51 protein-coding genes and 1 tRNA gene (1 of these 52 cut by a window edge) are annotated in these 53,830 nt (G+C 34.4%); 29 read left to right on the top strand and 23 right to left on the bottom strand.

Annotation, left to right across the window (positions count from 1 at the left end):
* Window positions 1–414 precede the first annotated feature (414 nt).
* The 4 genes from PHV37_01430 (at window position 415) to PHV37_01415 (ending at window position 9,145) form a co-directional block, all read left to right on the top strand.
* Window positions 415–6,171, top strand: a complete 5,757-nt coding sequence (locus PHV37_01430) for a hypothetical protein (GenBank protein MDD3236743.1) — start codon at window positions 415–417, stop codon at window positions 6,169–6,171.
* A gap of 87 nt (window positions 6,172–6,258) precedes the next feature.
* Window positions 6,259–6,984, top strand: coding sequence for a thioesterase (locus PHV37_01425; GenBank protein ID MDD3236742.1), 726 nt, complete (start codon window positions 6,259–6,261; stop codon window positions 6,982–6,984).
* A 221-nt stretch (window positions 6,985–7,205) separates the two neighbouring features.
* Window positions 7,206–8,798, top strand: coding sequence for a hypothetical protein (locus PHV37_01420; protein MDD3236741.1), 1,593 nt, complete (start codon window positions 7,206–7,208; stop codon window positions 8,796–8,798).
* A gap of 59 nt (window positions 8,799–8,857) precedes the next feature.
* Window positions 8,858–9,145 carry a hypothetical protein gene (locus PHV37_01415; protein MDD3236740.1) on the top strand — a complete coding sequence of 96 codons (288 nt, stop codon included), beginning with the start codon at window positions 8,858–8,860 and terminating at the stop codon, window positions 9,143–9,145.
* A 65-nt stretch (window positions 9,146–9,210) separates the two neighbouring features.
* Here the strand turns inward: PHV37_01415 and PHV37_01410 are convergent, their stop codons facing one another.
* Window positions 9,211–10,935, bottom strand: coding sequence for a ShlB/FhaC/HecB family hemolysin secretion/activation protein (locus PHV37_01410; protein MDD3236739.1), 1,725 nt, complete (start codon window positions 10,933–10,935; stop codon window positions 9,211–9,213).
* Between the two features lie 378 nt (window positions 10,936–11,313).
* On the opposite strand from PHV37_01410, the gene PHV37_01405 reads away from it, so the two are divergent.
* From PHV37_01405 to PHV37_01380, 6 genes are all read left to right on the top strand, one after another.
* Window positions 11,314–14,166 (top strand): filamentous hemagglutinin N-terminal domain-containing protein, encoded by a 2,853-nt coding sequence (locus tag PHV37_01405; GenBank protein ID MDD3236738.1) that lies wholly within the window; start codon window positions 11,314–11,316, stop codon window positions 14,164–14,166.
* Window positions 14,167–14,305: 139 nt separating this feature from the next.
* Window positions 14,306–16,081, top strand: coding sequence for a tetratricopeptide repeat protein (locus PHV37_01400; protein ID MDD3236737.1), 1,776 nt, complete (start codon window positions 14,306–14,308; stop codon window positions 16,079–16,081).
* A 113-nt stretch (window positions 16,082–16,194) separates the two neighbouring features.
* Window positions 16,195–16,515 carry a hypothetical protein gene (locus PHV37_01395; GenBank protein MDD3236736.1) on the top strand — a complete coding sequence of 107 codons (321 nt, stop codon included), beginning with the start codon at window positions 16,195–16,197 and terminating at the stop codon, window positions 16,513–16,515.
* Between the two features lie 287 nt (window positions 16,516–16,802).
* Window positions 16,803–16,976, top strand: a complete 174-nt coding sequence (locus tag PHV37_01390) for a hypothetical protein (protein MDD3236735.1) — start codon at window positions 16,803–16,805, stop codon at window positions 16,974–16,976.
* Window positions 16,945–17,526: a ribosome biogenesis GTP-binding protein YihA/YsxC gene (gene yihA, locus PHV37_01385; protein ID MDD3236734.1), complete on the top strand. Its 582-nt coding sequence runs from the start codon at window positions 16,945–16,947 to the stop codon at window positions 17,524–17,526. The genes PHV37_01390 and yihA overlap by 32 nt, the downstream gene beginning before the upstream one ends.
* A 63-nt stretch (window positions 17,527–17,589) precedes the next feature.
* The gene (locus tag PHV37_01380; protein MDD3236733.1) at window positions 17,590–17,823 is read left to right on the top strand and encodes a hypothetical protein; all 234 of its coding nucleotides are present in this window, start codon (window positions 17,590–17,592) and stop codon (window positions 17,821–17,823) included.
* On the opposite strand, the gene PHV37_01375 is transcribed toward PHV37_01380, so the two are convergent.
* The 6 genes from PHV37_01375 to PHV37_01350 form a co-directional block, all read right to left on the bottom strand.
* Entirely contained in the window at window positions 17,813–18,013 is a 201-nt protein-coding gene (locus PHV37_01375) for a hypothetical protein (GenBank protein MDD3236732.1), read from the bottom strand. The two genes, PHV37_01380 and PHV37_01375, sit on opposite strands and share 11 nt — an antisense overlap.
* Before the next feature lie 85 nt (window positions 18,014–18,098).
* On the bottom strand, window positions 18,099–20,000 hold the full coding sequence (locus tag PHV37_01370) for an Rne/Rng family ribonuclease (protein ID MDD3236731.1): 1,902 nt from the start codon (window positions 19,998–20,000) through the stop codon (window positions 18,099–18,101).
* A 33-nt stretch (window positions 20,001–20,033) separates the two neighbouring features.
* Complete coding sequence (locus tag PHV37_01365) at window positions 20,034–22,553, bottom strand: TIGR03960 family B12-binding radical SAM protein (GenBank protein MDD3236730.1); 2,520 nt, start codon at window positions 22,551–22,553, stop codon at window positions 20,034–20,036.
* Between the two features lies 1 nt (window position 22,554).
* Window positions 22,555–22,899, bottom strand: coding sequence for a hypothetical protein (locus PHV37_01360; GenBank protein MDD3236729.1), 345 nt, complete (start codon window positions 22,897–22,899; stop codon window positions 22,555–22,557).
* Between the two features lie 57 nt (window positions 22,900–22,956).
* Entirely contained in the window at window positions 22,957–23,586 is a 630-nt protein-coding gene (locus PHV37_01355) for a hemolysin III family protein (protein MDD3236728.1), read from the bottom strand.
* 107 nt (window positions 23,587–23,693) lie between these two features.
* Window positions 23,694–24,875: a hypothetical protein gene (locus PHV37_01350; GenBank protein ID MDD3236727.1), complete on the bottom strand. Its 1,182-nt coding sequence runs from the start codon at window positions 24,873–24,875 to the stop codon at window positions 23,694–23,696.
* A 441-nt stretch (window positions 24,876–25,316) separates the two neighbouring features.
* On the opposite strand from PHV37_01350, the gene PHV37_01345 reads away from it, so the two are divergent.
* Window positions 25,317–25,946 (top strand): sigma-70 family RNA polymerase sigma factor, encoded by a 630-nt coding sequence (locus tag PHV37_01345; GenBank protein MDD3236726.1) that lies wholly within the window; start codon window positions 25,317–25,319, stop codon window positions 25,944–25,946.
* Between the two features lie 299 nt (window positions 25,947–26,245).
* Here PHV37_01345 and PHV37_01340 read toward each other — a convergent pair whose 3' ends face one another.
* A complete protein-coding gene (locus PHV37_01340; protein ID MDD3236725.1) occupies window positions 26,246–27,196 on the bottom strand; it encodes a magnesium transporter CorA family protein in 951 nt (316 codons plus the stop codon).
* A 186-nt stretch (window positions 27,197–27,382) separates the two neighbouring features.
* Between PHV37_01340 and PHV37_01335 the strand changes: the two genes are divergently transcribed.
* From PHV37_01335 to PHV37_01305, 7 genes are all read left to right on the top strand, one after another.
* Complete coding sequence (locus tag PHV37_01335; protein ID MDD3236724.1) at window positions 27,383–28,024, top strand: DUF47 family protein; 642 nt, start codon at window positions 27,383–27,385, stop codon at window positions 28,022–28,024.
* A 17-nt stretch (window positions 28,025–28,041) separates the two neighbouring features.
* Complete coding sequence (locus PHV37_01330) at window positions 28,042–29,058, top strand: inorganic phosphate transporter (protein ID MDD3236723.1); 1,017 nt, start codon at window positions 28,042–28,044, stop codon at window positions 29,056–29,058.
* Between the two features lie 115 nt (window positions 29,059–29,173).
* On the top strand, window positions 29,174–29,842 hold the full coding sequence (locus PHV37_01325) for a MarC family protein (GenBank protein MDD3236722.1): 669 nt from the start codon (window positions 29,174–29,176) through the stop codon (window positions 29,840–29,842).
* A gap of 148 nt (window positions 29,843–29,990) precedes the next feature.
* Window positions 29,991–30,203 carry a hypothetical protein gene (locus tag PHV37_01320; GenBank protein ID MDD3236721.1) on the top strand — a complete coding sequence of 71 codons (213 nt, stop codon included), beginning with the start codon at window positions 29,991–29,993 and terminating at the stop codon, window positions 30,201–30,203.
* Window positions 30,203–30,568, top strand: a complete 366-nt coding sequence (locus tag PHV37_01315; GenBank protein MDD3236720.1) for a ribonuclease III domain-containing protein — start codon at window positions 30,203–30,205, stop codon at window positions 30,566–30,568. Before PHV37_01320 ends, PHV37_01315 begins: the two co-directional genes overlap by 1 nt.
* Window positions 30,569–30,713: 145 nt before the next feature.
* Entirely contained in the window at window positions 30,714–31,670 is a 957-nt protein-coding gene (gene fba / locus PHV37_01310; GenBank protein ID MDD3236719.1) for a class II fructose-1,6-bisphosphate aldolase, read from the top strand.
* Window positions 31,671–31,770: 100 nt separating this feature from the next.
* Window positions 31,771–32,811, top strand: coding sequence for a DUF475 domain-containing protein (locus tag PHV37_01305; protein MDD3236718.1), 1,041 nt, complete (start codon window positions 31,771–31,773; stop codon window positions 32,809–32,811).
* Here PHV37_01305 and PHV37_01300 read toward each other — a convergent pair.
* Entirely contained in the window at window positions 32,795–33,577 is a 783-nt protein-coding gene (locus PHV37_01300) for a hypothetical protein (GenBank protein MDD3236717.1), read from the bottom strand. The genes PHV37_01305 and PHV37_01300 overlap by 17 nt on opposite strands.
* Window positions 33,578–33,586: 9 nt before the next feature.
* Window positions 33,587–34,381 (bottom strand): hypothetical protein, encoded by a 795-nt coding sequence (locus PHV37_01295; protein MDD3236716.1) that lies wholly within the window; start codon window positions 34,379–34,381, stop codon window positions 33,587–33,589.
* Between the two features lie 138 nt (window positions 34,382–34,519).
* Here PHV37_01295 and PHV37_01290 point away from each other — a divergent pair, with 138 nt between their 5' ends.
* A complete protein-coding gene (locus PHV37_01290) occupies window positions 34,520–35,320 on the top strand; it encodes an enoyl-ACP reductase (GenBank protein ID MDD3236715.1) in 801 nt (266 codons plus the stop codon).
* Window positions 35,321–35,408: 88 nt separating this feature from the next.
* On the opposite strand, the gene PHV37_01285 is transcribed toward PHV37_01290, so the two are convergent.
* Both PHV37_01285 and PHV37_01280 read right to left on the bottom strand, forming a co-directional pair.
* Window positions 35,409–36,065 (bottom strand): hypothetical protein, encoded by a 657-nt coding sequence (locus PHV37_01285; GenBank protein MDD3236714.1) that lies wholly within the window; start codon window positions 36,063–36,065, stop codon window positions 35,409–35,411.
* Window positions 36,066–36,131: 66 nt separating this feature from the next.
* The gene (locus tag PHV37_01280) at window positions 36,132–36,377 is read right to left on the bottom strand and encodes a hypothetical protein (GenBank protein ID MDD3236713.1); all 246 of its coding nucleotides are present in this window, start codon (window positions 36,375–36,377) and stop codon (window positions 36,132–36,134) included.
* Window positions 36,378–36,538: 161 nt separating this feature from the next.
* Here PHV37_01280 and PHV37_01275 point away from each other — a divergent pair, with 161 nt between their 5' ends.
* Window positions 36,539–37,096 carry a DUF308 domain-containing protein gene (locus PHV37_01275; protein MDD3236712.1) on the top strand — a complete coding sequence of 186 codons (558 nt, stop codon included), beginning with the start codon at window positions 36,539–36,541 and terminating at the stop codon, window positions 37,094–37,096.
* A 48-nt stretch (window positions 37,097–37,144) separates the two neighbouring features.
* Here the strand turns inward: PHV37_01275 and PHV37_01270 are convergent, their stop codons facing one another.
* The 3 genes from PHV37_01270 to PHV37_01260 all read right to left on the bottom strand — a co-directional run bounded on the left by PHV37_01270 (window position 37,145) and on the right by PHV37_01260 (window position 39,261).
* Window positions 37,145–38,455 carry a TolC family protein gene (locus PHV37_01270; GenBank protein MDD3236711.1) on the bottom strand — a complete coding sequence of 437 codons (1,311 nt, stop codon included), beginning with the start codon at window positions 38,453–38,455 and terminating at the stop codon, window positions 37,145–37,147.
* A 135-nt stretch (window positions 38,456–38,590) separates the two neighbouring features.
* Window positions 38,591–38,666: transfer RNA gene (locus PHV37_01265), tRNA-Glu, on the bottom strand.
* Between the two features lie 43 nt (window positions 38,667–38,709).
* A complete protein-coding gene (locus PHV37_01260; protein MDD3236710.1) occupies window positions 38,710–39,261 on the bottom strand; it encodes a thiamine phosphate synthase in 552 nt (183 codons plus the stop codon).
* Between the two features lie 109 nt (window positions 39,262–39,370).
* Between PHV37_01260 and PHV37_01255 the strand changes: the two genes are divergently transcribed.
* Window positions 39,371–39,964 (top strand): sigma-70 family RNA polymerase sigma factor, encoded by a 594-nt coding sequence (locus tag PHV37_01255; GenBank protein ID MDD3236709.1) that lies wholly within the window; start codon window positions 39,371–39,373, stop codon window positions 39,962–39,964.
* Between the two features lie 13 nt (window positions 39,965–39,977).
* Window positions 39,978–40,631, top strand: coding sequence for a zf-HC2 domain-containing protein (locus PHV37_01250; protein ID MDD3236708.1), 654 nt, complete (start codon window positions 39,978–39,980; stop codon window positions 40,629–40,631).
* Here PHV37_01250 and wecB read toward each other — a convergent pair.
* The 5 genes from wecB to PHV37_01225 are packed head-to-tail and all read right to left on the bottom strand — an operon-like array spanning window position 40,625 to window position 46,867.
* Entirely contained in the window at window positions 40,625–41,746 is a 1,122-nt protein-coding gene (wecB, locus tag PHV37_01245; protein MDD3236707.1) for a UDP-N-acetylglucosamine 2-epimerase (non-hydrolyzing), read from the bottom strand. The two genes, PHV37_01250 and wecB, sit on opposite strands and share 7 nt — an antisense overlap.
* A gap of 56 nt (window positions 41,747–41,802) precedes the next feature.
* Window positions 41,803–44,262 (bottom strand): glycoside hydrolase family 38 C-terminal domain-containing protein, encoded by a 2,460-nt coding sequence (locus PHV37_01240; protein MDD3236706.1) that lies wholly within the window; start codon window positions 44,260–44,262, stop codon window positions 41,803–41,805.
* Window positions 44,263–44,304: 42 nt separating this feature from the next.
* A complete protein-coding gene (locus tag PHV37_01235) occupies window positions 44,305–45,135 on the bottom strand; it encodes a hypothetical protein (protein ID MDD3236705.1) in 831 nt (276 codons plus the stop codon).
* Complete coding sequence (locus PHV37_01230; protein MDD3236704.1) at window positions 45,135–45,449, bottom strand: divalent-cation tolerance protein CutA; 315 nt, start codon at window positions 45,447–45,449, stop codon at window positions 45,135–45,137. Before PHV37_01230 ends, PHV37_01235 begins: the two co-directional genes overlap by 1 nt.
* Window positions 45,450–45,460: 11 nt before the next feature.
* Window positions 45,461–46,867: an FAD-linked oxidase C-terminal domain-containing protein gene (locus tag PHV37_01225; protein ID MDD3236703.1), complete on the bottom strand. Its 1,407-nt coding sequence runs from the start codon at window positions 46,865–46,867 to the stop codon at window positions 45,461–45,463.
* Window positions 46,868–47,037: 170 nt separating this feature from the next.
* Between PHV37_01225 and PHV37_01220 the strand changes: the two genes are divergently transcribed.
* On the top strand, window positions 47,038–47,748 hold the full coding sequence (locus PHV37_01220) for a trypsin-like peptidase domain-containing protein (protein MDD3236702.1): 711 nt from the start codon (window positions 47,038–47,040) through the stop codon (window positions 47,746–47,748).
* A gap of 2 nt (window positions 47,749–47,750) precedes the next feature.
* On the opposite strand, the gene PHV37_01215 is transcribed toward PHV37_01220, so the two are convergent.
* Both PHV37_01215 and PHV37_01210 read right to left on the bottom strand, forming a co-directional pair.
* Entirely contained in the window at window positions 47,751–47,930 is a 180-nt protein-coding gene (locus tag PHV37_01215; protein MDD3236701.1) for a hypothetical protein, read from the bottom strand.
* 9 nt (window positions 47,931–47,939) lie between these two features.
* Entirely contained in the window at window positions 47,940–48,782 is an 843-nt protein-coding gene (locus tag PHV37_01210) for a sulfide/dihydroorotate dehydrogenase-like FAD/NAD-binding protein (protein MDD3236700.1), read from the bottom strand.
* A gap of 120 nt (window positions 48,783–48,902) precedes the next feature.
* Between PHV37_01210 and PHV37_01205 the strand changes: the two genes are divergently transcribed.
* From PHV37_01205 to rplI, 6 genes are all read left to right on the top strand, one after another.
* Window positions 48,903–50,045: a tail fiber domain-containing protein gene (locus PHV37_01205; GenBank protein MDD3236699.1), complete on the top strand. Its 1,143-nt coding sequence runs from the start codon at window positions 48,903–48,905 to the stop codon at window positions 50,043–50,045.
* 56 nt (window positions 50,046–50,101) lie between these two features.
* Window positions 50,102–50,980, top strand: coding sequence for a 4-hydroxy-3-methylbut-2-enyl diphosphate reductase (gene ispH, locus PHV37_01200; GenBank protein MDD3236698.1), 879 nt, complete (start codon window positions 50,102–50,104; stop codon window positions 50,978–50,980).
* Between the two features lie 25 nt (window positions 50,981–51,005).
* Window positions 51,006–52,088 carry a S1 RNA-binding domain-containing protein gene (locus tag PHV37_01195; GenBank protein MDD3236697.1) on the top strand — a complete coding sequence of 361 codons (1,083 nt, stop codon included), beginning with the start codon at window positions 51,006–51,008 and terminating at the stop codon, window positions 52,086–52,088.
* Window positions 52,089–52,166: 78 nt separating this feature from the next.
* Window positions 52,167–52,376: a membrane protein insertion efficiency factor YidD gene (gene yidD, locus PHV37_01190; GenBank protein MDD3236696.1), complete on the top strand. Its 210-nt coding sequence runs from the start codon at window positions 52,167–52,169 to the stop codon at window positions 52,374–52,376.
* A gap of 128 nt (window positions 52,377–52,504) precedes the next feature.
* Window positions 52,505–53,068 (top strand): nucleoside deaminase, encoded by a 564-nt coding sequence (locus tag PHV37_01185; GenBank protein ID MDD3236695.1) that lies wholly within the window; start codon window positions 52,505–52,507, stop codon window positions 53,066–53,068.
* Window positions 53,069–53,145: 77 nt separating this feature from the next.
* Window positions 53,146–53,643, top strand: a complete 498-nt coding sequence (gene rplI, locus PHV37_01180) for a 50S ribosomal protein L9 (GenBank protein ID MDD3236694.1) — start codon at window positions 53,146–53,148, stop codon at window positions 53,641–53,643.
* 65 nt (window positions 53,644–53,708) lie between these two features.
* Here the strand turns inward: rplI and PHV37_01175 are convergent, their stop codons facing one another.
* On the bottom strand, window positions 53,709–53,830 hold the 3' portion of the coding sequence (locus tag PHV37_01175) for a GtrA family protein (GenBank protein MDD3236693.1). It continues 331 nt past the right edge of the window; only the last 122 of its 453 coding nucleotides appear in the window; its start codon lies beyond the right edge, outside the window — the gene reads right to left on this strand; the stop codon is at window positions 53,709–53,711.

Below are 53,830 nucleotides of genomic sequence, written 5' to 3'. Positions count from 1 at the left end.
AAGAAGCTCTGAATACAGCTTGGTTAGTAGTAAAAAGTTCTCTTTTTTTTCAGTGTTGCAGGAGTTTTGTTAGGTTAAAGAAGCTCTGAATACAGCTTGGTTAGTAGTAAAAAGTTCTCTTTTTTTTTCAGTGTTGCAGGAGTTTTGTTAGACTAAAGAAGCTCTGAATACAGCTTGGTTAGTAGTAAAAAGTTCTCTTTTTTTTCAGTGTTGCAGGAGTTTTGTTAGGCTAAAGAAGCTCTGAATATCGTTTTTTGGTATGGCGATGTAAAACCACATTTCACTTGGAAAAACAAGTTTAACGTGTAAATAATTGTAAAAAATACCCTTATTATTGTTTAAATTACGCAAAAAATTTCATTTCAAGGCGTTCATACACCAACTACAATAACAACATGGATATGAGGAATTTTTATGATCGTTTCAGGAATTAGCTCTTTGAGCACCAAAAAACCTGCTTTTAAAGGGGATAGAGAAGATATTAACAATATAAATGTGCTGACTAAAGGTGAGTCGCCTATTCTGCCAAACAAAAAGCTCAACATTCTTGCTGCCCTCAACTCCATTGCTAAAAAACCTACTGACGAAAACCTTGAATTTCTAATGGGTACCGCTCAATCTTTAAGATACGGCGTTAAAGGTAATTCGCAATTCGCCGATTCTCTAAATCAATCAAATCCTGACGAAAAACAAAATACAAACTGGGATAACCTCCTAAAAACTACCATCGAAAATGGTTTGAAAACAAGCACCTCCCAAAGAAAACATGATTTGGAATCTGAATTTGCTGAAACTTTCGCTAAAAAAATACCACTTTCCGCTGAAGAAAAAAAATTGTTAAAATTAAAAAATAAAATTCTACTATCTTCACCTATGACCAACATCTTTGATGATTCCGAAAAAATAGAACACGCTACCAACATCTCACAAAATCTCGACTACTTCCTTGCTTCTTCTGAAATTCCGATGAATCAAAAACTTGAATGCATGCAAAAATTTAACTACTTCTTGTCTGATAAATATAATATTAATCAACAACTAAAAGATAAAAAACTTCAAGCTATGGACGAAGTCCTAAACGATTTATTAATCGAAACACCAAAACAAAAACCTTTATTAATTAAAGGCGTAAATCAAAGACAATCAGGCATGTGTGCTGCAATTTCCATCAGCAGAAAAGCTATGGCTTATGAATATAAACCTCAATATCTCGACATAATCTTTGACGAGTTAAGCGATTCTGACACGATGCATGTTTATGACGTCACTAAACTTGATGAAGGTAAAAAAGTTCCCGTCAAAAAAACTTATGTCGATTTTAATGATGCCTTTAGAAAAGGTTACAGGTTGATTGATGCTTCTGCACACCAATGGATGCACATGGCCGGTACTATCAGTGATGGTACATCTTCTATTGCTTCTTACACTCCATTTGATAACGATAATTATGAAATATTCAAAGATAGCTTTTGGTATAACGATTTATCAGAAGAATTTCAACCTTCTCAACAATATTTAAGACACCTCATTAAAGAAAGAGATGCCGTTGAAGCTGTTGAAAAAACCAAAAAATCTGAAAAGAAAATTCAAAGAGAAATAGGCGAAAATCAAAATAGCTATGTCTTCGGACTCGAAAAAGCTTCTGCTAAAATTAAAAATTATATTCAAGAAGCAGCCCCTCAAGCAAATACCACTGAGTTGCAAAAAGTAACAGAGGGAATTATAAAACTCGCTGAACCTCAAGACTCACAAGGCAACGACAAAAAAATAGTGCTCCATTCCAAAGAATCTAAAGACATACAAAAAGCTACTATTGCAAAATTTGTAACTGCTTCTATTCCTTCTGTCAACAAAGATACCTTAAACAAAAATATAGATAACATTTTCCTTATGTACCAAGAAGCTCACGCTGATAACGAGGCTCTTAAAAAGCTCAAAAACTTTAACACGAAAAAAGGAAAATATACTTATAACAAAAAATTATACACACTAGCTGCTACTCACAGACAGTCTGTACTCGCTCAACTAAATGTTGCGGGAAATGTTGCTCAATATGAAAACAGCCTTAAAATTCCTCCAAGAGAAACTCAGGTTCTCAAAAAAATAAATAGGCTCTCTAAGCAACTCGACAATAATGCTAAAGTCGACTCTCTGGCTCAAAAACTTAATGTTCAGCCTACAAAAGATGCTGTCCAATCTGCATTAAATAAAGAAACCAGAAAAATTGAAGTCGAAAACCATCTAAAAATAGATTCTGCCTTACAAAAAATGTCTATGGGTAACAGAGCCACAATATTAAATTATTCTATCCAATCAGTTAAAAAATTGGTCGACGATGGCGACAAAAACACTATTTCAAACGTCGCTCAAGCCGCTCACATTCCACCTAAAAAAGAAGAAGTCTCCGCTAAAATTAATTCTTATTTGAAAAATATTAACGACGGAGCTAATCAAAAACAACTCAACGAAATGTATAGAATTTTGGGGTATGATGATGAATTTGATTTCGCTGCTAAAATGTTCCAATTCTTTATTCAAACACTAAACTCACCTATGGACCAAAAAACTTACAATGAAATTACTTCCAATATCGGCTCTGCTGTATCACTACAACAAGGCGTACAAAATATTGCGGATACCATTTTTAACACTCAAAATGATTTCAACAATCTTCAACAAAAACTCGATATGAAATCAAGAGAAGATGTTGTGCTCTCTGAACTCGAAAAATCAGGCTTTATCCTCTCTAAACCTCAACTCGACAATCTTAAAGATAAATTTGACGCTGACTTCGATGTAAAAGTTAAAGAAGAAAAGCTAAAAGATAAAGGGGTAAAAGTTAAACCTGACAAATCTATTTATAAATTTACTCCCGAACAATTGACAATGTTCGACTCTATTGATACTAATTTCCCTAAAATAAAAAAATATGCAAATTCTAAATACAAACTCGTAAATGCATATCTAAAACCAGAGCTTGACGCTTTATACGACGAAACAGGTAAATTGCGTGGCAGTTTCTGGATTGGCGAAGAAGGCACCTCCGGTCTTTTCGACAACCAATCTATCAGAATTTTTGAACAAATGACAGGAAAACCCTACCATAACGAATCAAATATTGACAAAATCGTCGACACTATTAAAAAAGGGGACGGCTCCGGCACTAGTTCTACTCAAGTTTCAGATACTGAATATTCCGGTCACGCTCAATATGTCGCTGAAATTAGCCCTGTAGAATTGATTGATGAAAAAACTAAAGAAAAAGTTATGCAAGATGTACTTTGGCACGACAACAGCTGGGGCAAAGCCGAAGAAAAAGGTAAATGGCTCGCTGAAGACGGGCAATATCACACAGACTATGAAGATGGTTACGGCGGTCACAACGGATATATTTTCTCTGACAAATATATGACCGGTACCCCTATCGTTGATTTAAAATCAAGATTCGGAACTGAAGAATCCTCTAATGAAAAATACCCTCTTTTCAACGGTATGAGGCTTCAAGGGTTCGATGAAAGACAAGATGAACAAGTCGGAAAAGTCTTTAACAAAATCTTTACTATAAATTCTACAAAGTCTACTCTTGATATGTTTGAAAAACTTGTTCAAAAAGACCACATCAATATCAAAGCTCTTGAAAGTTTGGACTCTGTCGCTGAATTTGAAACAGATAAATATTTTAAACGTATTGAAAATGAACTCACTTCCAAAGAAAAATATGACGCCTTAAGCGAAAATGACCCTCTTAAACTTATGCTTAAAAAACTTGCCGTATATGAGGCTGCTCCTGTCATGGAAACAAAAGAAGCCGTCACTGAAATTCAAACTAACGAAGATTTGGAAAACTTCAAAAAAGAATTGTTCCAAGAACAAAAAAATTATTACGCCGTTCTTTTTAACAAAGTCCCGGAATCTTTAGAAATAATAAAAATGGGTGCAGATGAAGATTTAGACAAAATTTTAAGCAAAGCTTCTCTTAGATATAACCTTAAACTTGGCGATTATAAAGAAATAAAAGACGCCATCTTTACCCAAAAAGAAATGAAACTCGACGGCTCTTTAGATTCTATCGAAAATGTTTTGACTTATAACACTTATAAAACCATCAGAAGCAAGGTTCAAGACCCTGTTAAAGCTAATGAAATCGGTAGAATGGTCAAAGATGTATTGGTTCAATCTATTCAAAACAATGTCGCAATTAACTCTTTAGATGATTTAAAAGATGCTGATCCTGACTTTGCAGAAATAGCTCTAAAATGGATTGACAAAAAATATAACCCGAGAACTGATGAAGATGCTGTCAAAATTATTCAAAATCTTCAAAACATGAAATCAAAAGATTTCAAAAAAATTCTCGATGAAATGACTGAAGAAGATGCCGGAATCAACTACAAGCATCCTTACGAATATGTTCAACGAATAAATGCTCAAAATCACAGAGTGACTAAAGTTCTTGAAGATATTATCTCTTATAACGTAATAACAAAAGGAATTAGAGAAATACCTGAAGAAAATATCAACGAAGAAGACCCTAACAGTATCAAAAACTATAACTCCGATATCCTATATAGAAATCTCTATATATCACTCACCAATCTTGATACTCAAAAATATATAAATAGATATAAAGGTCAAATGTTTGAAAAATATCAAGTAAGACCTGCCTTTTCAGACTTCAAAATATTCACAAACGAAGAACTCTCTCAATCTGTCAATGAATTTTTGTCTGCATTATCCCAAAACGCAACAAACATCAAAAGCAGAAATTACGTCGCTGATGTTGTGGACAAATTCAGCCATATCAATGGTTCTTTAGGCTCTGTAAAAGAATTCAACACGCCTGATAACTATGAAAACGCTGTTTCTGGTTTTTCTGCACTTAACAAAATGACTAAAAATGACAGCTCTGTTCAAGATTTGACAAAACAAACTTCAACTATATTAAAAGAGCTTCAAAAAGGAAAAGGAAATGTCGACAACAAAGTTATCCTTGATAATTATGCAAAAATTAAAGACTATTTCAAAATGCTTGACGCACAAAATGTGAATGCTAAAGCTATGCATGACGGCAACTCTCAATTAAAGAAACAACTTGACGCCTACATAAATCAATATACAGAATTGAATGTTAGACCAAAATATAGAGATGACGTTAATCATGCCATTCGTGAATGGATGAATCAATATGCTCAAAATCCTCGTTCTAAAGAAACTGCTGAAGCTCAAACAAAATTGACTAATCTTGCAATAAAAAGACACATTACAACAGCTCCTATAGAATTGCTCCACGAATATACTAATACTCTACAAAATGGAAATAACGACAAAGAAAAAACAGAAGCTTTAAGACACTATATGGATACAGCTATGAAAGCTGCTAATTTGGCTTCTGTTGAATACCGACTGGTCAAAAACGAAAACTGCGGACTTTCCTCTAAAACAGCTAATTACCTCGACAAGTTCGGCTTCACTCTCTCTAACGGAAAATATTGTAAGCTCAATACTGACACTGGGTTACAATACCTTATTCAAATGCTTCAAAGCGATAGAAACAACAACTCTACTTTAAAAATATTCTTCGCTCAAACCGGATTAAGCGAAAAAGCAGCTGAAGTCATCATGAAAACTTTCAAGCCGCAAACTGTTAAAAATTATATAAAAGAAACAGAAGACACTATCATTTCGTCTTTCTCAACGGCGGACGTTTTAAATCAATTAATTGATGATTTTGTAGCTCAGAATAATATTCAATACCCATCTTACAAAGAAGCCAGTGCTCATCTTTTAAAAGATATTGACAATAAATTTGAAGCTGAAACACCTGCTGACCAAGAAGCTTTAAATGCTTACAAAGCCTATATGGAGCAAGTTGCATCTTCTGATTCCATAAAAGAAATTGCTCCAAAAGATGCACTCCCTGCTTTGATGGAAGTTCATAACTCCTGCGTTGATTTAATTAATCAAAAAGGTAATGCTTCTATCGCTCAACTAAATGATGTCAGAAATGTCTTGAAAGAACGAATAAATCTACTTGAGGCTTTATATTTAAGCCCCGAAGCCCCTATTCAATCAAAAATTGATAAATTCTACCAAAAAATATCTGTCCTTAACAACGACCTTGATGAAAGTATTACAAGAGTCAATTCTTTCATTCAAAGTGCTCAAACATAATTTGCTACAATTAGTGCAAGGTAATTTATATCTTGCACTTTTTTAAATTTGTAGCTTTACTTTTATATTTATATTATTATTTGAACTATGTTTGAAAAAGATTATGAAATTAAATTCTACGAAGTAGATTATAAAAACAAACTTAAAGAGTCTGTTTTATTGAATTTTTTACAAGATATAGCAGCAGTGCACGCTGAAATGCTCGGCTTTGGCTACTCCTTCATTGCCCCTAAATGTTTGGGGTGGTTCCTTTTAAAATATCACCTTAAAATATACAATTGGCCTCAAAATATTGAAAAAATCACAATAAAAACTTGGCCGAAAAAAATCCAAAAACTTTCCTGCCTTAGAGATTTCGAAATATATGCTCCTAACGGCGACAAAATCGCTCTTGTTTCCAGCTCTTGGGTTTTGACTGATTTTAACACCAGAAAAATCGTCGTCCCCTCTAAAGTTTTGAATGAATTTCCTTATCTTGAAAAAGACGTTTTTCAAACTAACTTTGCAAAAATTCCTGAAGTTCAAAAAATAGATTTTGAAAAAACTTACGATGTCAGATACGATGACATTGACATCAACCAACACGTCAACAACGCAAACTATTTGACTTGGGCTCTTGAAGTACTCGGTTTTGAGTTTAGAGCCAATCACACAATCTCTGAATTGGAAATTAACTATAAAAAAGAATTAAAATACGGCAATCAAGTATTATCTATCGCTGAATATATCGAAGATGACAAGACGACTCTTCATACTTTAAAAAACAAAAACACAGGCGATATTATATGTTCATTAAGAATAATTTGGGAATAAATTAAGTTTTGTAAACTTCGCACTTAAAATTTTCATTTCCCCAATAAGCAATTATTATAATAATTTACACGTTTCTATTGTATGCATCAACGCTTTTGCAAGCTAAAGTATATACTTTTTATAGAAGAAATATAGCAATTTTTAAAAACTATTTTACTTTATTAGAATATCCAATTAAATAAATTTAATTTATGAAAAAGAGATATTAAGGAGAGTTTCAAATGAGCGGATTCAACATCAATGGAATCAACGTAGACTACACACCAAAGACAACTTCAACAACTAACAAGGGTGCTAACAGCACATCAAACACAACCAATTCAGGTAGTGTATTTAATGTTGAAGATCAAATTATGAATTATTTCAAAGGGCTTAAAGGAAATGAGGCTTTAAAAGACCCTAAAAACACACAAGATAAAACTATAGACATCGATTATTGCGACCATTTTGAACGTGATGGTATTGATGGCGACGCTGAAATCAGCGTTGAAAAAACAGACAAAGGCTATAAAGTTAATGTAAATTGTACATGCGACGAAGCACATGACGACAAAGGGTCTACTACAGTAAACTTCTTTGATAAAGATACATCTGCAGATTCTACAGGTGAACACAAAATTGACTATAACGGCACCATCGTAAAAGGTGACACTATAGGTTTATCAAAAGATTATGTTCCAGATGCTGAATCAGCAACTGTAAAACCTTGGAGCAATGACCCAAAAACAGATAATTGTCTTTCTAGAATCATCAAAAATCACTATCCAGACATAAAAGTCGGTTCTGAAGATTATAATAAACTTGAAAAAGCAATTATGGACAACAACCCGGACATTTATGGAACAGTAGACAAAGACGGAAACTATACAAGAGCAAGAAAAACAGCAACTCATGACTACAAAAACTATGACAACGTAGCTGAAGAAAGAAGAAACACAACATTATATACAGGTGATGTTATAAAATTAGTAGGCGTTGAAGGTAACGGCGAAAACAGCGATTGTCCTTGTGTTGAAGGAAAAGAAACAGGCGGAGCAACCACACCGGATCCAACACCAGACCCAACACCAGACAAAACACCAGACAAAACACCAGACCCAACTCCAACTCCGGACCCAAAACCAACTCCGGACCCGAAACCAACTCCAGACCCAACTCCAACACCAACACCAACTCCGGATCCAGACCCAACTCCAACACCAACACCAACTCCGGATCCAGACCCAACACCAACACCAACTCCGGATCCAGACCCAACTCCAACTCCGGATCCAGACCCAACACCACAACCAGATCCAGATATCCCGAGTGAAGTTGACCCAGAAAAACCAGACCCAACTCCAACTCCAGACCCAACTCCAACTCCAGACCCAACTCCAACTCCAGACCCATCTCCGGATACAGACCCAACTCCGCAACCAGATCCTGATATCCCGAGTGAAGTTGACCCAGAAAAACCAACACCAACTCCAACTCCAGACCCAACTCCGGATACAGACCCAACTCCACAACCAAACCCGGATATCCCAAGTGAAGTTGAACCAGAAAAACCAGCAAAACCAGAAACACCAGCTGAACCAGAAAAACCAGCTGAAGTTAATCCAGAAAAACCAGCTGAAGTTAATCCGGAAAAACCAGGCTCTTCTGAAAGCAACAAAGACTCAGACCCTGATGCAGGTGTAAATATAGACCCTCAATTACCAACAGAAGTATCTCCACTAAAACAAACAGCTGCTGCTAATATCCTTAGAGCTAACTTAAATTCAAATCAAACTTTTGCTAAATTATTCTTTACAAACTTCGCAAGAGCTTAATAAAATCAACAAACAGAGGTCATTCATCTTGACCTCTGTTTTTGTGTAATAATATCAATATGAAAATTTTTAAATGTTTATTAATTGCATCTTTGTTTTTTTCATCACTGTCAGTGAGTGCTAATGCTGCCTCTTTCGGCACGTACGAAAGTGACTATGAATACGGGCTTTTCGACAGTTTTAAATTCAATTTTTCAAAAAAAGACAGAGCAAAAAGCAACAAATTAATTGAACTTAAGCAAATTGAAAAAACAAAATCCGAAATTAAAGAAGATGAAGCCATAAAAAATCACGAAGATGAACAAAAAAGAGTTAGAAATCTTTTTGAAGGTCAATCATTATTCTAATAAATTAAAAAAGAGCTCTCTTTTGAGGGCTCTTTTAATTTGTATAAATATCTACTATCCAAAAGTTAAAGGACATTTGATGTCAATGTGAAGTGGAATCTGCAAGACTTAACTTCATCATCTTTGCCTGCAATCGGGATACCCCAATAGAAGTTGCCTGATAAGTATTTTGTTAACTTAAGAACAACACCAGGTCCGACACTCATCAAGGTCTTTGTAGGATCAGAGGAGAATCTGTCACCTAACCAACCAATATCATAAAATGCCGCTAATCGAATACTATCATCTATAAATTTGTATTTATCAGGAAGAACATGCCTCAAATATGGAACAGGTGCTCTGAATTCCAAGCTGGCTGTTAAACCATAGTCACCGATATAATAACCTTCATCAAAGCCTCTTACTGATGAAATACCACCAAATTGCATTTTTTCAGATGCAAACAATGCTCTATTTGCATATTGTCCGTTCAACTGGAAGATGCCTAAACAATTTTTAGGAAGAACTTGCATACGAGCAACATTCGCATTTAACTTAACAAAATTGTTACTTGCAAATTGCCTATCTGAACTTCCGTTAGTAGCACCCAATAATGGAATACCAACTCCTGCTGAACCGTTAAACAACCATTTACCGTAAAAATCGTCTTTGATATCAGTCAACGTAAATCTAAGTGCTCTGGTTTTATATTCTTGAGTATAATCAACAATTCCGATTCTTGATTTAGAATCCCTCATATCAAATGTGACATCACCATATAATCTGTAATCATCACCTTGAGCTAATCTTCTGGAAACTCCGATAAAATAATTGTTTGAATCCCCTGTCATATCAAATTCTTTAAATTGTTTTCCAAGTTTTACATGAGAATATGAATAACCTAAATTCAATTTAGTTTCGTTTTTAGCTATCGGAATAGTATAAAAAGCACCCGCACCTACTGAACGAGATGAAAATACACCCGTACCCAACAATCTGTCACCGTGCCCCGTAACATTATACAAGCCTGCGTATAAAACTCCACGTTGTGAGCCGATTACATCTCTACCTTGATTATCATATCTAAGGTCAACATCTATCGGGAATCTATCTTTGACATTCAATGTAATATCAGAAAATTCTTCACTTTCCTCATTGTCTTGGATTTCGATATTAGCTTTCATATATCCAACACCATTGACATTTTGTAGTGATTGTTTAATATCATTTACATTTAAAACATTTCCCTCAACAATTCCTTGGTCTTTTAAAAATGTTTTATTCAAATATGTAGCTTTCGCCCATTTATTGCCTGTTATATCGACTTTGCCGTATTTACCTTCCAATATAACAATTGTAATATTACCGTTTTGAACTTTTTGAGGAGGCAAATAAGCTATCGTAGAAAGATAACCTCGGGATTGGTAATAATCAGTAATATCATTAGCTGACATAATCAAATCGTTTATTGTAACCATTTTGCCTATTTTAAAATCGACTAGCCTCATAAGTTCATTTGTCGAAATTTGCGTATTTTTTTCTATTGTTATTGTATTTAATTTAAAAGAAACCTGCTCAGAATTCAAAAGTTCCATTTTCTTACGAACTTCTTCTTCAACAACCGCAGGGTCTTTAGTCGCCTCAATATGTTTTTTAGCTTCTGTCTCTTTTAGTTGCATAAAGTTAGAATTATCAATTACTCCTGCGTCAAATCCTGACATCGGAGCTGAATAAGTGTTTAACGCAAATGCAGCAGAAGATTGCAAAACCAAAAACATGGCAACACTAAGAGTTAATAATGTCTTTTTCATTAATGTTATATTCCTATTTCTCATTCTCTATACGTGGTTATTTATTATTAAATATATTATATATCTAACATTAAATACTCAAACTATCGTATTGATTATTTAATCATAATCTAAATATTAGAATATGCCAACATGTTAAGACTTGCTAATAATAGAGGATTTTTTTCTTAAGAAGTTACAAAACTTAAAAAACAATTGAACTTATACAAACGATACAAAAAGCCCTAAACGCAACATCTACAAGGTTTTATCGCCATATCAATTTCTTTTTTAAAGATATATTTAGATTACATGCCTGTTTTTTGTAGCAATTTTTATTTTGATGAGTTTTCAAATTAATATACACATATTAGTCGAACAATATAGAAGGAATTATCTATGAGAAAAAAAACAAGTAAGATTTTAGCTGCAAGCTTAATCGTTTACAGTTGTCTTGGTTCGATGGCTATGGCCGATATCGGTGCTAATGTCCTACCTAGTTTAGGCTCCATCGAAAACGGTAAAGTCACAACATCAGGCAACAATATGAACGTTAGCTTGACTGGCGGTCAAGGCGGAACAACTACCGCTGACTGGAATTCATTTAACGTAGGTAGCAATGCTGGCGTTAATTTCAGATTTAATGACCATAACCAAACTGCTTTGAACTTAGTAAAAGCTTCAGGCGGTATGTCATATATTTATGGTCAAATCACAAACGATGGTATCGGTGCTGATACCGGTAAAGTTCTTTTATTGAACCCTAACGGTGCTTTCTTCGGTAACGGTTCATCTGTAAATTTGAACTCTTTCACAGTTTCATCATTTGACGGAAAATATGACAACGAAATGAAAAGATTAGAACTTACAAAAGGTTCTAACTCTGGTAACATAACAATTGATTCAGGTGCTACAATCATCGGTGCTAAAGGCGTCAATATGGCTGCTTCAAACATCACTGCTTTAAAAGGCTCTATGATTAAAACATCTAACATTCCAAACTCAGACGGACAAACTTACGGTAAAGTAAGACTTGTTACTGGCGACGGTGTAAACTTTAACTATTACAACTGCGGTGCAACTTACAACCTTACTGACAACAATGTTGCAACTACTACCGACAACAGCCAAATCATTCTTAACGGTGCGATTGAAGGTGGCGGTATCGACATTAGAAACGCTTCAACCGGTGCTGCTAGTGGTATCTTCGCTAAAGGTGCTTCTTTAAAAGCTACTAAAGCTGTAAGAGGTGAAGACGGAAGTATCTTCTTAACTGCTAACGGAAAAATCGTCGTTGAAGACTCAACTTTTACTACAGCTAACAAAGATTCAGCTGCTGCAAACGCAGGCGTTGGCAAAATCGCATTATTATCAGGTACAAAAACATCTGTTTTATCAAGTGATTTTGTAACTACAACAGGCAACAGTGCATACGCCGGTGTTGGCGACGTTACATTCGGCACTGTAAACGGTGACACAGTTCTTCAAGACTCTACCGTAAAAGCTCAAGGTAACGTAGTTGTTGAAGCTTCAGGCACTGCTTCTATCCAAAAAGGAAACAACAACGGAACCAACTTAAACGGTACTAACGTAACTATTTCAGGCGGAGAAGCTGCTCAAGTTCTTGATTCAACTATCAACGCTGAAAAAGCTATCAAAATCAAAAACCCATCAACTCCTGACGGTGACTATGGTGTTTGGATGAGAAGTGCAACTCTAAAAGGTCAATCAATCGATATCAACGCTAAAGGTAACGTTATTGCAGACAAAATGACTGCTATTTCAGATACTTTCACAGCTTATTCTAAAAACAACATTGATATCAGCAACAACTCTAAAGCTACTATCAAAAATGATGTAAATATTACAGCTGACAAAGCAATCAAAATTGCTGATTCAAATATTACTTCAACCAAAGGAAATGTAGGAATAACCTCTGAAACAGCTCTTAAAACAGACAATGCTACAATAAAAGCTGCTAACACTGCACAACTTATGGCTAAATCAACAAATGGCGGAACTACAGACATCATTGGTTCTGCAATTGACGGAAGTTATGTTTCAGTTTCAGGTCAAAACGCAACTGTTAAAAATTCAACAATCACTGCTACCGATAGTGCTTTCATCGCAGGCGGTAAATACTCAAGTACATCTAACAACATATTGGTAGATAAAAATTCAACTTTAGCAGTAAATAACTCCACTATTAAATCAAACAACAACACATCTTTAACCGGTGGCTCTATTGCTATCAACAACAACTCTAAAGTATCAGGCAACAACGTAAACGTTACAGCAGTCAATGATATCAACACTTCAGACATTACAAACTCTACTTTGACAGCTAATAACAACGTAAACATCAAATCAGCTGCCGCAAGCATTAAAATGAACACACTGGACAACCTAATCGCTGGTAACAGAACAACTTTCACAGCAGCGAAAAACGTAGAACTTACTAAATCAGGTAACTTCAACGTAAACAAAATAGATATCACAGCAGGCGAAACAGCTGCTATCACTTCAACTAACAGCTCTGTCCAATTCAACGACACTGCTATCTCAGCTAAAACTTTAAAAGTCAAAGCTGCTCAAGATATCACAACTCCAAAAACATTAGATATCAAAGGTATTCAAGCTAACTTCGACGCTGGTCACGACGTTAACGTCACCTTGACAAACGCAGACAACAGACAATTGGGCGTAGTTGCTAAAGGTGGTAATGATGTAACCTTAAAAACTGCAGGAACTCTTTCTGTATCAAGTGCAATCGCTAAAAACGACTTGACTATCGACTCTAAAGCAGTTATCGCAGGTCTACCTTACACTTCAGAAGGTCCTGTAGATGAACAAGGCAACCCAAGATCATATATGGAAGCTGGCGGAACATTCACTTCTACTGCAGATTACGAACTTACAGGTTCATTCGTTCCAACTGAAGACGGCAAATTCAACCAAAGACACCACATTGAATACGGCAACGCTGGCGAAGAAAAAATCCTCTTAGTAAACAACAGACCTGTTCCTAAACCGGCTGACCCAGATCCTGATCCGGATCCTGCTTACCAAGAAAACCCAACCATCGACTCTACAGCATTGAACGAAGCTCAACAACTTAACAAACTTCCTCTTCAAGCTGAACAAGCAAGCAAATTGGCTCCTATCGCTGACAACAGAACAAATCTTTTAGATGTATTCGCAGCTGCTAGTCAAATTGAAATCGTCGATGACGAAGATAACCAAAAGAAATAATTAATTTCTTTATAAACAAAAAGGTGATTGCTATATGCTTTCACCTTTTTTGTTGCGTATATTCCTTTTATTGCTTTTGAATTTTCAAACAATGTAGTATAATTTTATTGGAATATCTTACTTTTAAAAGGATTATTATATGCGTAAAAAATCTTTCGGCAATTTATTACTCACAGCTCTTATTATTTCTGCATTAAACTGCGGAACTTCAATTGCTGAAACTAATCAAATTATAAATACCTTTGGTGAAGATACTCCTTCAAACAATACTAATCCTTTTCTTCAAACTTATCAATCCTCATCATCCATCGGAGAATCCCTTATTGAGCCTGATTATAGTCAAGAGATTATATTACTTCAAAATATGCTTAAAAAAAGCCCTAATGATTCGGCTTTGGCTTTGAAATTAGCTCAAGCATACGAACGTAACTACAACCAATCTGACGCAATTCAACAATACAAACAAGTCATTTCTATGTCAAAAAATAACCCTGAAATGCTTGCAACTTTAGAAAATATTTTTAAATCTAAACTTACCAATAAGCCTAATTCCCCCATCCTCAATGCCACTCTTGGTTCTATCTACAAGCTTGAAGGCAAATATGAAGATGCCCTATCTTCTTATCAAAAAGCTCTGAATTTAGCTCCATCTAACAAAACTATAAGACTGGAAGTCGCTGATTTATACACATTGACAAATGCTTACGATAAGGCTTTACCTTTTTACAACACTGTTTTGCTCTCAACTCCGCTTAACAATTCGGTACGATTGAAAAAAGCTGAATGTCTTGCCTCCTTAAACAGAATGCCGGAGGCTCAAGCAGAATACAAAATGCTCATTAAAAATGACCCAAAAAACGAAAATATAAAAATAGCTTTATATCAAACTTTAAAAACGGCAAGTCCGCAAAAAGAAATCGTCGACTCAATTTATCCTGAATACAAAGACACCCCTCTAGCTGTCGACGGCTACATTAAAGTCGCTCAATTGCTTAAAAACAACAAACAAATTGATGACTCGATTGAATATTATAAATCAGCATTACTCATAAACCCGAATAGTGCCGACTCTTACATCGAGCTTTCTGAACTTTATAACACAAAAGGAGACAAACAATCAGCTAAAGACTCAATCGCAGCTGCTCAAAAAATTCTTCCTCAAGATGACCCTGTAATCAGAAAAAAATACAACAAGATGATTGCACTAACTGCCGATGACCCGCTTAACGAAGCTCTTGAGCTAATCAAAAACGGGCTATATGAAGATGCTATTTCAGTCTACGAAGCTATTTCACCTAGAACTATCGATATAACACTAGGAATTGCCTCTTGCTACCAATATCTTAACAACACACAAGAAGCCCTAAAATACTTAAATCAAGCTCTTTCTATGGACGAAAACAATCCAGACACTCTCTACTACTTCGCTTTCTTATATGTAAACAAAGAAGATTATTCTAAAGCTAAACCATATATTCAAAAAGCATTAAAAATAGCACCTGACAATCAAAAAATTAAAAAATTGAACAAATTTATTGTCGATCAAGAAGTTAACACCCTTCAAGAAAAAGCCTTTTACGCTTTTGACACCCAAAACTACAAAGATGCTCTAAATCTATTAAACAAAGTTATTGCTCTTGCTCCATCAACAGGAGATGCCTACTATTACAGGGGCTTGGTTTACGTTGCTCAAAATAAAAATATCTTAGCTATCAACGATTTTAAAACAACATTAAAGCTAAATCCAAACTACGCCCTAGCTTATTATTCACTTGGAAATGCCTATGATGCAACAGAAAGTTTTCAATCAGCTCTTGCTGCTTACAAAAAATTTACAGCATTAAACAAAGAGCAAAACGAATATTCGACATACGCTACACAACGAATAAATTCAATACTTAAACATAAAAAATAACCTTTGTAAACAAATGTAAAGTATATACTCCATATATATCAATTATCTACTCAACTCTGTTTTTATATAAGTACGAGAGATTTACAAATCAGAGATTGAAAGAGAGATATAATATGGCAGTAGCTGGTGCACATTTAAGCGTTATTACTTTAACTTTACAACAAACTAATGTTAACGCTGACTTGATGAGAATTACCGAAAAAAGAAACAGATTGACTGACCAAGAATCTGCTTTGATGGGCACTAAAGACTGGTACTCAAATGAAGATTCTAAAGTGAAATTATTGCTACTTCAACAAGAAGACAACGCTTTGGATATGCAACAAAAAAAACTTGAAACAGTCGCTAAAGCTATTTCTTCAAATCTTGAATCTCAACAAAAGCTTTTAGACAATAATATCAAAAAAGATTTTGGATATTCATTGTTCTTATAATGAGGAAAAGGAAAAGGTTTATTCAGCCGGCTAACATGCCGGCTTTTATTTTGCAAACACAATGACTGATATTTTTAGCTTTGTTCGGACAATTTCTCTGAGAAATCTTTGCACTCCAAATACATCAATTAACAGTTACTCAAACAATTACAATCGGTAATAATTTTTAATGCTATGTTGGAAAATCTTTCCGCTTCTGCTATTATTAACTTGTGAATATTTTTAAAACGTTCGAAACTTTTTTATCTAGCCCACTAAGTATAATTCACAAAAGGATTATACGTGTTATGCATGTCGAAACCAACATTTTTTCAAGAAAGCTCCCGATGAAACTAGATGTTCAAGAAAATGAGGCTCAATTGACTGTTTATAACAACGAAAAAGTCTACCGACTATTATCTAACGTTTTATACAAAAAGAAATTTTTCGATGAAAATCAACAACGCAAAATTTATAACTAGTGCTCCTTCTATCAAAGAATGCCCTGATTTAAAGCTTCCTGAGTTTGCTCTCATCGGACGCTCTAACGTTGGGAAATCTTCTTTTATAAATAATCTTGTCAACAGAAAAGGGCTCGCTAAAACAAGCAACAAGCCTGGAAAAACCAGACTTATTAATCTATTTGATATTAATGAAAAATTCATCATCGCCGATTTACCCGGATATGGCTTCGCTCAAGTATCAAAAAAAATGCAAGACGATTGGCAACGAAACATTGAAGAATATCTTCTCCAAAGAAAAGAACTCGTTGCGTTAGTTCAATTTATTGACGCCAGACATCCCGTTCAAAAAAACGACCACCAAATGTCTGAATGGATTAAATACAACGAACTTCCTTATATTGTCGTTGCAACTAAAATCGACTGCATCGGACGCTCTCAAATACAAAAAACTATTGCTTCCATCAAAAAAGAACTCCAAACTGAAGTTTATCCGTTCTCAAAAGCCTCAAACTATTACAACTCGGCTATCCTTAACGTTTTTGAAGAAAAAATCAATTCATTTAACTAGAGGAGTAACCCCCTCTCAAAAAGCACTATACTAATAGTGGGGATAAAGAGGAGGGATTTGTTCATGCTAAAAAAGGCTGTTAATCCTTATATCAGCTCTGAGATTTATGTATCGCAAAATAATTCTATTTCAGATTCGATAATGCAAAACTGGACACCTCAAGCAATTGAATGTTACAAGATTAATTCAAATTGTAAAAAATGCTCTGTTTCATCTGGGCATTACTCTTTTGTGTGTAAAATGCCTGACGTCATAGAGCATCTTGTTGATTCTATCGGAAAACCATCTATCTGTTAGGTTTTGTCCGTTCTAAAAAGCTGTCTATAGCCTCTATTGTATCTGTAGGCGACTTTAGTGAAAGTTCAGAAGTGTCTTCTGCTTGCGTTTTTGTTTTTTTCAGAAATACTTTCTTATACAAAAGTAAAATTCCCAAAATCAAAATTATACAAAGTACAACTAAGAGTATCGTAAAGCCGAATTTTTTCATTACGAATGAAGCCTCAGAACTCTTTGAAGTAGCTGCAAACGCACAGCTTGCAGAAAGGCAAAAGTTAAAGAATATTAAACCTAACTTATGCTGTAACTTCATCTTTTTCTACCTTTTCAGTTGGGTTTTCATTTTTTGCAGCCTTTGGTTTTCTACCTCTCGGTTTTGCTGTTTTTTTAGGTTCAACATCTAAAGCGACTTGTTCATTTTTTGATTCACTTTCAGAGTTTGTTGTGGCTTTTTCTTTTACGGATTTAGTCACACGAGGTTTTCTGCCTCTTGTTTTTGGTTCTTTTTTATCTTCTGCTTCTTTTTTTGTTTCAGGCTTAGAAACTTCTTCTATCTTTTCATTTTTAGTTTCAACAACCTCTTCAACCTTAGCAGGTGAATTTTCCGTTTTTATTTCAACATCAATTTTAGGTTCATTTTTTACATCGAGAGAAACAACTTCTTGTTTTGCCTCAACGGTGACTTCTTGAGGTTGAGTTTCATCTTTTAACGCTTCTTGAGGTTTCGGTTCAAAGCGTCTATTATTATTTTTGTTGAATCGTTGTTTATTATTTCGATTGAACGGTCTATCTTGATTTTGATTTTGTCTGTATTGAGTTTGTTCTTGTTGAGAAGTTTCAGTTTTTTCTGTCTTTTCAGTATTTTGCTCAGGATTTTGGTAATTAAACACCTTATTAAATTTATGAGCTTGATTTTTATTCTTAACTTGTTGAACAGGAACTTTTAATTTTGCAGCTTTTGCCTTGTACTCGCCTTCAGCAACAGAAGATGAGAAAGTCAAATCTTCAGGAAGCAAGCCAGAGCCACCGCAATGAGGACATTTTTTGCCGAAAATTTCCGCCAAAGCTTGCCCCTGTCTGTGTCTTGTAAGCTCTACCAATCCTAAATCCGAAAGCTGACCGACTTGAGGTTTTGCTTTATCATTTTCAAGAGCAAGTTCCATTTCTTCCATAATAGCAAGTTTGTCATTTCTGCTGTTCATGTCGATAAAGTCAATTATAATCATTCCGCCGATATTACGAAGCCTTAACTGACGTGCAATTTCGTGGACTGCTTCTTTATTCGTTTTCAAAATTGTTTCATCTTGTGTAGCAGAGCTTATAAACTTACCGCTATTTACGTCAACAACCGTTAACGCTTCTGTTGTTTGAATAAACAAATATCCGCCACAAGGAAGATTGACCTTCGTTTGAAGTGCTGTTTTTATTTCTTTTGCAACACCTGAAGCAACTAATAATGGTTCTGTACCCTTATAGACATTGAGCTCAATATTTTTTTTCATATTCCAGTTTTGCAAAATTTGTTGAGTTCTATGCATTGCAAAAGATGAATCCAAGACAATTTCTTTAACATCTTCGCTACAAGCTTCTCTCATGACTCTATACAACAAATCTTGGTCACGATACAAAAGGCTTGGAGCTTCATGGGTTTCAGCAGCGGTAATAATACCGTTCCATTTTTCCAACAATAATTCCAAATCTTCTTGAATATCAGCGTCAGGTTGATTTTCAGCTTCTGTTCTGACAATAACACCAACTCCGACAGGCTTTAGCAAACCGACAACAGATTTTAGTCTTGCACGTTCTTTTGACGAAACGATTTTTCTGCTGACATTCACGCCTGTTTCATAAGGCATAAGAACCAAAAAACGCCCCGGAAGACTTATTTGAGTAGTAACTCTCGGACCTTTATGTCCTGTAGGTTCTTTAACAACCTGTACTATAAGTTTTTGTTTCGGGGTTAATTTGTCTTTTAATGAACCTTTACCGATTGCATCATTTGCGTGCAAAAAGCCCATTTTGTCTGAACCTACATTAACAAATGCAGCATCAATACTTGGAAGAATGTTATCAACTGTCGACAAATAAACATCGTTCAACAGAATTTCTCCACGGTTAACAAAGAACTCACTAACCTTGCCGTTTTCCATTACGGCAGCGACATTGTCACGCTCCGCAATGATAATTGATTTAGCCATAAAATTTCCTTTTCAAATCTATAAAATCTCGTTTTAAATCTCGTTCAGATTTTCATCAAAAAATTTCGTTCTTTTTATCTTAAATTCGATTTCAGGACGGAACATTTTCAACACGACATCAGCTTTTACTGATGGTAAATCCGCATTTTGTCCAACTTTTAAAACCAACTGTATTTTGTCTTCAACAACATCAACTGATTTTATAGAAGGTTTAATGTTTACGAGTTTTGTAATACCTTTTTTATTTTTCTTCTCGATAATCAATTCGTCATCAGAAGAAATCTTATCTCTAATATACAACAATTCTTCCGATTTTAAAACACCTTTCTTTAAAGGTTCAACTTCATAAAGTGCCCACTGAGCAATTATATCAATGGATAAGACATCTTTATTTACTTTCTTAACATCTAACACTTTTATCGAATTAGGAAGTGCTTTTGTCATCAAATCACACATTTCCGCTTCTGATACATCATTATAGACATCAATATCAATCATCTCACAAGAGCTCTCGACGAAAATCGGAAGTGCTATCCCTAGTGAAATTTTAGGGGTAGGATTGAAACCTTGCGAAAATACCAAATCGAGCCCGCTTCTAAATAATGCTTTAATTAGCGTATTTTGCCAATCCAAATGAGAAAGATAACGCAAATTGTTTTCTTTCGACAATTTTATTCTGTATTTATGAGGCTCTTTTTGCTCGGTTGCTTCAATCATTTTTAATTTTGGCACATATTTTTCATCTACCACTTTATGGACTTTAAAGTTTTTGCAAACACCACAATTTACGCACTTAAATTCGCAAGGAATAGTATTTTCGGCGTTCATAGCTTTTTTGTATTCAGCCTTAAACCAATCTTTGTTAATTCCAACGTCAATTACGTCCCAAGGTAACTCTTCATCTAAATCATATTGTCTTTGAGCCAATTCATCCAATGAAATATTGCATTTTGCCGACAAATTATTCCATTGTTCAAAGTCAATGTTCTCGTCCCAAGTAGTCATATAAGCACCGCTTTTGTAGAGCTGATATATAAATTCGCATAAACTTTCATCGCCACGAGTTAATGCCGCTTCTACCTTTGAAACAAAGCGGGTATGATAATTAATCTTCACACCTTTTAAATGTTTTGTTTTCTCAAGCAAATAATTTATTTTATTTTTTATTGTTTCTTCACTGTCTTGAGAATGCCATTGGAACGGAGTAAACGGCTTAGGAACAAAAATCGAAATCGTGCAAGTTATTTTTATAACATCTTTTAGACCCAATTCATTTCGCAAAAGCTTTGAGCGATATTTTATCTTCGTCAAAAGTTCTGCCATTTCATCCAAATCTTCGTAAGTTTCAGTGGGCAGCCCCAAAATAAAATATAATTTAACAGAAGTAAATCCGTTTTTATAACAAGTGAAAATTGTGTCTAAAATTTGGTCTTCTGTCAAATTTTTATTGATTACATTCCTAAGCCTTTGACTACCTGCTTCAGGAGCAAGTGTAACTGTCGATTTTCTAACGCCTTGAACTAGATGAGCTAACTTCGCACTATATTTATCAATTCTTTGACTTGGAAGTGAGGCTGATACCTTCTTTTCATTGAGTTCGCAGGACAATTCCTCAATAACTTCCTCTATATTAGTATAATCATTTGAAGACAATGAAAGCAAGGAATATTCGTTATACCCGGTTTGCTTTACTGTTTTTTTAACTAAATCAATTATATCCTCAGCTTTTCGCTCCCTGATTGGCAATGTGACATGCCCAGGCTGACAAAAACGGCACATTCTGCCACAGCCTCGTCTAATCTCAATTACCGCCCTATCATGGACTGAACTTGAATAAGGAATAGGATTCGTAACAGGTGGATTATCGTTATCAAGCTGAACAATTCTCTTTCTGGTCTTATTATTGAGTTCAGGTGAATAAACACCTTCAAGCCCTGCTAAAGCAACAATTATGTCATGCCTGTTTAGATTTTTAGATTTCAACTCTTTATACAAAGACATCATTTCAATAATCAAGTCTTCGCCATCGCCAATCATAAACAAATCTATAAAATCAGACATTGGCTTCGGATTATACGAGCACGGCCCTCCGACAATAATTATTGGGTCATCATCGCACCTTTCTGAACGTTTTACGCCGATTTCAGCAAGATTAAGCATTTCGAGCATTGTGGGATAGGCTAGTTCATATTGAGCGGAAAAACCAATCATATCAAACTTTTTCAACTCTTTTTTTGCTTCAAGGCTATATAGCGGAATTTTTTTATCTTTTAAAATTTGACGATAGTCAAAATCCGGTGCATAAACTCTATCCGCCAAAAAATCCTCATGCCTATTGACGTCACCATACAAAATTCTTTGTCCCAAATTGCTGATGGCAATTTCGTATTTATCGGGAAATGCAAATGCAATCCTGACAGAAGTCGACTCCCAGTCTTTATTTACGCTCAAATGCTCGCCACCGACATATTGATATGGCTTATTTACATGATAAAGGCTACATTGAGCATCTATATTAAGTTCTAATTCCTTCTCTTGACAATTATCACACATTTTACGCTAAAGTTTCCGCGATATATTTATCTATCTCTATAATTTTTCCGTTTAATTCATTATTAGCAAATTTTGAAATAAATTCAATCAACTTATCATGTGGCACCTTGTAATTATAAAGAGCAACATGCGTACTTTTTTCACGCATTACCCTTATAATATATTCGCATTTTTCCGAATACTCAACCAAATGTTCCTCATTAAAAGGTCTACCGTTCAAATCTTTATCAAAACGAACATAGTTAAAACCCTTGAAATACTTAACCATATCACTCTCAGGCGATTCCGGAGCAATTTTCGATTTATTAAATATGCTAATTACTTTTTTATTAATAGTATCTGTCATACAAGTATTTAACAATAATTTTTTATTGCTGTCCAAAACTTTATTTTGCTTAATAAATCAATGAACTTTTAATAATTCTAAAATAGCAATATAATGCATTACGGCTCCCAAAATTACAAAAAGATGCCAAATACTATGCATATATCTACGTTTTGAAAGGTAGAACAAACTGCCTATTGAATAAACAATTCCGCCCCCTAAAAGCCACCAGACCACTTCATGAGATGTTGTAACCCATATTTTGTAAAACAAAAAAATCAAAAGCCAACCAAGCAACAAATAAAGCCCCGTGGATAAATATTTGAATTTCAAAGTCATGCAGGAATACACAATGCCTGTTATCGCCAAATACCAAATCATAGACATTACAGCAACTGAATGAGGAAACGGCAAAACAAGGAGTAATATTGGAGTATAAGTTCCCGCTATTAACAAAAATATAGCACTGTGGTCAATTTTTCTAAATACTTTTTTTGCAGTTTCATTAACCATTGCATGATACAAAGTTGATGACTGGAACAATATAAACAATGTCGCACCGAAAATAGCCGTACTTGAAGTCTCTAAAGCACTTCTTGACGCAGCAGCCAACATAACTATCCCATATATTGACAAAAGAGCACCTATCGCATGCGTGAATGCATTTGCAAACTCTTCCCCTTGCGTATATTTTATATTTTCGTCCATAAAATTCCTTTCACTTAACAATTTGATTGTACACCTATTTTCAATTATTACCAAATAAAAAAGCGACTCAATAAATTAAGCCGCTTTTTAAATATACTTTTTAATTATTATTTTTTTGGAGCTTCTTCTGCTTTTGGTGCTTCAGCTTTTGGTGCTTCTGCTTTTGGTGCTTCCGCTGCAGCTGGTTGAGCCGCTTGTGCTCCGCCTGTCATTTGAGCTAACTGTTCAGAAGCTTTCTTAGCTGCTTCTTGAACATTTGCATCTGAATCTTGTTTTGCTAAGTCGAAGATTTGACCTAATACAGGAGCATATTCAGGTTTAGCAATGTGTGACAATGAAGCTAATGCACTGACTCTAAGCAATGGATTCGGATCTGATTTTGCTGTTTGAACAACTTGTTCAATAGCCGGCAAATCTTTAATATCAAGTTTTGTTCCGTTTCTTTGTTCTACTTCAGAAGACAATAAGTTTTGTAAAAATGCTATTGTATACAATGAATATTGTTTATTTCTTTCAGCTGTTTCCATCGGAGTTATTGTGTTTGCTTCTTTTTGTTCAGCTTCACTTAATTGTTTTCCTGAAATTATATTTTGTCTTAATTCTAATTGTTTTGGTGTAGGACCTTGCAAACCTGTTGTATCTTTAGCGATTACGCCAAGTAATCCTTCCATAATTTGAGTATCCAACAATGCTGTAGCTGATTTAGGATCATTTTGTGTTAATTCAGCAATTTGTTCAATTGCAGACGCTTGATCATCTAAATTTTCTGAACGAAGTCTTGCATTAAAAGAAGGAACATCTATTCCACCTTTTTGGTCTGCAGGTTGCTCAACTTGTGGAGCGGCAGCAGGAGCTGCTGCTTGAGCCGGTTGTGCAGGTTGAGCTGGTTGAGCTGCTTGAGCAGGTGCTTCTTGAACTACAGGTTCAGGAGGTACTGCTTGTGGAGCAGGTGCTGCTTGTGCAACCGGTGCTGCCGGAACTGTTTGTGCAGGCATTGGCATATATTGTGCCGGCATTAATTGTGGAGCTTGGGTATGAGCTTGACCGTCTTTTCCTGCGTAAGCTTGCGGATTATAAATTTGAATATTTACTGCATTTGCTTGTGAGCTAGGTTGATATGATTGTGATTGAGGGTATTGATAGAAATTTGAACTCGGATAATTATAATAACCTCCTTGCACCGGTGCTTGTTGTGTTTCTGCTTGAGGTGCTGGTGCCAATTGAACAGGTTGTTGTGCAACTTGTGGTGCAATTCCCTGTGGATACTGACTATTTGGTGCTTGGATCATTTCGTTCCCCTTTATTTACTAAATTACTTTACTTTTTAATTTGGATACTTATTAAATAACCGTGAGAAATAATAATTGCCATGATTTTTTACTTATTTCTAATGACAAATATCTCAAAACCATTGCGACACAAAGACTATAAGCCAATTAAATTCAAATTTACAATTGTTAATATTAATAATCTTTTATGTTTATTCCCTCATGTTTTCTATGCTTCATGTTCCCATCTGGCTTGCTTTTTAACCTGCACAACGGTTATTTTTCTTTTTTATTGTTTTTTTACATATTACTTTTCGGATTTTTACCGGTTTTGCCCTTGCTATAAAGCCACTTATTAAGAAATATAATAAACATTTCTATTTATATATTTTTTTTGTGGCATTCATTCTTCTTTTAATATATTATGCTATTATATAATTGGGTATCGGTTTTATAATAATCATGAACTTGAAAACAGAGTCTACTTCTAAAAAATTTAATATCAAAGATTATATGGAGCTCATTGAAACTCTAGCTAAAGTCGAGTATAAAAAGCTCTCGTCTAATCATTTGATGGAATTTTCAGAACTTGTAAATATTGGCACACAAGTCATTCACAAGTTGTGCTCAAATGTTGATGAAAATACCTACAATAAATCTTACCTTTCTACAGCTATAAAATGGGCTATTCGTAACGAAGTTCGCAGACGTTACAAATGGTATGTATTAAAAAATAAGCGTGAAACAGGACTTCTCGATGCTGAAAATCCAACAGCAGTTAGAGAGGCTGTTTACAAAACTATACTTTCTATCGACGAACTCGCTGAAGGTGAATCTCCTACACAAATTAAAGACTCCAAAAGAACTCCTGAAGAAAAAATAGTTTTTCATGAACTCAGCGAAAGTATCAAAGAAGCCATCAAAAAATTACCTCCGAGAGAAAAAGAACTAATTGAATGCAAATTCTACAAAGATAAAAAACTTCGTGAAATTGCAGAAGAATTCAACCTCTCTCCGTCAAGAATTTCTCGTATTATTCAAGCCGGTTTGAATAAAATCAGAAAAGAATTAGTTAAACAAAATTTAGTATAAATTTAATATAAATTAATTTTATTTTACGCATACGATATTCTTGTTATTTATCTTCAATTTTGCCGGCATGTGCATACAGGGGAACCATCTTCTCCTTTGGCTCGTATGTTCCCTTTAGCAAACGGCATTTCGGTCTTGCTATTCGCATGCCCTACAGCCTCTGCAGCCATTCAATCAGGGGCAATCTGCTCGCACTCCTCGCAGTTTCCCTTTGCTTCGCGTTCGCTGTCTTGAACTCTAGCACTAAACGGCATTTCGGTCTTGCTCTTCGCAAGCCCTACAGCCTCTGCTCGCGTTCGCTAAAACATGCCCTTTTTCCAGAATTTATACGCTATTATTACCGACAAAATGCACGCTGCTACGACAATAATCGCAAATCCATGCGGATGATTTGTCAACGGCACATTTACATTCATACCCCAAAAACTAGACAACATCGTCGGTACCGCCAATATAATCGTTATTGATGTCAAAAATTTCATTACGATATTCAAATTATTTGAAATAATCGACGCAAAAGCATCTATCATACTCTCTAAGATGTTCCTGTGCATTTCAACCATATCAAGTGCCTGTTTGTTCTCGATAATAACATCTTCCAATATATCAACATCTTCTTCCTGCAACATAAATAAATGCTGTATTACAGGATTGTTTTTGAGTCGCATTAACTTTTCAAGAACTATTCCATTGTTCTTTAATGCCGTTGTAAAATAAACTAAACTCTTTTGCATCTCAAACAGCTGAAAAAGAGCTTTATTCTTCATCGTTTTTTGTAAATTTACTTCTATCTTTTCCGTCCGCTTATTGATAAATTCTAAATATCTTAAATAAAATTTTGATGAACGGAATAATATTTGAAACAAAAACTTTTCAGCCTTATTCGTATCAAATAATTTTTCAGTATCTTGGTTATAAAAAGACAAAACTTTATTATCAGAAAGACTTACCGTTATCATATAATCAGGCGTCAAAATAACCCCTAGTGGCAATGCATCAAAATTGTCTTCATCCTCCATTATCGGTATATTCGTGATGATTAACATTATATTGTCATCAATCTCTATACGCGAACGTTCTTCAACGTCCAACGCATCCCTTAAATAATCAGCATCAATATTGATTTTCTTGGCAACTTCCGTAATCTCATCGGTCGTAGGCTTTATCAGGTTAATCCAAGAACCCTCCTCTATATTATTAAGAGAAAGTTCTACAAGCTTTGAATCTTTTGTCTTTAGTATTTTTAGCATAATTGTACGACCTTTGCCTGAACATTATAACTTGCACAAACGAAAAAATAAATAATTTCAAATATAAATTTTTTAAACAAAAAGTTCATATTTCTGTTTTTATACAAAAACTTTTATAGTATATTGAGGGTGAGTATCTAAAATTGCTAATGATACTTAAGAATATGTATAATTGGAGGAATTTCAATGGCAAAATTAAATTTATTGGCTTATATATTACCGCCTGATGACAAAACTTTTTACATTTTATTTGAAAAAAGTACTCACGTTTGTAAAAAAGCTGCTACTTTGTTTGACGAAATCGTCGAAAAAGGCGTTTCTGACGAAAGAATTATTAAAGCTAAACAATACAAACATACCAGCAACGATTTGATTAAAGAAACTTTAACAGAATTGAATAACACTTTTGTAACACCGATTGATAGAGAAGATATACAGCTTATCGCTACTTTATTGAATAAAATTACTAAAAAAATCGTCAAGGCAAGCTTAAATCTGAGAGTTTACAGACTTGAAAACAACACAGAAAATGTCGTTGCTCAAGCAAAAACCTTATTGCAAGCAGCTGAAGAACTTGATTTAATTATCCACAAATTCAAAAAAGTAAGCTCTATTAAAGAAATGACTGAAAGTAATTTGAGAATGAAAGATATCGAATCTCACGGCGACGAAATTATGTTTCACGCTATGGACGCTTTATTCTCAGGTGGCTTTGATGCTTTGAACGTTATCAAACTAAGAGACATCCACAAAGATATCGAAAACGCTTTGGATACTTGCTATTCCGTATCTGATAACGTCGTAAATATTGTATTAAAACAAAGTTAAAGTTAGGAAGTACAACAATGACATTCGCATTAATATTATTAATACTGGTTGTACTTGCAGCATTAGCTTTCGAGTACATAAACGGCTTTCACGATTGTGCAAACGCTATCGCAACAGTAGTTTCAACAAGAGTGCTAAGCCCGAAACAAGCCGTTTTATTCGGAGCTACTCTTGAGTTTGCGGGAGCTCTAACTGGAACTCACGTAGCCCAAACGATTGGCTCAGGAATTATCGACGGACCTTCTATCACTCTTCAAGTTATTTTATGTGCCCTTTTGGCAGCTGTTTTATGGAATTTATTCACTTGGTATCTTGGCTTACCTTCAAGCTCATCTCACGCTTTAATAGGTGGTCTTTTAGGAGCTTCCATTGTCCATGCCGGTCCCGGGGTAGTACAAATCAAACACCTTTTAGATAAAGTTATCATACCAATGTTTACATCTCCGGTTCTCGGTTTTTCGGTTGGTTTCTTATTTATGTTGTTTTTACTTAGGATTTTTTACAAATCAAATCCTGACATGATTAACAAAAGATTTAGAAAATTACAACTTTTATCTTCCGGCTTAATGGCGTTAAGCCATGGCTCAAACGACGCACAAAAGACTATGGGTATAATAACATTATCACTTCTTGCCGGGGGTGTATTAAAAGCACCTGCTGACGGACATTTCGAAATACCTATTTATGTAATTATGGCGTGTGCTTTTATGATGGCAATGGGAACAATGTCCGGTGGATGGAAAATCATCAGAACAATGGGACACAAAATTATAAGACTTAAACCTATTCATGGTTTTGCCGCTGAAACTTCTGCTGCGTCTATAATTTTAACAGCTTCTCACTTCGGTATTCCATTAAGCACGACCCACGTTATTTCAACTGCGATTATGGGCGTAGGCTCCACAGTAAGAGCTTCTGCCGTAAAATGGGGAATCGTTGGAAACATCGTTTGGGCTTGGGTTTTAACAATCCCATCTTGTATGATTGTTTCATCTGTATTATATGCACTTTTGAGAAATGTTCCTCATTCATAAAATATTATATAAATATTTTTATTAACTTAAAGAGCTCTGATAAAACAGGGCTCTTTGTTTACACTTCGTATTGTTCTATTGAGGCTTTTCCTTCAGGGTGTAAAATAGAATTATTATGAATCACGAAATTTTACAAGCTTTTATATTGCAGTTTACCGCACTATTTTTTACAATTGATGCAATCGGATTAATTCCGATTTTTATATCATTGACTTCTGATTATACAGAACAAATGAAAATCAAAGTTATAAAAAAAGGCGTATCTACAGCATTTGCAGTTTTATTGTTCTTCGCACTGTTGGGAACTCAAGTTCTTAATCTTTTCGGCATCACAATAGGTGCCTTTAGAATAGCGGGCGGTATCTTATTATTGATATTAGCAATTGAGTTGGTTTTAGACAAACCGAATGCACCTACATCTTGCGACCCTGATGATGACTTAAAAAGCATGGATATTTCAGTTTTTCCGCTGGCTGTTCCATTACTATCAGGACCAGCTTCCATTTCAATGCTAATTATGTTTATGAAACAAGCTGAGCATAATCTTTTTAAACAAACTTTAACAATGACAGCTTTGTTTGTAAATATGGTGCTTTGTCTTATAATTTTGCTCTTTGCATCTAATATTTGCAAGGTATTGGGCAAAACAGGTATAAACATTGTAAACAGAATTTTCGGTATAATTCTTGCAGCGATGGCATGCCAATTTATTATCAACGGATTGATTGATGCGTTTAACATAAAAGAGATTATGGACGCTTTGCAAATTCATGTTATGCAATAATGTATCTAATTGTAAACCATTCAAACCCTTTTATAATAAGGTTTTTTGATTTATATTAAACATAAAAACTTTGTTTAACTTAAAGTTTTTACGACTTAATCCGATTATTAAAATATAAAAGTACAGGGAAAGTTATACGAGGAAAATTATGTCAACATCAATCATTGAATATCCTGCTGTTATTTATCAAGGTTTAAGAAACCATGTATATATAGCCAATTGTTTTATCAAAAATTTGGTAGCATACGGTCACTCTGCGGCTGAAGCTATCGAAAATCTTGAAAAAACGCTCGAAGAAATGCATCAGGACTACATTGTAAAAGTAAAGCCTATGAACGGACTTGTGGTCGACAGAAGATAATGAACGAACTTAACATTAGAAACTACGCTCATCTCGGCGATGCCGTCTATGAAGTCTACATTAGAGAAAAAGTAATTTTACATACTTCAAACTCAAAAAGACTTCACGATTTTTCCGTCAAATTCGTTAACGCCGAATTTCAAACCCATCTACTGGAAAAAATTTCTGATAATCTTACCCCTGAAGAACACGAACTCGTAAGACGGGGACGGAATATCCCAACATCATCAGCCAGAAGAATAAATAAAGCTCTCCACTCTCAAGCTACCGCTCTTGAGGTTCTGCTCGGGTACAACTACCTCCATAACAAGCCTCGATACCAAGAGCTTTGCAAAATTATGGATAACGAAATTATTTTTGAATAAAAATCCAAAAAATCACGAAACAAGCCTGTCTGCGTGACTTTTTGATATTCATTTTTTGCTCAAATATATCGGATAAAAACCTTGTAAATAACTTATTTTTGCGATACATTATTCCTGTATTCGTACAAAAATTAGGAGAACTCTTATGAGCGAAAGAAAACTCGTCGGAACAGAAGAAATGTTCAAAAAAGCCCTAGCAGGAAAATATGCTATCGGTGCTTACAATGTAAACAACATGGAAATTCTACAAGGTATCGCAGAAGCTGCTGAAGAAACCAGATCACCTATCATTCTTCAAGTATCAGCTGGTGCAAGAAAATATGCTAACCAAACTTACCTTATCAAATTAGTCGAAGCTGCTTTGGCTACAACTACAGTTCCTATCGCACTTCACCTTGATCACGGTGCTGATTTCGAAATCTGTAAAGCTTGTATCGATGGCGGTTTCTCATCAGTTATGATTGATGGTTCAAGATTCCCATTGGAAGAAAATATTGCTATCACTAAAAAAGTTGTTGAATACGCTCACCAAAGAGGCGTTTCTGTTGAAGCTGAACTTGGTAAACTTGCCGGCGTTGAAGACGCTGTTAAAGTTCATGCTAAAGATGCTACTTACACTGACCCTGAAGAAGCTGCAAGATTTGTTAAAGAAACAGGTTGTGACTCTTTAGCTATCGCTATCGGAACTTCTCACGGTGCATACAAATTCAAAGAAGAACCTCAACTTGACTTTGAAAGACTTGCTGCTTGTAAAAAAGCTGTTAATGAAGCTGTCGGCTACGATTTCCCAATCGTTCTTCACGGATCTTCTTCAGTTCCTCAAGAATTAGTTGAAAAATGCAACAAATTCGGCGGTCAATTACCTAACGCTAAAGGCGTTCCTGAAGATATGCTTTCATTCGCTTCTAAGAATGGCGTTGCAAAAATCAATATTGATACAGACTTAAGACTTGCAATGACTTCTACTATCAGAGAATTCTTCATTGAACATCCTGAAAAATTCGACCCTCGTGAATATATGGGTCCTGGTAGAACTGCTGTTAAAGAACTTGTTAAACACAAAATGCAAGTTTTAGGTACAGCCGGTCACGCTGATGACTAATTAGTACCAATATATATACCTAAAATAGAGCAACGATATGAGGTCGGGGCTCTATTTTTTTTGTATTATTGGAATTGTACTATATTATTGGAATGGGTTAATGTTTAAATATTTTTACGAATCTTTTTTTGTTACAATCGTCGGGTTTATTCTCGCTTTTTTATGGGGCGAACATTTAAAACCCGGGGGTGGGGCTTTGGCTCTTTTCATTGTCGGCTTTTTAGCAATTCTTGAAATAACACTATCCTTTGACAACGCTGTCGTAAACGCAATGAAGCTTGAAAAAATGTCAAAAAAATGGCAACACAGATTTTTAACATGGGGTATTTTAATTGCCGTTTTCGGAATGAGATTCCTATTCCCTGTAGTAGTTGTTGCTTGTTTTGCACATATCTCACTTTTAGAAGTTACGAAACTTGCTCTTTACAATGTTGATAAATATGCTTATTACTTGCATATCGTGCACGCTCCGCTTGTCACATTCGGCGGTGCTTTCTTGATGATGCTATGTATGGCTTATTTCTTTAACAAAGATAAAACTACGCATTGGATTTGCTGGCTTGAAAGACCTATTCTTCAATGCAACCATATCAAATATGTAGATATTATTTTTACATTATTGGCAATAATCATCACTCAAGCTATTGTCCCGGTTGAGCAAAAACTTCCCGTAACCATAGCTGGGCTTGTCGGAGTCATTTTATATCTCGTTATAGACAGCGTTAGTAATGCTTTAGAATGTTATGCTGAAAAAAAAGCAGCATTAACCGGAAGCCTTGCCAAACTTGGTTTTATCGGATTTTTATATTTGGAACTCATTGACGCATCTTTTTCTTTAGATGGTGTTTTAGGTGCATTTGCAATAAGCAAAGATATAGTTATAATAACTATAGGATTAGCGATAGGAGCTATGTTTGTAAGGTCTTTGACTCTATTTATGGTAGATATGAAAACATTACAAAAATATTGTTATTTAGAACACGGTGCACATTGGGCAATTGGTTTTTTGGCATTAATAATGTTCTATTCTACTGTCCATGAAGTCCCTGAGGTTATAACAGGCGGAATCGGATTAGTAATAGTTTCAGCTGCTTTCATCAGCTCTGTCAAACGAAACAAATCAATTACGAATGATGACTAAAAAAAGCACAATAAGCTTCAAATGCCTTATAATACTCACTAAACAAATTGCCTGTTTCTCTTGCCTCAACTTCTAATTTATTTGAGGCATAATAGCGTTGAGATGTTGAATACGTACGATAGGCATCTATATAATTTTCAGACATTTTGTGTTCCGATTTATATATTGCATGAGTTTTTCTATTTATTGTCTTATTAAAACTTTTGACAATCGGTGATTTATTTGCAAGATATCTGCTATTAGCTTCTTCTGTAATCAAACGCTGAATTCTAGGCGATGCTTCGCCGTTTGAAAGCAAATGATTTACATCGACTCTAACGTTTGCTTCAGCTATAGCTTTTCCGTATTCATCTATACCTTTTGCCCTAATCAAAGTATTGGTCTGAGCACAATGTTTGAGCTCGTGGGCTATTGTCGCAACAGCTTTTTCTCGAGATTTGTTTTTAACCCTCTGTTCAGAGATAATTATCCTATTTTTAGTCGGAATATATTCGCCACATACATTCGGAGGCATTCTTTTTATTTTGATATTGGAAGGAGCTCCATCTACTCCCATATACTTGACTAAACCTTTATATATCCTTGAAACAAAGTTCTTTCCATTTTTATTTTTCGATTTAGCAAAAATAACTTTTACATCAAAAGGCATAGCTGACCAAGTTGGGTTGAAAAATTCAGGTGAGGTTTTGGACACAAAAGATTTAGCCACAGCCTTTGTCATCGGGGCTTTTTCAATAAGATTAGGAATAATATTATTTATATTCAAAAAAACTCCTTATCTCATAAATTCTGAAAAATACTTTGTAAAAACATTATAATAATTTTCAACCGCTTCACCGATTGAGCGAGCTTCAACCTCTAAAAAGTTGTCTAAATAAGCTTGAAAGCCTTCTGCGGTATCCTTAGAATGCGGATTAAAATGAGTAGGATTCTCTATTATTGCATCGTAATATCTATCTAAATTACGAATATCTTTTTTAGATTCAGGTTTAATTGGATTTTCTATAGCTTTTTTATATGCTCGTTTAAGTTTTAATTCAAAAATTTCTCTAAATTCTTCATACTTTGCTTGAGCCATTCTTTGAGTTTTAGGAGGAGGAACCAGTCTTTGAACCTTTTGCTCAGCAAGCATTGAGGCAACTTCCTCTACTCCATATCTGGTGCTTGCAACCATTTCATTGTATTGAGCACAATGAGTAAGCTCATGCCCAATTGTACGTATTTGTTGCGATTTGGGCTCTGAGATTAAACATCTTTCTGATAATTTTATTTTATTGCTTAAAAAAGAATGAGAGCCCATTTTTAAACCGCTCATTTTTTCTATTTTGATTTTTTTCGGGGCATATCCGCCCATATCCATAAGCCCGACTAATTCCTTATAAGCACCTTTTACAAAGGCTTTTCCGGTTTTATCATTTATTTTTACAAAGGATTCTTTCATCTCATCAGGTATTTTTTTCCACGCAGGAGCACAAATTACAGAGTTTGCCTCTTTTACAAGTTTTTTAGCTCTGGAAGAAGATACCGGAGTTATATTTGTAATAAATTGTGCTAACCTATTTACTTGCATAGAACCTCCGTTGTACTTGCAATATTTACAAATAATCTGATTATGTGAAATTGCCTAAATTCACAAAAATGTTAAATGTTGTAAATAGTCTGCTTTAATTGTAAAATACATGCAGACATTAAAATGAGGATTTTTACTATGAAATTAATGGAAGGTAAAAAAGGGGTTATTTTCGGAGTTTCTAATACTCACGGAATAGCTTACGGAATTGCAAAACAACTTTTTGAAGCAGGTGCTGATATTGCATTTACATACGCTGGGGACCCTATGGAAAAAAGGGTTAGACCAATCGCTGAATCAATGAATGCTAAAGTCATTTTGCCTTGTGACGTAACAAAAGAAGAAGAAGTTAAAGCTGTTTTTGACGAACTTGAAAAAGTTTACGGAAAAATTGACTTTGTTGTTCACGCAGTTGCTTTCGCTAACAGAGAAGACTTAACAGGTGAATTCATAAATACTTCTAAAGATGGTTGGAACTTGGCTCTTGGAATCAGCTCTTACTCTTTAGTAACTTTGGCTCGTAACGCACAACCTATTATGAACGAAGGCGGCTCAATGCTTGCTATGACATATTTGGGTGGAGAAAAAGTTGTTGCCAACTACAATGTTATGGGAGTTGCTAAAGCTGCTTTAGAATCCTCTGCAAGATATTTAGCTGAAAACCTAGGAAAATTCGGCATTAGAGTAAATTGCATTTCGGCAGGTGCCGTCAAAACCTTGGCTGCGAGCGGTATCGGTGGCTTCGGCAAAATGCTTAAAGCTGCAGTTCTTAAAGCTCCTTTAAAAAGAAACGTTACTCTTGATGATGTCGGAAAAACAGGCTTATACTTATTGTCAGACCTTTCATCAGGCGTTACGGGCGAAGTCGTCCACGTAGATTGCGGTTGCCATGCGGTATATGCTTCTGCTGAAGAAATGGACGCTCTAACCAGAGAATAAGATTATCAATTTTAATCCAGAAGATAAAGCACCATCAAAAATGGTGCTTTGTTTTTTCTACTCAATACGGTTGTATTGTTTTTTGTTTCTATTTTTCCATTATATCGTTTATTGTTTTTGGCACCTCGTTCAAGGAGGTGGGCTCTTCTGTTGAAGAAATCATCGGTGCAAAATTTTTCAAAGTAAGCATTTTGTTTATTTGTGAACTCAAATTTGCAAAACTCATATCCTTTGAATCCAAATTTTGTATAGCACGTTCTTTAACAAACATGATTATGGTATTTAAGATTTCAAGCAACATTTTTTTACTTATATGAACAAACTCATAATCCTCAAATACCTCCATAAGATAAGAATATGTATCCACTGCCTCATAAGAATTTATTGTTTCTATTTTTTCTCTTATCAACAAGTCCTCAACATCAGCCTCAACTATCCTTTTATAATAGGAAGAATATCTATAAATATGCTTTAAAATCTGCTCATTATTTTTATATCTGCTGATACTTAGAAAAAAAGACTTAAAGTCATCAAATAGTTCATGTATTTTGGATACTTTGCCATTGTTTTGAATAGTCAAATAATCTATCAAAAAAGGAACTTCCAATTCACTTAAAGCAACTTCCATCCCGAGCCAATAAGTATTATATATGTGCATAAGTCCTTTTGATTTCAACTTATGACGCACAAAATCTCTAATACAATCAAGTTGGATTGCTGTTTTTTCCTGCAATATTTTATCCATTCCATCATTGTAGTCTATGTTACTTTTAAACACAAAATAGTTAAGAAGATTTAAATATCTATGCATTTACTCGGACTTTAACGGCTCAAACGCTATAATATAATCATCACAAATACACATTGTATCTTTGTGTAACTGCTCTTTTGCTCCGTCGTTATATTCTATTTTTACATCACTTAACGAAACAATATAATCATCAGAAAATTCATCGTCATAACAACCTGTCGCACAAAACTTAGGAGTACAAACCATAACTCTATTCATGCACTTTTTTTCGATAACCTTTTTGATTTTTTCTGCTTTTTTCTTCATATATACCTCCCTTAATAGATATAAATTAGCAAAATTAAGCGAAATATTTCAGCACCAAAAAGATTAAGTAAACTATTTATATCCTCTATAACCACTTGTGCAATGGGGATTTTCAACATTCTTCATAAAATAAAAACAGTATTAAATAAGAGGATATTTTTATGACTGAAAAAATGACAGCACCTAAAAAATTTTTTAACCTTGTTTTATCAGAAGGCATACTACTGATTATACTGGGTATGTTGATTATCATACTTCCGCAAATAACGACTTTTGCACTGGCGATTTTGCTAAGTGTTGGTTTAATATTAATTGGGATTTATAAATTTATAAATTCTATTATGTTGCGACATGCAATACAAAATCCTTGGCTTTCAATGATTATAGCTCTCATAATGATAGCCGGCGGTCTTTATTTGACGGTAAATCCGTTTTTTAACGTATTCGTTTTAACATTGACTATCGGCATTTATTTTATTCTTGAGGGAATAAACTCAATAAGTATCGCCATCAGCCAAAAAGACTTCGTAAACTATTGGTGGCTGGCTCTGGTTGGAGCGTTAGTTCAATTCGTACTTGCATTCATTATTATATTCGGGCTTCCTTATACAGCTTTGTGGACAATAGGAATACTTATCGGTGTAAATATGTTATTTAGCGGTTTGACCTTAATCTCACTATATATGGGAACGAAAGAAATAGAAAAAAACATGGAATAATATTTTTAATTCAAAATTGAAGCCGCTCATTGCGGCTTCTTTTGAATATTATAAATTTTCTGAATATATATCTATATTTTCATCATTTACTTGCTCTAAAAAGTCAACCCAAGAAGTATAATATTGCTCCAAAATATCTATATATTCGTATTTAATTTCCATATCAGATTGCCCCATGACTATAACGTTTGTCAATGTAGTTTTACCTTGTTGATAGCTGGATTTTGTTCTTTTCATCAAATTAACAGACTTGTTATACATACTATCATCATAATAATTCAAATTTATTTTTGCGGTTACAAATTTATCGTAAGCAATTTTCAAATCGGCTCTAGCATTATTTTGCACAGTTTTATAATTCAATTCCGCTTGTTCAAGCTTCATTTTTGCATTTTTAACCTCTGGTCTATACGTATAGAGAACAGGTATATTAACCAAAGCACCACCCAAATATGCTCCTGAAAGATATCCATCACCTTGCGTATGGGAGGCAGGCTGATAGCTGTAACCTCCGGATAATTCAAGATCAGGAATACTTTGATGTTTGATAACAATCAAATCTTTTTTAGCCACCTCAATCTGCTGTTTTGCAATCCTAACATCATATCTTTTTTGCATTGCTCTTTCGCATATTTCGTCAAAAGAAGCAATTTTTTTCTTAGGATCAGGAGTCATCAAATCAACGAAATCAGAATGAGAGTCGATTATTTCGTCATTGATATCATACTTTGTAGAAAAGCCTATATTTAAAGCTTTATTAAATGCATCCTGTGAAGCCTTAACTTGGGTTTCAGCGACGTTATAATTAGTGACAAGTTTCGACCGCATCATCTCTGCTTGTAGCAATTCGAGTTCAGGAGCCAATCCAACGTCAACCCTCTTTTTAGCCATATAAAATATATCATTGAGTGATTGTTTTTGTTCTTTGATTACAGAAAATTTTGTCTTTGCCGCTAAATATTCAATATAAGAGCGTCTTACGTCCATTTTTACATCAAAAATATCTCTATCTGAGGTTTCTTTAACCAATTCCAATCTGGATTTTTCCAAATTTTTCCTGACACCTCTTTTTGCGATTTCAATCCCTTGAATAGCCCCCATTTGTTGGGGATTGCCTTCTCCTGCTTTACCATAATTGTAAAACATTGTAAAAGCGGGGTTTTGGAGCCGATTTGCAGATTTTATGTTGTTTTTTTGAATATCAATCTCCAATTTTGAAGAATGAATATTCAAATTTTTATTAACTGCAAGTTCAATTGCTTGAGCAATTGTCAGCTTTTGACTTTGAGTTTCTTGAATTGCAAAAGCGGGCAGCCCCAATAGCAAAATAAATAATGTTGTCGCTAATAATTTTCTCACGTGTAAACTCCACTAACGATATAATAATAGTAAACCTTAATTTGGAAATTTTGTAAACTATTTTTGTTATCTAACAGAAATAAAAAACACATAAAACTTACAACTAAAAAAGAGCCTTGAAAAGCTCTTTTAAAATGGTACCCCCAAGCAAATTCGAATTGCTGTCTACACCGTGAAAGGGTGTTGTCCTAGGCCTCTAGACGATGGGGGCTCAATTGACTGTATGAATAATATATCTAAAGCAAAGTCTATTGTCAACTGTTTTGTAGTGTTAAATTTTCTAACAATTTTTTTAATTCATTTTTGGATTTGTGTTTTGAAGCAAATATAACAACCTTGCCGGCGAGTTTATTTTCAATATAAACAGGAATTTGAGGGAGTTTTATAGAAATATCAAATCGAGAAATTATAAAATCGACATCATCAAGGACTAATTTTTTCTCATCATATTTTTCCTCAATCATCAACCCGACAGAGATGGTCTGTGGCAATATATGGCGAGCTTCTTTTATTGAAATATCATCTTTTTGTAAAACAACACCATCTACTTCGATTATTTGAGCTATATCAAGCCTTCTGTTTATCAAAAACAAAACATCATAAACTGCACATAGGTTTTGAATTTTTCGACATATATTTATAAAAGCAAAATCAGAATATTCTGCTTGAAAAAACGAAACAACATTTACACCACTCTCAATAGCAAATGCGATATAATTCAGGATTTCATCTTCTGACAAAAAATCAAAATCATAAACTATAAAAAAGATATTTCTATCTTTAAATTTAATTTTATTTATATCCAATTTTTATTTCTCTAAAAATATGCCTACTTGATTATATAACAACGGTACTTGTTTTTTCCACTAAATCGATTTAATTTTTCCATATAGACCTATTGATTCGAGAGGGGTTATGAGAAAAAAATACAAAGAAATGAACACGTCTGAACTTGTTCACCTTGCCCAAAAAGATAACTATATCGCTCTTGAAGAGCTTATCAGACGTGAGCAAAAGAACATTTATGCGGCTTTTTATTATCTTGACCCCAACAGAGAAAACCTCATGGACTTAACGCAAGAAGCATTGTTAAGAATGTCGAAAAATATTAAAAATTTAAAAAATCCAAAAATGTTTAAATCTTGGCAAGGTCAAATCATCTCAAATCTTTTCTATGATGAACTCAGAAAAAAGCAAAAAACTCCACGCCTTTTGTACCTGGATGAAACGTGGGACAACGAAGAAAACAGCTCACCCGTGCATGCAATTAAAGACAAAAAAGCTACGCCTGCGGAAAACTCAATGGCACACGAATTGAATGATATTATCAAAGAAAAAATAAACGAACTACCGGAGCAATTCAGGTTTGTTATCGTACTAAGAGAAATTCAAGGGTTAAGTTATGACGAAATAGCAAAAATAACAAAAACCAGTGTAGGCACGGTAAAGTCAAGAATAGCAAGGGCTAGAAGCAAGTTGCAAGAATATTTAAAGCCCTATATTGCTTAAGAAAGGAAATGTTGTGGACAACAATATCTGTAAACAAGTCAACTCTATGATTTCACTCTATATAGACGGAAAGCTCAATGACGAGCACAAACAAATTGTTGAAAAACACTTTGAAGAATGTCCCAAATGCTTTGAAAAATATAAAGCAATGAAAGAAGTTGTCGAAAATTTAAAATTATCTTACGAAAGATTACTCAACGAATTTGAAGCAATGGAAAATGCAAATCTATTTAACATTCGTGAATATGAAAGGTTTTCGGACAATCTTTCAGCCTATATGGATAATGAATTAAGCTACGAAGAAAGTGTTAAATTCAGAAAATATCTTTTAAAATCCAAAAGTGCCAGGAACGATTTAACAACAGCCTACAAGGTCAAAAACGCAATGCAAGACACAATTTTGGCAAACTATCTTGATAATCAGTTTGATTTTTCAAAAAAGATTGTTACTCAATTAAAAAAAGAAGACAAAAAATATTTGCTCAAAACCTATACCAAAGCTGCTATTATAGCTGGTCTACTACTTTTTTCAACAGCAACCATAATGATTTCGGCACACAAACAACATGGCTTGCCAAATTTCAAAATGCATAAAAAGCTCTACTATGTTGAACACATACTTGAACCTTTGGCGGATAAAGCTTTTGCGGAAATGAACGGTTATTGATTTCGTTTTTTGACCGTTTTTAAAATATCAACAATTCTTGAACACGCTTTTCCATCACCATAAGGATTTATGGCTTCAGACATTTTTTTGTATTCAGCTTCATCAGATAAAAGTTTTTGAGTTTCCTCAACAATTTTATCCTTGTCAGTTCCGACAAGTTTAACAGTGCCATATTCAATAGCCTCGGGACGTTCAGTCGTATCTCTCAAAACCAAAACAGGTTTACCTAAAGAAGGAGCTTCTTCTTGGACTCCACCTGAATCTGTCAATATAATATGTGCTTTTTTCATTAATGACGCAAACGGAGCATAATCAAGAGGCTTGATTAAATGGATTCTGTCTTTTCCATCAAGCAACTCATAAACAGGCTTTTGGACATTCGGATTCAAGTGGACCGGATACACGACCTGAATATCTTTATTTTTATCAACCAATTCTAAAATAGCTTTGCAGATATTTTTGATAGGTTCTCCAAAATTTTCACGTCTATGAGATGTCAACAATATTGTTTTCAAGTTCTTATCAAGAGTAAGCCCCTCAATTTCGACATCTTTATTCGATACTGTGTATAAAAGTGCGTCAATAACCGTGTTACCGGTTTTATAAATATGTTTATCAGAGATATTTGATTTAATCAAATTTTCACAAGATTTTTCAGTAGGAGCAAAATGGTACTCACAAACTGCGTCAGCAAAAACTCTGTTAATTTCTTCCGGAAACGGATAATACTTATCAAAGGTTCTTAATCCTGCTTCAACATGTCCAACGGGAATTTGGGCATAAAAAGCAGATAAAGCTGCCGCCATAGAAGTTGTCGTATCACCATGAACCAAAATAATATCAGGATTAACTTTTTCATAGACTTCTTTTGTTTTCAAGATTACACTAGTTGTCAAAGTCCACAAATCTTGATTTGCCTTCATTATATCAAGGTCAAAATCAGGAGTTATTTCAAAAAGCTCTAAAACTTGGTCTAACATTTGGCGATGTTGTGCCGTAACACAAACAATACTCTCTAGCTCATCGGGATATTTTTCAATCTCTTTGACAAGGGGAGCCATTTTTATTGCCTCAGGGCGGGTTCCAAATACTGTTAATACTTTTATTTTGCTCATTTTGATTTCACCTTAAAGATTTCTTAACTCTATTTTAGTATTTAAATATATTAAGTCTACCCCAAGATAATTGTTTTTATCTCATGAGGAACAAATGTCAAATTAGCAGGTATTTCTTTCAAATTTTCTTCAAGAGGATTGGACGCATATAAAGAGTTGTAGCTTAAATCTGTTTTGATAGAGGTTTTAATTTCTTTGTCTGATACATTGACAAGCCTAAAAGCAAGATTTTTATCTTTAGTATTTTTAATAGCGTAAACCAATACATTGTCATCTGAAATTTCTATTATTTTTAGTCCGGAAAAATCAGCAAATACAGGGACAATAGCCCCATAGAATTCTTCAGCTTGCTTATAGAGTTCAAAAGGTTTTTCGACAAAAGATATAGCAATTTCGGCAGAATTATCACCAAATGATTGAAGCTCCGGACATTCCAAAGGCGGTCCGGCAGGAGTGCCTCTCGTAGGATTTTTAGGATTTGAAATAACACCCGTAGCTCTGAGCAAAGTAATGGATAGAGTATTTTTAAAAACCTCATATTCATTCAGACCTTTTGTTATAAAACCAACACCCTGTGCAAAAACGAAACGCTGAAAAGGTGCGGTATTAGGCTTTATCTCGCAACCTTTTTTCGCAGGTATTTTTTTATCTATATCAAAATCAGAATTAAAATTTCTTTGATTCAAGAACGACATATCTTCTGAAACAGTTGTTTTAACAGGGTTTTGCAACTTAAATTCAATTTGTAAAATATGATTTTTTGATTTATTTACAAATTTTGTATTTATTTCAAGATTTTTAGAATTATTATACAAAGTTGCTTTCAGGCTGAAATCATGGGCTTTTAATTGTTTTGAACGACCTTTAGCTGTTGAAATAACAGGGATTTTTGCAGAAAAAACGATATCAAAGGTCAAAGCTTTGTCATCAATTTTACTCGTTTTAAAAGATTTGAGTTCCGCATACAGCCTTGTATCTCCTTTAAGTCCACCAAAGTTGTAGCTGTCACCGATATCTGCTCTATCTGTTATATTGATAAAATCTACATATTTTTCACCTGTTTGTTTATTCAATAAGACTGTTTTCTTGTTTTGAACTTCAAGTCTGATATATTTATTTTCAATCGAATTTTCGTCAATATGCAAATAATTTTCTATTTGCATATCTCTTTCTTCAACTTTTTTAAAAGAAAAAGATGGTATATTTTTAACATCTATTAAATATTCAAAAATATCCCCATAGTCTTCAGTGATAGGTATTTGCGTTATATTATACAATTTTTCATCACTAAAGCCTTTTGTTTTTTTAACTAATGTCGGGTTATATTTTTTCGGCAATTTTTTTGTTGTTTGAACCTTCACAATCCCCGAATAATCGTAATTGGAAAGATTTATTAATGAAATTTCATCACTATCGTCGGAAAAATCTCTAACACATCTTTTTTCAATGCCCCTAACGACCTGTGAAACATTTTCAAAACGTGTCATATTTTCTCTATGAACATCATCTACAGAACAGCCATAAATACTGTCGTGAGCGTGATTTTTAATCAATAATTTATAAGCATAATCAATTTGTGATTGTCGGTCATGTTGAAGTTTTAAACAGTTCTCTAACGCTTGCAATGGCTCTGATATACGGCATAAAGCCCACTGCAACTTCGCATTTTGCTGTTTCAAATAAATTCTTGAAGAATATACTCCCGGCAAAATAAATGTTAAAGAATTGTCCAAAAATTCGCCGAAAACTGCTTCTCTTTGCTCTTTTTTTACAGCATCAAAATAATCAAAAGGTGTCCCCAATTCAATTTCATAATAATCTAAATATGAATTTATTTTTTTTATTTCATTAGATAAATCAACAGGTACAGCAAGATGGTCAGCCCCAATAGGAAGCAAGATAATGTCTTTTGAGCGTTTTGCAATTTTTTCAATGTAGTTTTTTATAGCACAAGCTTTTTTTTCAATAGGCATTTGCGAACTAAAATAATCTTGAAAATACCCCTGAACCATATTGGTAACATAGGTCTTCTCCCACAAAAGTTCCGATGACAAATCGCCAAGCCCACGCCACATCATAGCTTTGTCGATACTAAAAGAATCCAAGATATAAGACATACTAGGACTATGCCCGAAGGTGTCTGCCAAATAGCCTATGAAATCACTGCAACCAAATTCAACCGACTTCTTGATACCAAACGATAGATTTCTAATCATACACTCTAAAGAAGTTAAAAGGGAATCGGTAGAACAATAAAATGGTCCTATATAAAGCTTTTTTTCAGAAATTAACTTTTTTACAAGCTCTGTTTTTTCAGGTCTTATCACCAAATAGTCTTCTAACGCCGCCGTTTGGGCATCAAAATAGAAAACAGGCAAATTGCCGTTTTCAAGTTCTTCAAGAACAGAATCAAAAACCTCAATCAATCGAAGTCTAAACTCCTCAAAAGGTCTATACCACTCTCTGTCCCAGTGAGAATGGACGTATGCAATTACTCGTTTTTTTATTTTCTTCATATTATAATGATAGTTTATTACCGAAAAATAACCATCATTCATTTAATTTATGTAAGAAAATTTTTCAAAAAAATCTTTAAGCTCAAAATAATAATTTTCATTAAGCAAATAGATAAACCGCACCGATGCTTGAGGTGCAATTTTTTCCACAAAATCACGCTCAAAAAACATTCCCTCAACAAATCTGGCAAAAAGCTCTGTCGGTCTGGTATAATACTTCTTATATTTGTTGATTCTTCTTGATATTCTCGCCAATTTCCTTTGTCGAGATTTCAGCCTTATGTAATCAGCAAAAGCTTGCGGCATATCATCAAAATCCCTCGCCAACAAATCGACATCAATAACGGTTTTGTGCCCTAAAAATGGCGTGACGATAGTAACTCTGTCATATTTTAGCAGATATCTGGCATTAGATTTTTTTATATATTTGTCGAATTCTTTAAATCTTTTTGACCTTAAAAATGAAGGATAATACCGCTGTATTGAAGTTTGAAGCTCTTTTATACTTTCTTTAACTTCTTTATTAAATTTTTTAAGAGTAACCATTCTTGAATTTTTATCAATGAAATCAGTTACTTTAAGCAATTCTTGATAATAGACATCAATCTCATCTACTGAAAAAATAGCATTAAGACTCCCGCCATCTCTATAAATAGAATCTTCTAATTTTCCATGGATAAAATGTGCAAATTCATGCACTAAGACCCGAACCGCTTTTTCTTCATCAAGATGTTTTGAAACGTCAATTCTGTTTTTGAAATAAATTCCCTGATGACCACGTGCTTTTGTATCAGTCTTTATCAATAGATTAAGACCTTCCAAAAAATCTATAACAGCACGTTTTTTCGGTGATTCAGGTGTAATTATAGGCATTAGACAGTTTGAGATTTAATCCATTTCAAATATTTATCATTGCCCTTATCAATACAAGTCGCAACTATTTCAGGCAATTCATATTCGTGTTTTTCAAGTATTGCTTTTTCGACCTTTTTAAACAATTTTCTTTGAGTTTTAATAACAAGTAAAAACTCTTGACCTTCGCAAATATTAGAGTCCCAAGTGTAAACGGAAACTATATTGGGAACAATATTTACACAAGCTGCAAGTTTATTTTCAATCAAATGTCTTGCTATCTCAACAGCATTTTTTTTGTTTGAAGTTGTAGTATTAACGATACAATATGACATTTCTGCCTCCTTTATTTACTATAAAATATTTTTCCGGGGTTTAAAATCCCTTTTGGGTCAAACATATTTTTTATCATTTTCATAACAGCTAAAGTCTGTTTAGACAATGCTTTTGGCATATATTTTATTTTTTCAGAGCCGATACCATGTTCACCTGTCAATGTACCGCCGAGCTCTATAGCCAAGTCAAAAATTTCATCAATTGCAAGATTTGTTCGAGCAAGCTCATCTTTATTTCTCGGGTCAAGTGCAATATTCGGGTGTATATTCCCATCGCCGACATGTCCCATAATACAAGTTTTAAGGTGCTTTTCCGTCACAATATTTCGAATTCCTTCAACCAATTTTACAATGTTTTCTCGAGGAACAACAATATCCTCCGAGACAACAACCGGAGCTAATTTTGCAGTAGCACCGAATGACGCCCTTCTTGCATTCCAGATATTTTCGGCATCATCTTCTGTTTCAGCCGTTTTTATATACACAGCACCATTATCATAACAAAGTGAAATAATTTTTTTATACTGTTCTTCAACTTCAACTCGAGAACCGTCCAATTCAATCAAAAGAGCAACCTCTTTGTCCGTAAGTAAACCTGTCGGACGATATTCTTCAATAGTTTTAAGCGAATTTTTATCAAGCAAATCAAGTACAGCGGGCATAATCAAATGTTCAATTATAGAATTTACGGTTTTTGGTGCATCTTCTAATTTATCAAAATAAGCGAGCAAGACCTTTGAACATTCAGGCTTTGGTATTAGCCTGAAGCTTGCCTCTGTAACAAGCCCCAAAGTCCCCTCTGAGCCTACAAATAATTGAGTGAGATTATATCCTGTAACATTTTTAGCACAATTTGCCCCACTATGAAGCACTGTTCCATCAGCTAAAACAACTTCCAAATCAATAACATAGTCTTTCGTCGCACCATATTTAAAACTGCGTGGACCGCCGGAAGACAATGCAACACTGCCTCCAATCATAGATACATTAAGATTTGAGGGGTCCGGAGGATAAAAAAGTCCCATTTTTTCAACAGCTTTTTGCAAATCACCAACAACCACACCGGGCTGAACTGTGCATTCTAAATTTTCTTGATTTATATTTATAATTTTATTCATTTTTGCAAAATCAACAACTATCCCGCCTTTTTTGGGAACACATCCTCCCACATGGTTTGTGGCCGCACATCTGGCAACAATAGGGATTTCATATTGATTTGCAAAGGCTAAAATTTTACTTACATCTGAAGTGTAAGAAGGGAAAACGACAGCATCTGCTATTTTTGAATGCTCCGCAAGGTTTGTCGCATCAAAGGAGTAGGCATAACAATGATTTGTGTCAATGACAACATTTTCACGTCCGACAATTTTTGCCAAATTATTAAATAAATCTGATTTATCTAGCTCCTTAACAGACAATTTGACCTTCCTCTCAATAAAATTATAAGCCAAATTCTTCAAACTTTACAGCCTTTGTTATCTAATTTGAAGTTATACTAACAATTTTAATACCCCCAATTTAAGAACATTATCGGAATATCCAAAACAAAAACAAGCTTTAAAATATATCAAAAGGAGTGAGAGGGACCATGAAAAAAGTTTGTTGCGGAATATTTATCGCTTTATCATTGGTGATAAACACAAATATGACAGTTTGTGCCAAAAATATCCCCATAAATTTCGACAGAGAAGAAATGATTAACGTAACCGTTTACGAAAGAGTAAATCCATCTATAGTTTCGATTGACGCCACTGTACCTGATGGAATTTCAAGCGGTTCCGGGTGTATTATCGACGGAAAAGGACTGATATTAACCAGCAAGCACGTGATTGAAGACGCCTCTAGCATTGAAATCACAACGACAAAAGGTGAAGTCTATAAAGCAACTCTTAACGCTATTTTGGGTCAAAATTCTGACCTTGCATTATTGAAAATCACACCCAAATCAAAGCTTATACCGATTACGTTAGGCGATTCATCACAAATAAAAGTGGGGCAAAAAGTCTTAGCAATAGGTAATCCGTTTGGTTTCAACGGAACTCTTACGACAGGAATAATCAGCAGAATTGATTATGAAAGAAACAAAATTCAAACAGATGCAGCAATAAACCCCGGTAGCTCCGGCGGTCCTTTAGTCAACGTAGAAGGTGAAGTCATTGGGATTAGTCAATCCATCTTCAACCCCGACAACAACAAATCAAATATCGGAATAGGCTTTGCAATACCTGTTAATGACGCAAAACAACTCATTTCCGACTACAGAAAAAACCCTAAAAGTCTGAAAGTTTCAACAAAATAAAACTATTTTGACTTTTTAGATGCTGCTTGTTTTTCTTTAATATCTAAAACTGCATTATGTCCTAACAAATAGACCGAACAAGTTTTGAAATTTTTGATATACCAAGCACATTTTTCTTGTGCACAGACTATTTCAATATCATTTCCGGCACTCATTAAAGGACAAATCGGAATTATTGCCATAATATTCTCCTATTTTTCAGTTGCTTGTTTTAAAAGATTACAGTTTTCATCTCTTTTGCGTTCTTGGTCTTTATAAATACGGGTACGATTAATAACTTCATCAAAATCTATTTGATGAGCGTCAAAATCAGGTCCATCTACACAAGCGAATTTGACTTCACCGCCAACAGTAACTCTGCAAGCACCACACATGCCTGTACCATCAACCATAATAGGATTCATGCTTGCTTCTGTTTTAATACCTTTATCACGGGTCAATTCTGCAACTGCTCTCATCATTGGCATTGGACCTACGGCAATTGCATAGTCAATTTTTTCTTTATCCATAATATCAGACAAAACGCCGGTAACAAAGCCTTTTGTACCAGCTGAACCATCATCGGTTGTAATAAATAATTCTGTGCAAGCTTCACGCATTTTGTCTTCCCAGAATATCAAATCTTTATTTCTTGCACCCATAATCATATAGACTTTGTTGCCAGCATCATGCAACGCTTTAGCAATCAAATAGCAAGGTGCAGCACCATAGCCACCTGCCAAACAAGCAACCGTACCGTATTTTTCGACATGAGTCGGCTTGCCTAAAGGTCCTACTAAATCAACAATTTCGTCGCCGACATTGAGTTCAGCGAGTTTTTTAGTAGTATAACCAACGGCCATATATACAATCGTCAAAATTCCGTTTTTCTTATCAACATCTGCAATAGTCAAAGGAACTCTTTCTCCGTTTTCTTCGACTCTTAATATAATAAACTGTCCTGCTTGAGCATTTCTTGTTATATAAGGTGCTCTGATTTGCAATTCATATTGATTCGGACATAATTCAATTTTTGATAAGATTTCGTATCCCACGACATTCTCCAATATTTTAACTAACTAACTTGAAAACATTATAGCAGAAAAAACAAAACCGCAAAAATCGTTAATAAATTAAGATAAATATGCTACAATCAAATAAAAGAGGTGTCAAATATGAACAGAAAACAAAATGGTTTTTCAATAATTGAAGCATTAATCACAATGCTTATTGTAAGCATAATCCTAACGTCACTAATACCGGTTGTAACAAAAAAACAAAGGGTTTCTTCAGACCCTTGGTCGTATTCTTCAAACGCCTCTGATATATATTTCGGACTTGGAGAAAGCCAATCCGCACTAATCGGAGCCAACGCTGTTCCTGACGAGTCTAAAAACTGCAGACTTATTATCACAAACAACGGAAATCTTTCACCTGACGCATTGAACACATCAATGATTGATTTTTACCAAAAAAATGCAGGCGTTATGAGTAAAATAGGCAGAATAGCATTCGACTTTGACACTCCTTTAAGTGGCGGAAATACAGCAATCGGGAATGATGTTTTATCATCTATAACAACAGGTAGCAAAAATACAGGACTTGGAAACGGAGCATCACAATCTAACACTCTGGGACAAAGCAACACTGCCGTCGGATATTTTGCACTCAACGAAAATCGTGCCGGCTCATATAACTCTGCATTCGGGCGAGATGCACTCATTAAAAATCAAGGCGGAAGCAATAACGTCGCTATAGGTTATGAAACTTTAAGAAGTATAATTACAGGCTCTAACAATATTGCTATCGGTCCAAACGCAGGACCTGACTCAGATACAAGCAATCAACTCTTTATTGATATTAAAAAAACAGATTCCCCCCTAATCGGTGGCAATTTTAACGACAGAGTAATCCACATTAACGGTAGCTTGACAACTACAAGCGGAGCTGTAACAGCTTCGGATAAAAGACTAAAAAACATTGGGCAAGACAATAATATCGGTATTGAAGAAATTTCAAAACTTCAAGTGAAAAATTACACCTACAAATCTGACAAAACAAAACGTATCCACAAAGGTGTTATCGCTCAAGATTTACAAAAAATAATGCCTAACGCTATTTTCGTGGGAGAAAATTCTGGAAAAATAAAAAATATTCTCTACATTGACACCAATGAAATATTGTTCACTGCCATAAATGCCATTAAACAAAACTACTCAGAAATCCAAAAGCTCAAAAAAGAAAATCTCGAATTAAAAAATCAATTACAAGATATGAACAAAAGAATTGAAAAGCTTGAAAAGAAAAAATCTTCATGATACAAATTAGATACTGCGAGATATTTTTATTAATTTCTTGCTAGTTCAATGAATGGATGTACTTAAAACTGACTAAGAATATTAAATTAGCCAAACATGCCGGTTTCTGCTACGGAGTTAAAAGAGCCGTAGAAACAACTAAAAAACTTAAAGACGAAAATTCTGACAAGCAAATATGGGTTCTTGGCGAACTTATTCACAATTCGCATGTCATAAAACAATTAGAATCTTTGGGAATAAAAACAGTCGACAATCTACCTTGTGATGGTTGCGGTATTTGCGTTATAAGAAGCCACGGAGCCTCTCCTGACGTTTTTGACGAAGCCAAAAAAAAAGGATACGAAATTGTTGATTTAACCTGCCCTGACGTCAAAAAAGTTCAACAAAAAGCCATTCAACTCGCTCAAGAAGATTATCTTGTGATAATAATCGGAAAACCCGAACATCCTGAGGTTTTGGCTATTAAAGCTAACGCCCAAAAACACAGCGAAAATGTCTATGTTGTACCGGATTTGCTGACTTTAAAACTTATTGAAGATAAAATTAAAGCTCATAAAAAAATCGGCGTCGTTGTTCAAACAACTCAAAGAGTCCAACTTTTGCAAGAAGTTGTGAACTATTTAACCCCAATGTCTAAAGAATTGAAAATTTTCAACACAATTTGTGCTTCAACTACTTTTAGACAAAATGAAGCTAGGGATTTGGCTAAAGAATCCGATTTGATGATAGTCGTAGGAAGCAAAAAAAGTGCAAACACAACTCACTTGGCTGAAATTTTAACAGATATAACTAAAACTATACACATTGAAGATGATACAGAACTCAAACAATACGAATATATAATTAAAAACGCAAAAAATATAAGTATAACTGCAGGAGCCTCCACTCCTGACGATATTATTCGCAATGTTATTGAAACAATTAACAAATATTAAAATATATTGAAAGGAAACTAATTAAATGACAAACACAATTAACGAAACAGATGAATTTGTAAAACTTTTAGAAGAAAGTTATAACTACAAATTTTCAGTGGCTGATGTTGTAAAAGGCATCGTCGTAAAACAAGAAAACGAAGGTTTTTTGGTTGACATCGGTGCTAAAACTGAAGCTTTCTTGCCAAACAGAGAAATCTCAAACGTACAAGGAGCTGACTTTTCTGAAATTTTAAAAATCGGTGAAGTTAAAGAATTTTACGTTTTAAGAGAAGAAACTAACGACGAAGACAGCAAAATATTATTATCTTTGAGAAAATTGTCTTGTGCTAAAGCATGGCAAAATCTTCAAAATGCAAAAATGGCTAACGAAACTGTCCAAGCGAAAGTTGCATCTTTGGTTAGAGGCGGCGTAATCGTTGAAGTTATGGACCTTAGAGGATTTATCCCTGCTTCTCAATTAAGAACAGGAAGCCCATTTGACGGTTTGGTTGGTCAAACTATCGATGCGAAAATTCTTGAAGCTGATGCAAAAAGAAACAAATTAATTCTTTCTCAAAGACAAGCCATCGCTGAACAAAGAGAACAAGTTGTTGACGAAATCATTTCTAATCTTGAAGTTGATTCAGTTGTAAAAGGTGAAGTTGTTAGAATAGCTGACTTCGGTGCATTTATCGACATCAACGGCGTTGACGGTTTGCTTCCTATCTCTGAAATTTCTTGGCAAAGAATTAAACACCCATCTGACATCTTGTCATTGGGTCAAGAATTAGAAGTCAAAATTCTTAAAATCGATAACGAATTGAAAAGAATCAGCTTGAGCTTGAAGAGAATGGGCGACAATCCGTGGGAAGAAATCGAAAACAAATTTGAAGAAGGTCAAATTATTTCAGGTACTGTAAATAAATTAACTTCTTTCGGTGCTTTCATCAATATATTCCCCGGCGTTGAAGCACTTCTTCCATCTTCTGAAATGGAACCTGCTAATGCTAATCCGTTCGATATCTACAATGTTGGTGATGAAGTTGAAGTTCTAATCAAAAAATTCACACCTCAAGAACACAGAATAGCTCTTAGCGTTAGAGATTTGAAAAATAACGCTGAATAGTAAATAATATTTTTAAGGAGTCGTTATTGTTCAACGGCTCCTTAAATTTTACAGTCTGATGATTAAAGTGTATCTCAAATGTTAAAAAATATTTTTATACAATTAATTAAATTTTATCAAAAATTATCCTCACTAAAGCCCCCCGTATGCAGGTTCTATCCGACTTGCTCAGAATACACAAAACAAGCAATCATTAAGTATGGCATACTAAAAGGCTCTTGGCTCGGGATAAAAAGAATAAGCAGATGCCACCCTTTCAACCCTGGCGGATATGACCCTGTTCCTTAACATAAAATAGTGATATGTTACAAAAAATATTTTTAATAGCAAAAAACAAAATTTAGTGTGTTTTATACACAAGTGATTTCAACTCTAGATGGTAGAGCTCGACGAAAAAGATTTAAAGAGGCTTTTTAATGGAAAATAAATATGTTACAATTCCCCCTTTTTCAAAAAAAGGACAATCTGACGATGAAACAAAAATTAGAAAAACAATATTAAACCTACACAAAGAAACTCGCCAACAAATTGAACACGGCTTTGGTCCGTTTTTAGCGGCTATTTATGATGAAAGAGGCAATTTGATTGCTAAAAAACCCAATTCCGTTATTACTCAAAACGACTGTACCGCACATGCAGAGATAAACACAATTAGAGAAGCTCAACGCATTTTGGACACATACGACCTTGCTCCTTATAATCTAAGCATCTTCATCAATGCAGAACCGTGCATAATGTGCGTCGGTGCCATTATGTGGTCGGGTATTAAAAAAGTATATTACAGCGTTAAATCAAAAGACGTTGAAAGAATAACAGGCTTCGATGAAGGTTTTAAACCTAATTGGCAAGAAGAATTTACAAAACGCGGCATTCAAGTTTTCGGCGGCATTGAAGAAGTCGAAGGGCAAAAAGTTCTCCAAGAATATGTAAATTCAGGCAAAACAATTTACAAACCATCTCGGGAATCTGAAGTTGTATAAAAATTAACATGACAATTCATTATGTTTTTATTATCATGTCTATGCAACTTTAAAATCTATTAAACAAGGAGATAAAAATGGAAGTTATTTTAACAAAAGAAGTTCAAAATATCGGCGAAGCAGGCGACATCGTCAACGTTAAAGACGGTTACGCTAGAAACTTCTTATTCCCCCAAAAATTAGCTGAATTAGCAACTAAAGGTGCTGTAGCTAACAGAGAAAAGAATATTGCAAGAATCAAAGCTAAACAAGAAAAATTGCACGCTGAAGCTATGGAATTAGCTAAAAAATTCGAAGAATTCGGTGCTATCGAATTAACTGCTAAAGCTGGTGAAAGCGGAAAATTATTCGGCTCTATCACTACTAAAAAACTAGCTGAAGAAATTAAAGACAAATTGGCTGTTGATGTTGACAGAAAAAACATCTCTCTTGATGCTCCTATCAACAAACTCGGCTCTTACACTATGTCTATCAAATTAACTTCAAAAGTTAAAGCTAGTTTGAACGTTAATATTTCAGCTTCTGAAATAATCAAAGAAGAAATTGAAATTACAGAAGAAGTTGCTGCTGAATAAATTTTTCTAAAACAAAATTAAATAAAAAAAAATTAAATAAAAAATAAGTCCGAATTAGTTCTGGCTTATTTTTTTTTGGCAAATATGAAAAATTTATTTACTGCAAAGCCTAAAGCTAAATATAACATCATTGAAACAATAACTGCAACATTATCAATAAATTTTGGGTAATCCATATTTAAAAACA

This window comes from Candidatus Gastranaerophilales bacterium (assembly GCA_028693235.1).
Taxonomy (GTDB): Bacteria; Cyanobacteriota; Vampirovibrionia; order Gastranaerophilales; family Gastranaerophilaceae; genus JAQUVW01.
Note: the sequence above shows the minus strand (reverse complement) of the source record. Positions and strands in the feature narration are given on the sequence as shown.

Excerpts from the sequence above, each read along its gene's own strand:
- PHV37_01350 (MDD3236727.1), bottom strand. The coding sequence starts at position 24,875 with ATGATCCAAGCACCAAATAGTCAGTATCCACAGGGAATTGCACCACAA.
- PHV37_01275 (MDD3236712.1), top strand. The coding sequence starts at position 36,539 with ATGACTGAAAAAATGACAGCACCTAAAAAATTTTTTAACCTTGTTTTA.
- rplI (MDD3236694.1), top strand. The coding sequence starts at position 53,146 with ATGGAAGTTATTTTAACAAAAGAAGTTCAAAATATCGGCGAAGCAGGC.
- PHV37_01195 (MDD3236697.1), top strand. The coding sequence starts at position 51,006 with ATGACAAACACAATTAACGAAACAGATGAATTTGTAAAACTTTTAGAA.
- PHV37_01410 (MDD3236739.1), bottom strand. The coding sequence starts at position 10,935 with ATGAAAAAGACATTATTAACTCTTAGTGTTGCCATGTTTTTGGTTTTG.
- PHV37_01330 (MDD3236723.1), top strand. The coding sequence starts at position 28,042 with ATGACATTCGCATTAATATTATTAATACTGGTTGTACTTGCAGCATTA.
- yihA (MDD3236734.1), top strand. The coding sequence starts at position 16,945 with ATGAAAATCAACAACGCAAAATTTATAACTAGTGCTCCTTCTATCAAA.
- PHV37_01280 (MDD3236713.1), bottom strand. The coding sequence starts at position 36,377 with ATGAAGAAAAAAGCAGAAAAAATCAAAAAGGTTATCGAAAAAAAGTGC.
- PHV37_01305 (MDD3236718.1), top strand. The coding sequence starts at position 31,771 with ATGTTTAAATATTTTTACGAATCTTTTTTTGTTACAATCGTCGGGTTT.
- PHV37_01235 (MDD3236705.1), bottom strand. The coding sequence starts at position 45,135 with ATGCCTATAATTACACCTGAATCACCGAAAAAACGTGCTGTTATAGAT.
- PHV37_01355 (MDD3236728.1), bottom strand. The coding sequence starts at position 23,586 with ATGGACGAAAATATAAAATATACGCAAGGGGAAGAGTTTGCAAATGCA.
- PHV37_01325 (MDD3236722.1), top strand. The coding sequence starts at position 29,174 with ATGAATCACGAAATTTTACAAGCTTTTATATTGCAGTTTACCGCACTA.
- PHV37_01320 (MDD3236721.1), top strand. The coding sequence starts at position 29,991 with ATGTCAACATCAATCATTGAATATCCTGCTGTTATTTATCAAGGTTTA.
- PHV37_01430 (MDD3236743.1), top strand. The coding sequence starts at position 415 with ATGATCGTTTCAGGAATTAGCTCTTTGAGCACCAAAAAACCTGCTTTT.
- PHV37_01335 (MDD3236724.1), top strand. The coding sequence starts at position 27,383 with ATGGCAAAATTAAATTTATTGGCTTATATATTACCGCCTGATGACAAA.
- PHV37_01315 (MDD3236720.1), top strand. The coding sequence starts at position 30,203 with ATGAACGAACTTAACATTAGAAACTACGCTCATCTCGGCGATGCCGTC.
- PHV37_01205 (MDD3236699.1), top strand. The coding sequence starts at position 48,903 with ATGAACAGAAAACAAAATGGTTTTTCAATAATTGAAGCATTAATCACA.
- PHV37_01185 (MDD3236695.1), top strand. The coding sequence starts at position 52,505 with ATGGAAAATAAATATGTTACAATTCCCCCTTTTTCAAAAAAAGGACAA.
- PHV37_01375 (MDD3236732.1), bottom strand. The coding sequence starts at position 18,013 with ATGAAAAAATTCGGCTTTACGATACTCTTAGTTGTACTTTGTATAATT.
- PHV37_01400 (MDD3236737.1), top strand. The coding sequence starts at position 14,306 with ATGCGTAAAAAATCTTTCGGCAATTTATTACTCACAGCTCTTATTATT.
- PHV37_01420 (MDD3236741.1), top strand. The coding sequence starts at position 7,206 with ATGAGCGGATTCAACATCAATGGAATCAACGTAGACTACACACCAAAG.
- PHV37_01230 (MDD3236704.1), bottom strand. The coding sequence starts at position 45,449 with ATGTCATATTGTATCGTTAATACTACAACTTCAAACAAAAAAAATGCT.
- PHV37_01215 (MDD3236701.1), bottom strand. The coding sequence starts at position 47,930 with ATGGCAATAATTCCGATTTGTCCTTTAATGAGTGCCGGAAATGATATT.
- PHV37_01415 (MDD3236740.1), top strand. The coding sequence starts at position 8,858 with ATGAAAATTTTTAAATGTTTATTAATTGCATCTTTGTTTTTTTCATCA.
- PHV37_01340 (MDD3236725.1), bottom strand. The coding sequence starts at position 27,196 with ATGCTAAAAATACTAAAGACAAAAGATTCAAAGCTTGTAGAACTTTCT.
- PHV37_01240 (MDD3236706.1), bottom strand. The coding sequence starts at position 44,262 with ATGAAGAAAATAAAAAAACGAGTAATTGCATACGTCCATTCTCACTGG.
- PHV37_01220 (MDD3236702.1), top strand. The coding sequence starts at position 47,038 with ATGAAAAAAGTTTGTTGCGGAATATTTATCGCTTTATCATTGGTGATA.
- PHV37_01360 (MDD3236729.1), bottom strand. The coding sequence starts at position 22,899 with ATGACAGATACTATTAATAAAAAAGTAATTAGCATATTTAATAAATCG.
- PHV37_01255 (MDD3236709.1), top strand. The coding sequence starts at position 39,371 with ATGAGAAAAAAATACAAAGAAATGAACACGTCTGAACTTGTTCACCTT.
- PHV37_01395 (MDD3236736.1), top strand. The coding sequence starts at position 16,195 with ATGGCAGTAGCTGGTGCACATTTAAGCGTTATTACTTTAACTTTACAA.
- PHV37_01390 (MDD3236735.1), top strand. The coding sequence starts at position 16,803 with ATGCATGTCGAAACCAACATTTTTTCAAGAAAGCTCCCGATGAAACTA.
- yidD (MDD3236696.1), top strand. The coding sequence starts at position 52,167 with ATGTTAAAAAATATTTTTATACAATTAATTAAATTTTATCAAAAATTA.
- PHV37_01365 (MDD3236730.1), bottom strand. The coding sequence starts at position 22,553 with ATGTGTGATAATTGTCAAGAGAAGGAATTAGAACTTAATATAGATGCT.
- wecB (MDD3236707.1), bottom strand. The coding sequence starts at position 41,746 with ATGAGCAAAATAAAAGTATTAACAGTATTTGGAACCCGCCCTGAGGCA.
- PHV37_01425 (MDD3236742.1), top strand. The coding sequence starts at position 6,259 with ATGTTTGAAAAAGATTATGAAATTAAATTCTACGAAGTAGATTATAAA.
- PHV37_01405 (MDD3236738.1), top strand. The coding sequence starts at position 11,314 with ATGAGAAAAAAAACAAGTAAGATTTTAGCTGCAAGCTTAATCGTTTAC.
- PHV37_01295 (MDD3236716.1), bottom strand. The coding sequence starts at position 34,381 with ATGCAAGTAAATAGGTTAGCACAATTTATTACAAATATAACTCCGGTA.
- PHV37_01285 (MDD3236714.1), bottom strand. The coding sequence starts at position 36,065 with ATGGATAAAATATTGCAGGAAAAAACAGCAATCCAACTTGATTGTATT.
- PHV37_01290 (MDD3236715.1), top strand. The coding sequence starts at position 34,520 with ATGAAATTAATGGAAGGTAAAAAAGGGGTTATTTTCGGAGTTTCTAAT.
- PHV37_01380 (MDD3236733.1), top strand. The coding sequence starts at position 17,590 with ATGCTAAAAAAGGCTGTTAATCCTTATATCAGCTCTGAGATTTATGTA.
- PHV37_01345 (MDD3236726.1), top strand. The coding sequence starts at position 25,317 with ATGAACTTGAAAACAGAGTCTACTTCTAAAAAATTTAATATCAAAGAT.
- ispH (MDD3236698.1), top strand. The coding sequence starts at position 50,102 with ATGTACTTAAAACTGACTAAGAATATTAAATTAGCCAAACATGCCGGT.
- fba (MDD3236719.1), top strand. The coding sequence starts at position 30,714 with ATGAGCGAAAGAAAACTCGTCGGAACAGAAGAAATGTTCAAAAAAGCC.
- PHV37_01370 (MDD3236731.1), bottom strand. The coding sequence starts at position 20,000 with ATGGCTAAATCAATTATCATTGCGGAGCGTGACAATGTCGCTGCCGTA.